Origin of the sequence: Fluviirhizobium alvei, from assembly GCF_030551875.1 — a bacterium.
In the GTDB taxonomy this organism is placed as follows: Bacteria; Pseudomonadota; Alphaproteobacteria; order Rhizobiales; family Rhizobiaceae; genus Rhizobium_E; species Rhizobium_E alvei.
The window spans coordinates 1-57,671 of the sequence record NZ_JAUOZU010000012.1; the positions used below are offsets into that span (position 1 = coordinate 1).

Here is a 57,671-nt window from a genome sequence, read left to right on the forward strand (position 1 = left end):
TGGGCGTCCTGCGCAATCCGATCGAAGCGGAATAGGGCGGCGCGGATATTCGAAGATGTCCGGAGGATAACGCAATCGGTCGCGATCATCGGCGCTCGGTGGAATCCCGGTGGCGACGGCAGGAGACTCGAGAGAGCTGTTGTTGAACGTCACGGAAAACCGACGCCGATGGCGCATGGAAGTTTCTGCCGGACTCTTGCCTTCGGAAGGGGCGTGTTGCACACTTTCTGCCGAGTCAAAATGGCCCCTCTCACGCCATCCTTCATGCTTTGTTAACCTTTTGCAGTCCGAAGAGGTGCGCGAGCAGATCGTTCTGATCATTAACGGTCCAATCGCCGGTGAGGCCGAAGCCCTTCTTCAGCCACAGCATTGCTTCGAAACCCGCGATTGTTCGACATGCCGTCCTGAAGGATTTAAAGCCGCTGATCTTCGGCATGTTTTTCTTCACCCGGAAATGGTCGCTCTCGATGCCTTGCTGCAGATGCTTGGTAACAAGATGCAAAGGCCCATCATCGGCGACCGTCTTGATCGTTGACGGAAACGTGTTGGGTCCATCGGCGCCAATCTTCCCCGGCGATAGCAGCGGCTCGTCCCTGAGCATCTTTCGAAAGGAACACTTCGCGGCATCGAGGTCGCGTTTTGCGGTCAGCAGGAAGTCGATCGGGTTTCCGTGCTTGTCGACGGCACAGTACAGGTATCGCCACTTGCCGCGGATCTTGACATAAGTCTCGTCAACTCGGACTGAACCCCAATGCGGTGGGCGGAACGGGCGCAGCCTCTTCTCGATGACTGGTGCATAGGCGAGGACCCAGCGATTGATGGTGCTGTAGTCGACCTCGAAGCCGCGCACGCGGAACATTTCTTCCAGATCGCGGTAGCTCAACAGATAGCGCAGATACCAGGTCACCGCCTGCACAATCAGCCAAGCTTCAAAATGCCGTCCTTTGAAGTCATCCTTCGACTGGCGCTTCAACTTCTCGGCAATGGAATTCAGAATCAATTGTGCGCTCCACAAAATTTGGAGCAGGAATTTCTCGTCCGCAGACAGCCGTCAAAAAATCTTCTTGCCAAACCGGGGTCGTCCACACACGACCCGCTGCTTTGTCTTGGTCAGCGCACCGCCGAGAACCATGTCGAACGTCCGGCTGGTCTCATACCAAAGCCGACGCTTCTAGATGCGCCCCATGAGCATGAGGACCAGAATAATGATCAAAACCAGACCGAGGCCACCGCTCGGGCCGTAACCCCAGGATGCGCTGTGGGACCAGCTGGGCAGAGCGCCGATCACCGCCAGAACGAGAATGATGAGGAGGATGGTACCGAGAGACATGGGGGAATCCTTTGTCAGATTGCTTCGGATCGAGCTTTTTGGAAGCTGCTCAAGCCGGGACGATGACATCCCGGCCAGAGGCCTGTGGTTACTTCTTGACTTTGTCCTTGAGGGTGCCAACGGCGGACTGGACCTTGCCAACGGCCGCCTCGGTCTTGCCTTCAATGACCAGCTTGGGGCTCCCGATCAGGTTGCCAGCGACAGCCTTCGATTTGCCTTCAACCTGCTTGATGGCGCCCTTGATGTGATCCTTGTTCATGATGGTTCCTTTCTCTGTTCGCCCAAATCGGGTCAGTTCTCTATGGATTGGCCGATGGATAGGCCCATAGGTGCTTCCGTCGAATGGAGAACCGGATCTGACCGTGCAGGTTTGGAACGACGGCCGCCAGAGTCGGAAAATACGCAAAGGATGTAATGGGCCGGTTCAGCTTCCGGCAGCTACGGCAAGCCGCGCCAGCGCAGGCAGCGATTTCGAGCCTGTTCTTTTCATGATCGAAGCGCGATGATTTTCGACCGTTCGCTGGCTGATCCCGAGATCGGCAGCGATGTTCTTGTTGGGATGACCCGCCAGAACGAGGGTCATGATCTGACGCTGGCGCTCGGTCAGTCCGGCCATGCGCCGAACGGCATCCTCGTGCTTGTAAACGACCATGTTCTGATCCGCCGCCTGGGCTTGGGCGTCTGCAACAGCGGAGAGCAATTCGGCCCGCCCGACTGGTTTTTCGATGAAATTGGCCGCTCCTGCCCTCATTGCGCGCACGGCCAGACTGACATCGCTGTAGGCCGTGATCATGATCGATGGAATGGGGTCGCCGCGCTTCTTGAGGGCAAGGATCAGATCGAGTCCGGATAATCCCGGCAGATAGGCGTCGACCAGAATACAGCCCGTGTCGCCCATTGCATAATCGGCCAGAAAGGCCTCGCAGCTGTCAAAGGTCAGCACTGTATAGCCTGCTTCTGCCAGCACGGTACGGATCGCCTCGCGCACAGCCTCGTCATCATCGATCACATAAACCTTCGGGGACCTTTCGGTATTATCATGTGCTGAGGTAGCGCGCTCCCTGGCCGCGTCATGTGCGCCGGTTTTGGCCAAAGAGGTGCGGATGGCTCCCAGAAGATCCACCGTATGGACCGGCTTGTTGAACAGCAGGCAATCAACCGCCGAGATCTCCTTGATCGTTGCCGTCGAGATATCACCGGTCAGGATCATGACAGGGATTTCGTTGTGAAGGATGGCGCGGATCTCGAGCGAGGCTGCGAGACCCGTCAGACCAAGCGGCAGATTGTAGTCCGCGATAATCATGGCGGGGTGCACCGCGTCCGCTTTCACCATGCGGATGGCGGCATGCCCGTCGTCGGCGATGACAACATCCTGGCCGTCATATGTCAGAATTTCGACAAGCAGTTCGCGAACCTGAGGATCATCCTCGATCAGCAGGATGGGGCGCTTCCCCGTGTTGGCCGGCACCGGCCTGGGGCGCAACCCGGCCTTGACCTCCGGCGGTGCTGCGCCGCAATCGTGATTCACATTCACCAGAATACCGAACGCCGAGCCCTTGGCTGCAAGGGAGCGCAGTTCGATCTTGTGCCCGAGCATTTCGGACAGTCTCTTGACAATCGAAAGCCCCAGGCCGAGGCCGCGGCTGCGTTCACGCGCACCATTGTCCAACTGATGAAACTCGTCGAAGATGGCAAGAAATTCGCTTTCGGGAATACCGATGCCGGTGTCCCAGACCTCTATCGACACCGCCTGGCCTCTGCGGCGGCACCCGAAAAGAACCTTTCCGGCTTTCGTATATTTCAGTGCATTGGACAGGAGATTGCGCAACATTTGCCCCAGAAGGGCACGATCACTGGTGACCACAAGCTTGGAGGGAACCATGACCAGACGCAAACCGAGCGCCCGCGCCTGAAGGTCGAATTCGGAACGCAGCGTCTCCAGCAGAGGGCCGATTTCGAAGGTCGTGTAGCTTGCCTTGATCGTACCGGCCTCGATCTGGTTGATGTCGAGAAGCGTATTGAGCATGCCGGACATGGCGTTGAGCGTATCGCCATAGCGGGAGACCAGGCTTGCTCCCTTTTCATCCTTGACTGTTTGCGCGAGCAACCCTTGCAGCAATGTCAGGGTCTGGAGCGGCTGGCGAAGATCATGGCTGGCGGCGGCGAGAAACCGGGACTTGGCCGCATTGGCGGATTGAGCCTGCTTCTTTGCCGCCTCAAGAGCCTCGGAAATATGCTTGCGTTCGGTGATGTCGGAAAATGTGATCACCACCCCTTCAAGATCCTTCTCCATGGCAAGGTAGGGGGATATCCGGCGGATGAACCAGGTTCCCTGCCGGGTCCTTATTTCGGTCTCCCGGGGTTGTCCGTCCTCGAGAACGCCATGGGCGTCGTCTATGAGGCTTTCATCCGGGGCAGTCGATTTCAGATCGCTGAGAGGCCTGCCGATGTCAGAGATGATGATGTTGAAGATCGTTCTTGTTGCCGGCGTAAAGAAACGGATCTTGAGGTTGATATCGAGAAAGATCGTCGCGACATCAGTGCTATAGAGAACATTCTGCAGATCGTCGGAGGTGGTGCGCTGGCGTTCCAGCGTTTCCTGCAGCTGCGTGTTGAGCGCAGTCAGTTCCTCGTTGAGAGACTGAAGTTCCTCCTTGGAGGAAACCAGCTCCTCGTTGGTCGACTGATATTCCTCGTTGAAGGACAGGGCTTCCTCATTGATGATGCGCTGTTCTTCGCTCGCCTGTTCCAGATTGTTGATGGTCGATTGCAACTCGGCACGCGTTGCCACGAGCTCGCGCTCCAACGCATTGATCCTGACAAGGCTGGAAGGAGGCGCCGTGTCGGAAGTCGCGCTGGACACTGGCTTCCGGTCGACAAAACAGACAAGACCCATCGGTTCACTGTTCTGCGTGACGGGCAGAACGAGAACATCAAAGACGACCGACACATCGTCCCGCCGCGGTTGGGCGCAGGCAAGGAGTTCCTTTTGCCCGGATTTTACGACCGTCTCGATCAATGTCGCGATGTCGGCGCGCAGATGGATTTCCAGCATGGCCAGAAGATCGTGGCTCGGATATCCGGTCGGAACGCGCAGGTAGCGGTCGATCGGTCCGATGGAATAGAGGATCTGACCGGATTCATCGATCAGCACGGCAGCCGGTGCGAAATGGTCGGTTATCAGCCGTTGGCAAAGGCTTGCCAGGGGCGTCAACTGCCTTGCGGCTCTGGCTGATTTCACATTCTGCGGCTGTCTCAGTTCAAATCCCGCGACCGCATTTCGCCGGGTCTTGGTTCGGCGCCAGAGGTGCAGTTCTTTCATGGCGATATCAAACTGCCGGTTTGCGCCGTTGGCGGTTTCAACGTTGCCCAGCAAGAGCAACCCGTCATCCGCGAGCGCAAAATGGAAGATCGACAGCAGTTTCGACTGCGCGTCGGCCGTAAGATAGATCAGGACATTTCGGCAGGAGATGAGATCAAGGTGCGAGAAAGGCGGATCATTCAATAGGTCCTGGACCGAGAAGATCACGCAATCGCGCAACTCGGCTGTGACACGGTAGCCGGCTCCCTCCCTGACGAAGTATCGATGCAGGCGCTCGGCGGAAACATCCGCCTCAATGCTGGCAGGATAGAACCCGGCTCTTGCCTGCGCAACGGACTCTGAATCAACATCCGAGGCAAAAATCTGTAGCCGGCGCACACCATTTCGCGCTGAAAAACATTCGAGGAACAGGATGGCGATCGAATAGGCTTCTTCTCCGGTTGAACATCCGGCGACCCAGACACGGATCGTGTGATCGGTCGCGCACCGGTCGATGATTTCGGGAATGACCGATCTGGACATCGCATCGAATACGGGGGGATCGCGGAAGAATCCCGTCACATGGATCAGGATATCGTTGGCCAGGCGCGTGGTCTCGATCGCATCCTTTTTCAGAATGTTGAGATACGCTTCCATATCGCCGGCATCCAGGTCGTGGCTGGCCATTCGCTGTGCGACACGACGTTCGATGGTGCCCCGTTTGTAATCCGAAAAGTCATGCACGGTCTGCCGGCGCAGATGGTTGATAATCGCGCCAAGGGTTTTCAGATCTCCGGAACTGCGGCCGGACGACTGGTCAAATATCCTCCTCAGAAGATGATCAGCGGTATCGATCTGGTCAAAATTGCCGCTCGCAATAACGCTTTGCGGCATGCCGGGGAATGCCGCGTCCTGCGGGTCCTGCACCAAGACCTTGCCTCCTGCCTTCTGCAGGGCGGCGCATCCTTCGGTGCCATCGGTTCCAGTGCCGGAAAGGATGATAGCTGTCACGGACGGTCCGCAATCGGCTGCCAGAGATGCCAGCAACACATCGATGGGCATACGCACCGCCTTGGCATCATCCGGGCGGGTAATCGCTATGCGGCCTGAACGGACGGTGAGAAAACGACCGGGCGGGATGACATGCAGGAAACCCGCTTCCAATGGAGCACCGTCCTTGGCCTCAACCACGGTCAGGCGGGTTTGATGGCTCACGAGATCGACAAGCAGGTTCTCCTGATGGGGATCGAGATGCTGCACCAGAACGAAGGCAAAATCCGAGAGCGGCGGTCCGCCTGCCAAAAGCTTCTTGCACGCTTCAAGCCCACCCGCTGACGCACCGATCGCGATAATACCGGCGGGAGGCACCTTCTTCGAGGCACGGGGGCGGCTCAACGACCTCTTGTCCATCTTGACAGGCTCAACCATGCATATGCCTCCGGTTGGCCCGGCGTGCCTGGTAGAGGCTCGCCATAGATGGGCGTGGCCTGCAGATGCTTGTCCGCAGCCTGCGGGTATCCAGACTGTGCCTGTTTGGCAGGACTGTCAATCGCGACAGAGCCAGAGCCCGCGGATCGCATTCGACCGCTTGGCCGGGCCGTGCCCCCGCGGCTGTGAGTATAAGCCGAGTCTGTTCGTCGCCGTCCCGGAACGCTCTAATCCTCTTCGGCACCGATACAACACGATGGTTTCACGCGTGCCGGAAAGACCAGGTTGTTCCATGAAAATGATCATCATTCTAACGCTGACGGCACTATCCCTGACATCCTGCGTGGTCGCCGCAACGGACGGTCCCCGTCGTTCCACACTGATCGTCAGGCCAGCCGTCACTGCGGTCGTCGTCGTCCCTCGCCGGCACTATAACCGCCGCCATTGCTATATCGGACGCAACAAGGTTCAGCGTTGCTACTATCGCTGATGAAACCAGTTCAGGCCGGCCGAAAGGCCGACCTTCGACTGCCCGGCAGAGAGCGCAAGCCTTGTCTCTCAAGAGCATGGGACGCCACCCTGCGAAGGCCTGAGCAGCCTTCGTTCCCAGGTCTCAAATCAAAAAGCTGACACATATGTAACGCTTCTCGCTTTGCTAACCTCATAAAGGAGTTTGGATTTTGGCTAGTTTCGAAATCGGCCCAAGACAGCGTTCCGGCGAGCATGAGGCTCGCGATCCAAAAATCTTCAGCAAAGTCCTTGCCTGCGTGGATTGTTCCTACGCGTCGCTAGCCGCCCTGTCCCACGCTGTCGCCATTGCACAGGCGATCGGTTGCGAACTGGAAGTCATCCGGGTGATTGAGGCGACTGGCCTTCGAGCCTCGCCGACCGATCCCGTCGACTGGGCCATGCAACACCGGCTGGCAGAAGCAGAGGTTCGGGCGAACGCCGCCGCATTCGGCGAACTGGTTCACCAGGTCATTATCGATGACGGCGTGCCCGGCAATCGGATCTGCGACTATGTGCGCGAAAACGGCGTTGACCTCACTGTGCTCAGCACCGGCAGCACCCGCAATGGCACGCCAACGACTCCAGGCTCGACTGCGCTCAGGGTTGCCGAAATGGCACAGGGGTCGGTGCTGTTGGTTCCCGCAAGCCATCCGTCCGCCCATCCGGTTTCCTACAGGCGCATCATGACGCTCCTGGATGGATCTGCGCGCGCAGAAAGCGCCCTGCCGGTTGCGGTCGCGGTCGCCACGGCCCATCATTCCAACATTGTGCTGGTCCATGCCGCATCCGACAAAGTCGATCCAGCGGGAACCCGTACAGTCAAGCCTGAAACTCAAGCTTCGTCCGACCGGATGAGCCAGCGCGGCGAGCGGGTTGGGGCGCATTATCTCAAACGGATCCAATCCTGGCTTCCGGAGGGAAATGGCCACCACGCCTCGCACCTGCTTGCCAGCGATGATCCCAGACATGCGGTGGCCAAGGTCGCGAGCAAAGACAGCGCGGATCTGATTGTGCTGTCATCGACCGGCTTTGGAAGCCATCCGGGCGTCACATTGGGCAGTGTCGCTGAATATCTCATTTCCCATACCGAGATCCCGGTGCTGCTGGTGCGCGACAGGGCATCCGACATGGTCTCGAATGCCGGACGTGCCCTGGATTCATCGGATTTGCGCCAACCGCTTGGTGCCGGCCTTTGACCGGCGGCGAAACGGCCTTTAAGAAGCCGGAGGATGACAACCGGATCCGGCCAGGCATGCAATCGAGACGGCGCGCAGGGCCATCGCCGGTTCCGGTTTGGACGCATGCGGCAGACATGATTGTCTGGCTCAGCACATTGCGCGATCTTCACATTACCCTGCCCCATCCGGCGGCCAAGGCCAATGAATGGATGCTTGACAACGAATTCCATCTGCGTCGCGCGATCCGGCAGGTCCAGGACGACATGCCCAGGAGCTTTTACCGCCGGTTGCCGCCGTTGACAGGGGAAAAGCAGGGCAATGCCCCCCGTGTTCTCGGGTTGGCCTATGAAATGCTCGAAGCCGCACACATGCAGGTCGAGCTGTCCGCGACGATCGATTTCATCCGCAAAAGCCCGAATGGCTCAAGCCTCACCATTGCGGAATTGTGGGCATTTCCGGCGATGCTGCGGTTGGCATGCCTTGAAATCGTAGCCCTTTCCTTTGCCGAACTTGCACCGGAGAAGCCCGCCCCGTTCGGCCCGAGCCCGATCATGCCGGCCATGAGCGACATGGAGCCCACGGAGCGGGTCTCGCGCGGCATTTCTGCCCTGATCTCCATTTCCACGACCTCTTGGAAAGTCTTTTTCGAGTCCGTCAGTACGGTTGAGTTGATCCTGAGGGACGATCCCGCTGGCGTCTATGGCGCGATGGATTTCTCGACGCGTGACAGCTACCGCCGTGTGATCGAGGAGCTGGCGGACGGAGCTGGCGCGAAAGAAGACATGGTCGCCATGACCGTACTTGACCGTGCCCGCGCTCACGCCTCCGACCCACGGAGGGGCCATGTCGGATGCTGGCTTGTGGCAGAAGGGCGCGCTGAAATCGAAGAGGCGATCGGCTATCGTCCGTCACGGCAAGCCCGTGTCCAGCGCCTTGTTCTTGGCTCGCCCGGACAATTCTATGGTTCATGCATGGGATTGTTCTTCGCTCTATCGCTCCTCGCACCCGGCCTGATCCTCGCGAATTTGCATGCGTCATGGCCAATGTGGCTTCTCGGGTTCATCGTATCGCTGATACCGGCCTCAATCCTTTCCGTCATGATCACGCAGTTCATCGTGACGCATATTGTTCCGACCCGAACGCTGCCGAAAATGGATGTGGATGCCGGTCTTCCGGATGATTGTCCTGTCGTGCTGGTGATGCCCGTCATCCTTCGCCGCGCCAAGGAAGTCGGTCCTCTGGTTGAAAAACTGGAGATGCACTGGCTTTCCAATCCGGAACCCATGATCCGGATCATTGTTCTGAGCGACTTTGCCGACGCCGATCGCGAGACGATGCCGGACGATATTGCGATCGAGCAGGCCCTTGTCGATGGGATCCGCCAACTGAATATGCGCTACCCGCTGACCGTCCCCTTCGGGTTGATCCATCGGGCGCGCCGGTTCAACCCGGCGGAGAGCCGCTGGATGGGCTGGGAGCGCAAACGCGGCAAGCTGGAGGCCTTCATTGGGGAACTATCGGGCCATCCGGCGTCTGACTTCAAATTGCGCGAAGGGTCCGCCAAGACCCTTTCGACCGCCCGCTATGCCGTTACAATGGACGCAGATACGGTCGGACCTCCGGGGGCCGTCAATCGTCTCGTCGGCACCTTCCTGCATCCGCTGAATGCGGCGCGTTTCCGTAACGGCCAGGGCAAGCCGCTACACGGCTTTACCTTTCTTCAGCCTCGGGTGGAGATCTCTCCTGCAGCCGGCGATCGCTCATGGTTCACCCGTCTGTTCACCGGTGATACCTCGATCGACATCTACAGCCGTGCCGTTTCGGACGTCTATCAGGATCTCTTCGGTGAAGGCGTCTTCATCGGCAAGGGCATCATCGACATCGCCGCCTTTCAAAAATCGCTCGCCGGTGTGGTGCCGGAAAACTCTCTGGTCAGCCATGATCTGTTCGAGGGACTTCATGGTGGCGTAGCGCTCGTGAGCGATGTCGTCTTCTATGAGGATTTCCCACCCAACTACCTCGCCTTCTCACTCAGGGCCCTGCGCTGGATGCGCGGCGACTGGCAGTTGCTGCCCTGGCTCATGCCCAGGGTTCCGTCCCGTTCCGCTGGTATGGTCCCCAACCCGCTCTCAGGCCTGGACCGTCTCAAGATCTTCGACAATCTCAGGCGAAGCCTCATTGCGCCTGGCTTGGTCGCATTTGCCGTGACCGGCTGGATCGCCCTGCCGGGCTCGACCATCCTTTGGACGTTCATGACGATTGCGGCCCCGGGAGCCTATCTGTTCACCGAACTCGTGACGGGCCTGGCGCTGGGCCGTCGCCGAGGCTCGACCAGAAGCGCACTGCGCAGTTTTCTTGACCATGCCGGGCGCTGGTTGCTGGCGGTGATCTTCATGGCGCATGATGCCGCGATCTCTGTTCGGTCGATCGTCACGACGGTCTGGCGACTTGGCATCACGCGTCGCAATCTGTTGCAATGGACCAGTGCTGCCCATGTGGCGACCGACATCGGCAAAGCCGATCGGGCACTGTGGCGCGAAATGATTTCGGCACCAATTCTGGCCGTGACGGTCGGCCTGGTGTTGGCGATTATCGATCCATACGGTCTGTTGGGCGCGTTGCCGCTTCTTGCCTTGTGGCTGTTTTCACCGGCCATTGCCGCCTTCATCGGGCGCCCGCGGCCGCACTTCACCGAACAGCTTGATGCCGACGACCGGCTTTACCTTCGCAAGGTTGCCCGGAAAACCTGGTTCTTCTTCGAGACCTTTGCCGGTGCGGAAGACCATTGGTTGCCGCCCGACAATTATCAGGGCCAGCCCCATGCCGAGATTGCACATCGCACATCGCCGACCAATGTCGGCATGTTGATGGTTTCGACACTGGCTGCGCATGACTTCGGCCACATCGGCTTGCGGGATCTGGCAGCCCGCATGACCGCGCTCAGTGACACGCTCGACCAGCTCGAGACCTGCAAGGGCCACATGCTGAACTGGATCGACACCCGAACGCTAAAGTCCCTCGAACCGCGATATGTTTCTGCGGTCGACAGCGGCAACCTTGCAGTCAGTTTGCTGGCACTGAAGCAAGGTTGCCTCGATGCCGTTGACATGCCGGCGATCGGCGTTCGTGCCTGGGCCGGGCTTGCGGATGTGGTCGGGCTCCTGAGCGAAGCCGCCGGCAATTTGCCTCCGCAATGGGTCTTGCCCGTTGAAGCGGCGCTGACGCGCATGTTGAGCGCCACCGCAACGCTCGAGGCCAATCCGCGCGAATGGGCGGAGCAACTTCATGCGCTTCGCGCAGGTCCGTGGCGGCAAGTCCAATCGCTGCTTAGCGAGGTCATTGCGGCGACGCCCGGTTTCAACGCGACCCCGCTCAACATCTGGATCGAGCGCACCGGCCACCATCTGGCTTCGATGGAGCGCGACCTTCTCGCGCTCTTCCCCTGGCAGAACCTCCTGCAGTCTGCGCCGGTTGATATCGGCGAAATGGATGGCCTGGTTCAAAGTCTGCCCAATGGCTCAACCGCTCTCTCGGCAATCAAGGGAGCCTTGGCGTTGGCGCGCGAACGGCTTGCAGACCTTCGACCCGTCGATCATCAGGCGATCGAATGGCAGGACGCGATGGGTAAGGCCCTGAACGCGTCGTGGAACGAAGTGGGCCTTTTGATCGGGCAATTGAACAATCTGGCCCTGCGAGCCGATGCACGCGCCTACGGGATGGAGTTCGGCTTTCTCTATGATCCGGGGACACGAACCTTCTTCATCGGCTACAATCTGGGCTCAGACCGCCTTGACCACCATCATTACGACCTGCTTGCCAGCGAGGCACGTCTGACAAGCTATTTCAGCATTGCAAAGCGCGATGTGCCGGTCGAACACTGGTTTCATCTTGGCCGCCCGATAACCGAAATCGCCGGGTCCCTGTCGATCCTGTCCTGGAACGGGTCGATGTTCGAATATCTCATGCCCGCTCTGCTCCTTCCAAGCGAACCCGGCCGGCTTTTGGGGCAAAGCGAACGGATCGCTGTGGTGGCCCAGCGTCAGTATGGCGCGAAACTCAACCAGCCATGGGGCGTTTCGGAATCCGGTTTTGCTGCCCGGGATGTGAGCAATCACTACCAGTATCAGGCCTTCGGCATTCCGGAACTCGGTCTGAAACGCGACCTGTCCGCCAACTATGTCGTGTCGCCCTATGCAAGCGCGCTGTCGCTTGCGGTCGCACCGAAAGAGGCAACGGACAATCTGCGCCGCATCGATAGGCTGGGCTTTTCCAACGTCTACGGCTTTCTCGAGGCGATCGACTATACGCCGGATCGCTGCCCCAAAGACCAAAGTTTCGTGGCCGTCAACGCCCATATGGCCCATCATCAGGGCATGATCATCACGGCGATTGCCAATGCCTTGATGAACAATGTCATGGTCAGGCGTTTTCTCAGCGAGCCGCGCATGCGCGCGATCGAACTCTTGCTGCAGGAACGGGTTCCGTGGGAGTTCACGCCCGAGATCCTGCCTGAAACGAAAAACGAGACGCTTTCGCTCGAGCACTATCCGGTCGCCCCCCTGCACGGCTGGCGTCCCGATGAAACATTCGGCGAGCAGCTTCATATGCTCGGCAATGGCAACCTCGCGAGCTGGATAACGTCGAGGGGAAGCGGGTCGCTCCGGCTCGGAGACACGTCACTCACGCGTTGGGCCGGCGATGCACTTGACCGGACGGGTGACGGGCGCCTCTATGTCCACGATGCCGATAACGATGACGTCTGGACCTTTGGCGCCAATGCCAACGGACATGTCCGGGAACTGGTTTTCCATGGACACAAGGCAGAGATCCACGAGCATAGCGATGGCGTGACAATCAGCATGGAAATCACGGTCGCGGCGGGGGAAAATGTCGAGATCCGCCGGCTGACCATTTCCAACGACAGCAACCGGGTTCGCCATCTGCAACTCACGAGCTATGCCGAGATTGTTTTGGCTCCACCGCTTTCACACGAGCGCCACCCAGCCTTCTCCAAACTGTTCGTTCATTCCGAGCGGGACGAAGCCACTGGCAGTCTCCTGTTTGTTCGAAAGCCACGGCGACCGGAAGACCATCCGCCGGTGCTCCTGCATCGTCTGATGTCCTGGAGTGAAAATGTGATCCAGGATGGTTTTGAGACTGACCGGCAGGCGTTTCTGGGCCGGCAAGGCAATTCGGTGCGCCCCATCGGTTCCTGTGCTCCACTCGGCGGCAAGTCCGGTTGGACGCTGGACGCCATCATGGCCCTGCGTGCCCGCGTGACGCTTGAACCGGGCGCCAAGGCGGACCTCGTCTTCATAACGCTTGCCGCCGAAACGCCGAGCCTCGCACTCGAGGCGGCAGGTCGCTTTGCCAGCCCGGCGGCGCTCGATTGGGTGTTTGCCGATTCCATGCATGCAACCGCACTCTCTGCCCATCGGATCGGACTGACCAGCAATGTGCTCGCCGATGCCCAGGCGCTCTGCCATACCGTGGCCCATGCTCACGCAGCACCATCACCGAACGCCATTCTGAACAGGCAGGACTTCTTTGCTCAATCGGCATTGTGGCGGCTCGGATTGTCCGGCGATTGGCCCATGATCCTGATCCGATCAAACCAGGCCGTCGAGGCGACGCTGCTCGCCGAGCTGGTGCGCGTGCACCACTGGTGGAAAGTGCGGGGTCTTCGCACGGACATCGTTGTGCTCAGTGACAGCGCGGCAAGCTACCAGGAACCGGTTCGCGACAAGCTGCTTCTGGCTATGAGTGAAGCCGGATTGCCAGACGGACTGGGGCTTCCGGGCGGGTTCCATTTTCTCAATCGTGATCAAGTCAGCGACAGCGACATGATCATGCTGGAATCACTCGCCCGCGTCATCGTCAATGGCGCCGCCGCCGGATTGCGGGATGCGGTTGACCTTGCCTTGCCGGTGTGGGACCGGGCACCCCGTTTTGTGCCGGTCAGCGTTCCACCCCTCCTGCCCGCAACGCCACCCGCAGATGTTCCGGAACGCCTGTTTTCGAACGGGATTGGCGGGTTTGCCGCCGATAACCACGATTATCTGATTGCAACGACGGCCGGGGAAACGACCCCGAGCGTCTGGTCAAACGTGCTTGGTAACGACATGTTCGGAACGATCGTCACCGAGGCCGGCCTGGGCTTCACCTGGTCTGTCAACAGCGGCGAACATCGCCTGACGCCCTGGTCGAATGATCCGCTCCTCGATCCACAGGGTGAGGCTCTCTATTTGCGGGATGAAGAGTCCGCCAATGTCTGGACCACCACGCCCTTGCCGGCGGGCGGCGGCAAGCCCTGCATTGTGCGTCATGGCGCCGGTATTTCGACCTGGACCAGTTCAAGCGAGGGACTTGAACAGACCCTCTCGGTTTTCGTACCGCCGGATGCGCCGGTTAAGATCGTCTTGCTCAGCTTGCGGAACCTGACCGAGATGGACCGCCGCATTACCGCAACCTACTATGCCGAATGGTTGCTGGGTGCGATGGCGAGCATTTCGCGACCCCATGTGGTTTGCGATTATGCCCGTGACCACAATGCCCTGCTTGCGCGCAATGGTTGGAACGCCGAATTCGCCAGCAAGGTTGCGTTTCTCACCAGCAGCCGCCCACCCCATAGCCTGACTGCCGATCGCACGAGCTTCCTCGGTCCTGTGGCTGACCCAACCCATCCTGCGGGACTGGCAGCCTGGAGCCTTGACGGCAATGTCACCCGTTCTGCCGACCCTTGCGCAGTCTATCAGGTCCATGTCGATATCCGCCCGGGCGCCACGCAGGATCTCGTCTTCGTGCTGGGCGAAGGAGACAATGTCGACGAAGCGCTTGCGCTTGCCCGCCATTGGGCTCATGTCGGCAGGGCTCGCGATGCGCTGGCTGCCAACGAAGCGCTCTGGCGCGCCCGACTTGCCGTCGTCACCGTCGAGACGCCCGACCCGGCCTTTGATATCCTGGTCAATCGGTGGCTGCTGCAGCAGGTCCTGGCCTCTCGCGTCCAGGCGCGAGCCGGGTTCCACCAGGCAGGTGGAGCCTATGGATTTCGCGATCAGCTTCAGGACATGCTGGCCTTGCTGATGATCGAGCCGCAGAGGGTCAGGGCGCATCTCCTGTCTTGCGCATCCCGGCAGTTCGAAGAGGGCGATGTCCTGCATTGGTGGCATCCCCCGGCCGGCCGGGGTATCCGTACACGATGCTCGGATGATCTGCTCTGGCTCGTCTATGCCACCGGGCGATATGTTGAAGCGACGGGTGATTTTGCCATTCTCGAGGAAACCGTCTCTTTCCTGAGTGCGCCTCCGCTTCATGCCGATGAAGACGACCGCTATGCCCTCTTTGGGCCTGGACAGGAAAGCGGCACTCTGCTCGAACATTGTCGGCGTGCGATGGAACATGCATCGGGCGTCGGCATCCACGGTCTGCCGCTGATGGGTTCTGGCGACTGGAATGATGGAATGGATCGGGTCGGCGACGAGGGACGCGGTGAAAGCGTGTGGCTCGGCTGGTTCATGGCAATTTGTGCCGATCAGTTTTCCAATCTTGCCCGCCGGATGGGGCTGACCGACCTTGCGGACGAATGGACCGAGAAAGCTGAAACGCTTCGCCTGACGATTGATCGCGAGGCCTGGGACGGCGCCTGGTATCTCCGCGCCTTCGATGACAATCATCAGCCTCTCGGTTCTCATGAAAACACTGAGTGCCAGATCGACAGTATCGCGCAATCCTTCGGCGCGCTCGCCAAAGGTTCCGAGCCGGCCCGATTGGCACAGGCACTGGCTTCGGCGCGCGCTCATCTGGTTGACAGGCAACACCGGATTGTCAGGCTTCTCGCCCCACCCTTCGATAGGTCCGGTCAGAATCCCGGTTACATCCAGTCCTATCCGCCGGGCGTGCGCGAAAATGGTGGGCAATATTCCCACGCCGCCGCCTGGCTTGGCCTGGCCCATACTGCCATGGGGCTGGGGGACGACGCTCATGCGATCTTCGACCTGGTCAACCCGATCCGCAGCGCCCGGGAACACGCAGGTGCCACGCGCTATCGCGGCGAACCCTATGTGATCGCCGGGGATGTTCTCAGCACCGGGGACAAGATCGGACAGGCCGGGTGGACCTGGTATACCGGGGCTGCCGGCTGGATGTGGCAATTGGCCATTCACGGCATTTTCGGCATTCGCCCACGACAGGGTGGCATCACACTGGCGCCCTGCCTGCCGAGCTATTGGCAACAGGCCAAGGCCACGATTGCCGGTTCGTCGGGAACATTGGAGATCCTTCTCGAAAGACGCAGCGAACCTGCTGGCGGCCAGGACGCAATTCTTGTCGATGGGACGATGATCGAAGGCAACAGCATCGATTTTCCCGGTGCAGGCAAAGTCTGCAACGTCGTTGTCCGGATAATGTCCGAGCCAACCGAACCGGGATGAGTTAAGTGGGGTGGGCAGCCGGAGCTGATTTAGCGTGCCTCTGCAAAACGGGGCCAGTCACAAACTGAACTGATGGGGTGGATGCCCCCCTCCGGCCGGCATCGGCGTATGATGCCCGCTCAGCGCCATGGTGGCGCTCAGGAAGGAGAGGCAGATGACAGCGGTCCATATTCTTGCGATCGACCTCGCGAAGCGGAGCTTCCAGGTCTGTGGAACGGATCGCGGCGGTACGGTGCTATTCAACCGGGTACTGTCTCGGGCTTGATTGCAGCAGTTACTTAGTGAGCAGTCGCCGCCGTGGCATCGTGGCGATGGAAGCCTGTGTCACCAGCCACTTCTGGAGCCGGTTCGCGCAAGGTCACGGGCACGACGTACGGCTGATCCCACCAATCTATGTGAAGCTGTTCGTCAAAGGTAATCTCCCCGTTTTTAACGGGGTCGATCAGTAGAATTCAAGCTGCCATTTTCAGTTTCTGCCTCGGCGTTATGCCGCCGATGGCCATATTGGGTCGGTCGTTGTTGTATGTCCAGAGCCAGCGAGTGGCGTGATCCTGCACCTCTTGGATTGTCTCGAAGATAAAGCACCCCAACCATTCGTGGCGGACTGTCCTGTTATAGCGCTCGATGTAGGCGCTTTGCTGGGGCTTGCCAGTGGATATGGTTGATTGTGATGTTGCGCTTCTCGGCCCACGTCCACAGCGTGCCGCTGATATATTCCGGCCCATTGTCCACCCGAATGGTCTCCGGCTTGCCCCGCCATTCGATGATCCGGTTCAGCGACCGAACGACCCGCTCGGCTGGCAGCGAGAAATCGACCTCGATCCCAAGCCTTTCGCGGTCGAAATCGTCGATGACGTTGAGGGTCCGGAACGAGCGGCCATCGGCCAGTTGGTCGGCCATGAAGTCCATCGACCAGGTCCGGTTGGGTTGCACGGGCACAGCAAGCGGTTCGGGACGCTCCCGCACCAGACGTATCCTGGGCTTGATCCTGAGATTCAACTCCAGTTCGCGATAGATGCGGTAAACCCGTTTGTGGTTCCAGGTGAAGCCCTTGTTATTGCGCAGATAAAGGAAGCACAGCCCAAAACCCCATGCCTTGTGCGCCGTGGTCAGGCGCAGCAACCAGTCCAATATGTCTTCATTCTCGCTGCCGAGCTTGCGCCCATAGAGATAGCACGTCTCGCTGACCGAGAACGTCCGGCAGGCCAGCCCTACGCTGAAGTCATGATCTTGAACCGCTTGCATGGCCATCACCTTCCTCTGGGATGGCCTCAGCGCTTTTTTCCGAGCGCCTCCTTCAGGAGATCGTTCTGCACGCTCAGTTCCGCATACATCTTCTTCAGCTGCCGGTTCTCGTCCTCCATACTGTTCATCTGCGCCACCATGGACGCATCCATGCCGCCCAGCCGCGCCGCCATTTGTAAAGGCTTGCGTCGCTCATGCCGTGCTCCCTGCACAACTGCGCCACCGGAACGCCGTCTTCGGCCTGCTTCAGGATCGCCATGATCTGCGCGTCGCTAAATCGTGATGTCTTCATAGAAATCTTCTCCAAAATCATTGTGAGAAAACTCTACTTTTAAACCCCGTTAGTTTGCGGAGGGATTACCCACCTATGCAAACGGCGCCCGCTTCGTCGGGTTGCACGGTCCGAACGCGAATGGGACGGCGTCTCTGAGATTGGCAATGATGCCGCCGCCGCCCTCCGTGTCGGTGTCAGCGATGCAAAGATCGGCCAGATCTTCACCAAACGCAGCGGAAACTGATCCGGATCGGTGCGTCAGACTTCGCGTCGCGGGAAACAGCGTTCTGGCTCGGCCTGGACCACCGCTGGCGGCAGCCGATTTGAAGGCCGAGCGATCAGACCAGAGGCTTAGCCATAACGTGCCGGCACGGAACAGATTGCCATACGGTAACAACGTCCAAGGCGGCGGGCAAAGCGAGCGAATCCAAGGATGGGAATCTGCATCGCGTGTGCGCTTATAGCCATCTTGAACGCAAGAAATCTTCCCATCTGTCTGCGACGTACGATGACTGATAAGAATTGTATTATCAATGATTTAGATATGCGAACTTGAGACGGCTTAACCCAGAGACACGATCTCGAACTTGTCTCTCAAAGCAGGGGTAAAAGAACCAAGGAAACGATATCGGGCGTCTCGCAGACCACTGACTAATTGGACCGGAGCTTCTCAACATAGAGGCCTCGCAAACCTCATTCCACCGCTTGCCAACCGACCTAAGTCGCGCAATAGCCGTGCGGATTTCAGCAGGCAGGAATAAGGGGAGTTTGTAAAGAGTGAATGGTGCCGCTTACGTGACTCGAACACGTGACCCCATCATTACGAATGATGTGCTCTACCGACTGAGCTAAAGCGGCACTGACGCAAACCGCTTTGGCGGCGCGTGGCAGGGGCTGTAACGCCAAAGACGAAAGATTGCAAGACCGTCGATCAGGATTTTCAGGCCGGGAGATGCACTTTTCTCCCGGCCCGGATGGGCTCAGGCGCCGCAGATCTTGGCACGCGCCTGGTTGTATTCACGCTCGAGGCGATCGACCAGTTCGGAGACCGGCGCGACCTTCTTGACGGCGCCGATACCCTGGCCGGCGCCCCAGATTTCCTTCCAGGCCTTGGGACCGGACGAAGCCTTCTCGAAATCCATCTTGGAGGGATCTGCCTCCGGCAGATGAGCCGGATCAAGGCCCGACGCGGCGATCGACCCCTTGAGATAGTTGCCATGGATTCCGGTGAAATAGTTTGAATAGACGATGTCGTCAGCGTTGCTGGAAACGATCATCTCCTTGTAGGCCTCGACGGCACGCGCCTCAGGCGTTGCGATGAAGGGCGAGCCGATATAGGCGAGATCGGCGCCCATGGCCTGGGCGGCGAGGATGGCTCCCCCGTTGGCAATCGCACCCGACAGAAGCAATGGTCCCTCGAACCATTCGCGGATTTCCTGGATCAGGGCGAAGGGCGACAGACGACCGGCATGGCCGCCGGCGCCGGTTGCCACCGCGATCAGCCCGTCGGCACCCTTGCGGATGGCGGAATTGGCATGACGGTTGTTGATCACGTCATGCAGCACGATGCCGCCATAGGAATGGATGGCCTGGTTGACTTCCGGGACAGCACCAAGCGAGGAGATGACGATCGGCACCTTGTATTTGACGCACATGGTGAGATCGTGTTCGAGCCGCTTGTTGGACGTATGCACGATCTGGTTGACCGCGAACGGTGCCGACGGCTTGTCCGGGTTGGCGGCATCATAGGCGGCAAGCGTTTCGGTGATTTCGGCCAGCCAGTCATCCAGCTGGCTCTCGGGGCGGGCATTCAACGCAGGAAACGAGCCGACGACGCCCGCCTTGCACTGGGCGATCACCAGTTCCGGATGAGAGATGATGAACAGCGGCGAAGCGACGACCGGCAGGCGAAGACGGTCCTTGAGAATGGCGGGCAAAGTCATGTTCGATCCATTTCGACGGTTTCGTATATATAAGGCGCCATCGACGAAACCTTGATAGCCGTCGCATGGCATGACGCACGATGGAATGATGCGCCGGTTGCGGCATCAAGACATTTTCCGGCAAATTGTTCAACCTTGAATTTTTTACGTCATGAAAAAGCCTGACTGGACCGACAGGCAGATTATCGGGGAGAGTTGCTGGCCAGCTTTCCGGCATGCTTGCCATGCGACCAACGAATGGTTACCGGATAGACAGGACGCCGAAATGGGCGGGCAGTGAAGGGCGAACCGGCTTGAGTGGATTGGAACAGGCGATCAGGAATGCGCTGGAGCGTGCAGAGCGTTCCAACCCAGAGATCCGTTCGCGTATCTACCAGTCGGCACGCAATGCGCTCGACGCCGGCCTTCGCAAACAGGAGATCGAGGATCTCGAGCAGGTCGCACGGCAGCGACAGCGCCTCGAAGCCACCATTCGCCTGATCGAGGATGAAGAACTCGAACGGCTGCGCTCGATCGCGCGGCTGGAAAAGGTGATCGTTGACCGCGAGCCCGATGATCTGGATCCAGGAATGCAATTGGGGTCGCCGGATGAGCCGCTGTCCCAACCGGAATCTGTTCGCGAAGAGGCTCCGGAGCCGCAAGTCGACAGGTCTGCTGAACCGTCCGCCAGGCCGGTGGGCCACGTGAGCGGCGACGACGGCTCGTTGTCGAACCTCAGCATGCGTCGGGATGATACTCCCAAATCGATGTTACACGAAGATGAGAGCCCTGCCTGGAGCGCGCCGGGCACGCCCGAAGCGGCGAGGACGCCGCAAAAGGTGCGCTCGGCCGGACGCCGCGCCAGCTCCTTTTTCGTAGCCATGTTCGTCTATGTGGTGCTGTTCGGCGCCATCGGCGGCGCGTTCTGGTGGGTCTGGGCGACCGGCATGCTGGATGCGGCCCTCAAGGGCTCCGGCGAATTCGACCTGGTGCCGAAGGAGTTGCAGAGCGAAAGCTTCGATCCGGCGGAAAAGAAATCCGCACTCGATCCGATGCGCGGTTTCTCGGGCGAGTGGATCGAGGTCTTCAATCCGAAAGATGCGGATTCGGTCGTCGCGCGGGCGAATGCCGAAATCGGCACGACGAAAGATGGCGATGGCGATGCGGTGACGATCGCATCCGGGGCGCCGGACCAGGACGGGGACGTGCTGATCGACGTGCCGGCCTCGATCCTGCAGGATATGGTCGGTCGATCTTCTACGCTTGCCCTGACCGTCAGCGCGCTCGGCGACAAGCCGGCCCAGATCTATGTGCAATGTGAATTTGCCGAACTCGGCGGCTGCGGACGCCACCGTTTCACAGTCACGACGGACCGCACCGACAACCTGCTGCGGGTGACATTCGACCGGACGCTGGCGCCTGAAAAGGGTGGCAAGATCGTCATCAACACCGATCTCAACGGCGAAGGCGGCGCGATCAAGCTCTATGGCATCCGGTTTCTGCCCGGCACCTAACGGCTTTCAGAAATAGACGGTGAATGTCGAACCCTTGCCGACTTCTGAACGGATGGCGAGCCGGGCCTTGTGGCGGGTCAGAATATGCTTGACGATCGCCAGACCCAACCCGGTCCCCTTTTTCGACCGGCTGCTTTCGATATTGGCGCGGTAGAACCGTTCCGTGAGGCGCGGCACATGCTGCGGCTCGATCCCCGGTCCGAAATCGGTGACGGAAACTTCCGGATCGCCCGAGGCCGAGGTGCCAAGCGACACGATCACACGCTCGCCCTCCTGCCCATATTTGCAGGCATTCTCGATCAGATTTTCGAACACCTGCGTCAGTTCATCACGATCCCCGCGAACGGAGGATGTCGTTTCGCCAAGCTGTCGCTCGATCGTGACGCCCAGTTCGCGGGCCAAAGGCTGTAGCGCATCACAGACCGAACCCAAAAGCGGAGCAAGCGCCACCTCCTCGTCGGGGGCGACACGCGCCTTGAGCTCCAGCCTGGACAGTGACATCAGGTCATCGACCAGGCGGCTCATTCGTGTCACCTGCTCGAGCATGATCGGCAGAAACTTGTCCTGCGCCTTGAGATCGTTGCGGGCGGGACCCTGCAGGGTTTCGATGAAGCCGCGCAGGGAGGCGAGCGGCGTCCGCAGTTCATGGCTCGCATTGGCGACGAAATCGGTGCGCATGCGATCGATGCGCCGTGCCTCGGAGACATCGCGGAATATCAGGACGTAGAAATCGGCGCCGACCGTCTCGTCGGAGGCGTGGATCATCCGCACCTGATAGACACTGTCGGCTTTCAGACCGCCGGAATATTCCGTCTGGCCTGACAATCCCGTCGCCAGGACCCCGCGGACCATATCCAGCACAGCCGGCAGGCGAATGAGGGACGAAAGGTGCTGACCGATCTGGAAGCGGCCGAACGCATCGACGGCGGACTTGTTCTGGTAGAGAACATTGCCTTCCGGGTCGAGCAGGTAGGCCGGACTGTCGAAACCGGCGAAAGCGGCTTTCACCTCTGCCAGAGGGTCGTTTTCCGGAACAACGATGGGTGCCACAGAGACAGGCGCCGGTTGCCGCCGCTGCGGCGCCAGGAGAAGCAACAGGATCGGCAGGCTGATGACAGCGATGAAAATCGCGTCGAGATCGAAGGCCAGTGCGATCAGAACCACGGCCAGCCATGCCAGGAGCGTCGGCACGTTTCTTTGGAACCATTCGGCAAGCCTGGCATACATCAGCAATATCCGTCTCGGTGTGCGTGTCACACCTTCAACCTATGACATGAATATTACAGGTCTTTCATGCTGCGCTTGAATTCACAAGAAGGATATGTCCATTTCAACAGACCTGACCCGGCATGAAGGAGGATCGCATGGCCCAACAGCAGCAATCGCGCGCAGTGACGCTCAAGATCGACGGCAAGGAGCGGCTGTTCGACATCGACGACCCCAAGCTGCCGGACTGGATCGATGACCATGCGCTGGAATCCGGCGGCTACCCTTACGACAAGAAGCTCGACGAAGACGAGTATGAGGAAACGCTCGAGCATCTGCAGGAGGAACTGGTGAAGGTGCAGATCTGGCAACAGGAAACCGGGGCCCGCGTGATCAGCCTCTTTGAAGGGCGCGATGCGGCCGGCAAGGGCGGCACGATCTTCTCCATCCACGCCTACATGAATCCGCGCAGTGCCCGCGTCGTTGCGCTCTCCAAGCCGACGGAGACCGAAGCCGGCCAATGGTATTATCAGCGCTACATCGCCAATTTCCCGACCAAGGGTGAATTCGTGCTGTTTGACCGCTCCTGGTACAACCGGGCCGGCGTTGAACCCGTCATGGGCTTCTGCACCCCGGAACAATATGAGAAATTTCTCAAAAACACCCCGCGCTTCGAACGCATGATCGTGGATGAAGGTTTTCACTTCTTCAAATTCTATCTCAATATCGGTCGGGAAATGCAGCTCAAGCGCTTCCACGACCGCCGCCACAGCAAGCTGACGATGTGGAAACTCTCACCGATGGATATTGCCGCGCTCGACAAGTGGGGTGACTATACGGAAAAGCGCGACCGCATGCTGAAGGAAACCCACAGCGAGCATGCGCCCTGGACCGTCGTTCGCGCCAATGACAAGCGGCGCGCCCGCATCAACGTCATTCGGCACATCCTGACATCACTGGATTATACCGGCAAGGACGAGAAGGTCATCGGCAAGATCGATGACAAGATCCTGGGTTTTGGCCCCGATTTTGTAAAATAGGATTGCAAAAGCAAAGGGCCGGAAAACCGGCCCTTTTGCAGTCGATCGATTTGCGCCGGTCAGCGAAGACGGCGACGTTCTGCAGAAGGCTGGTAGGCCAGCTTCTGATGGTAGGTGCAGTAGGGCGATGAATCCGGGGAGTCATTGCCGCAGAATGCGAAATCGTCCTTGAGCGGATCGCCCAACGGCCACTTGCAGGTCCGCTCGGTAAGGCGGATCAACGGCACGCGCTTGAAGATTGGCACCACGACATTGTTGTCGACGACCATCTCGAGATGCTCGTGAACTTCGACCTCGACCTCTTCCTTCAGCATGGTCGCACCAGCCGAACGGGTTACGGTCCGCGTGACAGTGCGCGGGGTGAAGGTAGCGGGCCGGCTCGGCTGGGAAACGCTTGCGCGCTTCTGCGGACGGGCAGAGGTGGTGCCACCTGCTTTTGCGCGACCCGGCAGGCTCAACCGGTGAACCTTGCCAATGACCGCGTTGCGGCTGACGCCGCCCAATTGTGCCGCGATCTGGCTGGCGCTCAAGCCCTCGGACCACAACTTCTTCAGTCGTTCCACCCGGTCTTCAGTCCAGTTCTGGGTATTATCCATCGTTGGTTCCTTCTGACGGAATCCATCACCACACTCCGGAAAGGGCCGAAGTTTTCGACGCTGATACTGTTGGTGACTAGTTCCGCCGCATGCAGTCTAGCAATTCATTCTTAACCTAGAGAGCCGGAGACTCCCTGACAAGGGACGAGGGAATCTGCGAGAATCGAATTCCGAGTTATCCCCAAGATTGATCTGTCAACCACCAATTCGACCCATCAGGAACGGGTGGCTTCTATGCCCTGCTATGCGACAAAGTGCAGGCAAAATGCGGGTTTTTGTTGACGAAAGCGGCCTAAATGACAATAGTGCCGCTGCCGCCTGCAAAGGCGGCTTTTTGATTTCATGCATTCGCATAACTGTCACGATCCGCGACCCGAGACCGGTGACAGAGACGACAAGGAGAAGTCCCATGGCGGAAGCCAGCCCCCTTTACGAAACCTACGCTCGCGCTCCCCTGCGCTTCGAGCGAGGGGACGGGGTGTGGCTGATCACCGAAGATGGCGAGCGCTATCTCGATTTCGCGGCCGGCGTGGCGGTAAACTCGCTTGGCCATGGGCATCCGCATCTGGTGGAAGCGCTCAAGGCGCAGGCCGACAAGCTCTGGCACATGTCCAACCTCTATCAGGCGCCAGGCCAGGAGAAGCTGGCGAAACGCCTGATCGACAATACATTCGCCGATCGGGTGTTCTTTACCAACTCCGGTGCAGAAGCGCTGGAATGTGCCATCAAGACGGCTCGGCGCTATCACTATGCCAAGGGGCATCCGGACAAGTACCATATCATCACGTTCGAAGGCGCCTTCCATGGCCGTACGATCGCCACGATCGCCGCCGGTGGCCAGCAGAAATATATCGACGGTTTCGGACCCAAGGCGCCCGGCTTCGACCAGATCCCCTTCGAGGACATGGATGCGCTGAAGGCTGCCATCACCGACCAGACCGCCGGCATTCTTCTCGAACCGGTTCAGGGCGAAGGCGGCCTTCGCTCCTTCTCGACCGAATTCCTGCGGGCCGTACGTACCCTTTGCGACGAAAAGGGTCTGCTTCTGCTCCTCGATGAGGTTCAGTGCGGCATTGGCCGCACGGGCAAACTCTTTGCTCATGAACGGGCCGGCATTACCCCGGATATCATGGCGATCGCCAAGGGCATCGGCGGCGGCTTTCCGCTGGGTGCCTGCCTGGCTACCGAGGAGGCTGCTTCCGGCATGGTGGCCGGCACGCATGGATCGACCTATGGCGGCAATCCTCTCGCCATGGCCTGTGGCAATGCGGTGCTGGACGTCGTTCTTTCGGAAGGGTTCCTGCAGCATGTCAACGATATCGCGCTCGTGCTGCGGCAGGGTCTGGCATCGCTCAAGGACCGCTATCCGGATGTCATCGAGGATATCCGTGGCGAAGGGCTGATGATAGGCATCAAGATGAAGGTACCGGCAGCGGACTTCATCCAGGCCTTGCGCGCCGAGCGCATGCTGAGCGTGATGGCGGGCGACAATGTCGTGCGCCTTCTTCCGCCCCTGACGACAACGGCGGAAGAAGCACGGCTCGGCCTCCAGAAACTGGAACAGGCCGCCGAGCAGCTGAAAGCTGCCAGAGGGTAAGGAATATCGATCCGGTGACACCGGAACGAGGGACAAGAGACAGGGGTATGGCGTCATGACGTCCGGCAAACATTTTCTCGATCTTTCTGCGGTCAGCGCGGAGGCACTCAGGACCATCCTCGAGGATGCCAAAACCCGAAAGGCTGCCCAGAAGGCCGGCACTGCCGACAAGCCGCTGGCCGGCAAGATGCTGGCGATGATCTTCGAAAAGCCTTCGACGCGGACCCGCGTGTCGTTCGACGTCGGCATGCGCCAGCTCGGCGGCGAAACGCTGTTCCTGTCCGGTACCGAAATGCAGCTTGGCCGCGCCGAAACGATCGGCGACACGGCAAAAGTCCTGTCGCGCTATGTCGATGCGATCATGATCCGAACCACCGATCACAACCGCCTGCTGGAACTTGCCGAACATGCCACCGTTCCGGTGATCAACGGGCTCACGGATGCGACCCATCCCTGCCAGATCATGGCCGACATCCTGACCTATGAGGAACATCGCGGTTCGATCGCCGGCAAGACGCTGGCCTGGACGGGCGATGGCAACAACGTCCTTCATTCGCTGGTGGAGGGCTCGGCGCGCTTCGGCTACCGGATGAACATGGCGGTTCCGCTCGGCTCTGAGCCGGATGACAAATATCTCAACTGGGCCCGCAACAATGGCGGCTCGGTGATGCTCTGCCACGATGCCGACCGCGCGGTCGATGGAGCCGACTGCGTGATCACCGATACCTGGGTGTCGATGAACCAGGAGCACAAGGCGCGCGGGCACAATGTCTTCATGCCGTTCCAGGTCAACAAGGATCTGATGAAGAAGGCCAAGGATGATGCCCTCTTCATGCATTGCCTGCCGGCCCATCGCGGCGAAGAGGTGACCGACGAGGTGATCGACGGGCCGCAGTCGGTTGTCTTCGATGAGGCTGAAAACCGTCTGCATGCCCAGAAATCGGTTCTCGCCTGGTGCCTCGGCGCCATCGGCGCTTGAAATCCGCGTAAAACCGATTACCTGAGGCTCAACGGGCAAGCCGGTCATCTGGCCGGCTTTGTCATTTTCAGGATCTCCCCATGACCTATCAAGATCAAATTGCCCAGACCGGGCTTGCTGGCGATGACCGCGTCGTGCCCTTCCAGGTGGAAGGGTTGGACGTTCGTGGCCGCGCCGTGACCCTCGGACCGCTTGTTGATGCCATTCTGGCCCGGCACAACTACCCTGCCCCGGTTGCCCGGCTTCTGTCGGAAGCAATTGCGCTCACCGTTCTTCTCGGCACGTCGCTGAAATTCGAAGGCAAGCTGATTGTCCAGACCCAGTCGGACGGTCCGGTGAACTTTCTCGTCGCCGATTTCACGGCGCCCGATGGCGTGCGCGGCTATGCGCGCTTCGACCAGGAGGCTCTCGATCAGGCGGTAGCCGAAGGCCGCATCCAGCCGCACGAACTGCTCGGCAAGGGCGTTCTCGCCTTTACGATCGACCAGGGGCCGGACATGCGTCGCTACCAGGGCATCGTGGCTCTGGATGGAGAGACGCTCGAAGAGGCTGCAGCGGTCTATTTCCGCCAGTCGGAACAGATCCCGACCCGGGTGAAGCTGGCGTCGGCGGAATTGTTCGATCGTGATGCCGAAGGCAAGCCGCGTCACCGCTGGCGTGCCGGCGGCATGGTGGTGCAGTTCCTGCCGGAGGCACCGGAACGGATGCGCCAGCCCGACTTGCATGGCGGCGATGGCGATACCGGAAGCCAGGCGCACGAGGAAGACGATACCTGGGCGGAAGCCCAGATGCTGGCAGCGACCGTGGGCGCCGAAGAGCTGACCGATCCCGACCTTGGTGTCGAGCGGTTGCTCTATCGCCTATTCCACGAACGCGGTGTCCGCGTCTATGACGCGCAGCCGGTGCATGACCGGTGCAGCTGCTCGGAAGAAAAGATCCGTTCGGTGCTCGCCGGCTTCACGGCCGAGGAGATTACCTCCACGATCGAGAATGGCGAGATCCGCGTCGCGTGCGAATTCTGCTCTTCGGCTTACCTGTTCAAGCCCGAGGAATTCGGAGTTAGCCAGTAAAGCCCGTTGCCCGGTGGACTTCGCGTCCGCCGAGCAATGTCAGCTGCACTTCGGTATCCCCGATGTCATAGACATCGCAGGTGAAGATGTCGCGGTCGAGCACGATGATGTCGGCATATTTGCCCGGCGCAAGCGAACCGGTGCTTTCCGCCCGCCAGGCGCTTGCCGCAGCATTGACAGTGTAACCCATCACGCTTTCCTTACGCGTCAGACGCTCTTGCGGCAGGAACGGTTCCACCGCGCCGTTCTTTGCCGGCGGCTGGCGGGTGATTGCCGTTTCCATGATCTTGAACGGATTGAGGGTCGAGACACCCCAGTCGCTCGAAAGCGTATATTGCGCGCCCGCATCGATGAGCGAGCGGAAGGCGTACATCCAGCGCGAACGTTCAGGGCCACCCATCGGAACGGCCACGTCGGTCACTGAAGGTTCGTTTCTTGCCCAGAGCGCCTGAACATTGGCGACGGCTCCCAGCGTGCGGAAACGGGGGATATCGGCCGGATCAATGAACTGGATATGGGCCAGCTGGTGCAGGCTCGGCCAGGCGCCATTCTTGTCGCGCGCCGCTTCCAGCCCGTCGAGGGCGGCTCGGACGGCGCCATCCCCGATGACATGGACATGGATCTGGAACCGTGCCGCATCGAAGGCGGTGAAGAGTTCCTTGACCTGCTCATGGCCGAACATTAGCGGCGCGTTACCACCGATCGCATCGCTATAGGGCTCGATCATCACGCCGGTGCGGTTTTCCATCACGCCATCGAGGAAGAACTTGGCCGAGTGGATCCGGAACATCTCGAGATCGTTGCTGCGACGAAGTTCCTCAACACGAGCCAGCGCGTCCGCGGTCGCCTCTTCCGGGAAGACTTTGGCAGTGGCACAGACACGGACGGTCAGTTCGCCATCTTCGGCGAGCTTCCTGTAGACCCGCGCATGACGCTCCATCACGAGGGCGTCAAGAACGCCGGTGATGCCATGGCGATTGCAGAGCGCCTGGCCGTAGCGAACGCCGGCGGCATATTCTTCATCGGTTACCTCCGGCATGCGGTTGGTCGCCCAGTTTACAGCTTCCTCGAACAGCATTCCGGTCGGCACGCCGTCGGCATCAACCACGAAATGGCCATTGAACGGATCCTCGGTGCCCTTGACCAGACCGATCGCCTCGCAGCCCTTGGAATTGAGGCAGGCATTGTGCCCGTCGGAGGCGAGAATGAAGCAGGGTCGGTCGGGAATGGCGGCATCCAGAACATGGCGGTCGAGATTATGTTCGGTGAAGATACCAGTGTACCAGCCGACGCCGCGCACCCAAGGGCCGTCATGGGTTGCGGCAAAACTGGAGAGCGTTTCCTTGAGCTCGTCGATCGAACCGGCGGCATCGAGATTGGCATTGGTGCCGTAATCGCAGCCGGAATCCTGCAGGTGAATATGCGTGTCCTGAAAGCCAGGCAAAACCAGCCGTCCGCCGGCATCGACCACACGCGTCTGCGGTCCGGCAAGCGCTTTCATCTCCTCGGTGCTGCCAAGCGCGACAATACGGCCACCCGCAACCGCGAGCGCCGCAACTGCAGGCGTCAACGGGTCCATGGTGACGATATTGCCATTGATCAGGATAAGGTCCGCAACTGACATAGATAATCTCCTTATGTGAAATGGGCGACGGGTCAGAGCGTTTCGGGACTGCTCATGCGTGCCGCCCAGCGCCGGCGGATGACTTCCGAGCCGACGACAAGAACGGATGAGACGAGCAGGATGACCGACCCAAGCGCGAGCATGGATGGCAACTTGGCCGGAAAACGCAGCTGACCATAGAGGAAGACCGGCAGGGTGGGGCTGGTGCCGGACAGAAAGAAGGCGATGACGAACTCATCGAACGACGTGATGAAACAGAGCAGCCAGCTCGAGATGACTGCCGGAAAGATCAGCGGCAAAGTCACTCGCCTGAAGGTGCCGAACGCCGTCTCGCCGAGATCGCGCGAGGCCTCCTCCAGACTGCGATCGAGCCCTTCGAGGCTCGACATCAGCACCATCACCGAGAATGGCAGGCAGAGAAAGACATGCGCGGCGGCAACGGCGCCGAGCGACAGGTCCATGCCGAACACGCGAACCAGAACGATCAGGAATGCGATCGCGAAGACGATGCTTGGAACCACGAGCGGCAGCATGACTGTGCCGAGAAGCAGACCAGAGGCAGGCAGCAGCTTCCGCGTCAGGGCAATGGCCAACGGCAAACCGAGCGCGGTGGCGAGGAGTGCTGAGGAAAAGCCGACCGCAAGACTGTTCACAAGCGCATCGGTCATCGAATGGTTTTCGACCATGGCGCTATAATGGCGAAGGGTCAGACCCTTGAGCGGGAAGATCGCGAACGTGTTGTCATTGAAGGAAAAGAGCGGCAACAGCAGCGTTGGCCCATAAAGAAACCCGAGGAACAGAACCGCATAAAGTGTGAGGAAGCGAAATCTCCGTTTCATGTCCTCAATCCCCGCTGCATCATCTTGCGGTAGCCGATCGCCCATAGGAAGAGCAGGACGACAGCGGCGACGACCAGCATCATCACGATGGCGATCGTTGCACCCATTGGCGTATCGTTCTGCTTGAAGAACAGGGTCTGGATGGCATTGCCGATCATGATGCCACCCGGTCCGCCGACCAGTGTCGGCGTCACATAATCACCCACGGTCGGGATGAAGACGAGGAGCGCGGCGGAAACAACGCCCGGCATCGACAATGGCAGGGTGACGCGGCGAAAGCGTCTCCAGCGGCTATCGCCGAGATCGGTGGCGGCTTCGAGCAGGGAACGGTCGATCTTTTCGAGCGAGACGTAGATCGGCAGAATGGCGAACGCCACCCAGGCATGGGTGAGTGTCAGCATGACCGCAACCGGATTGTAGAGCAGGAATTCGAGCGGCTGATCGATCAAGCCGATGCTTTTCAGGCCCGAATTGATGGCGCCGTTGAAACCGAGCACGATCTTCCAGGCAAAGACACGCAAGAGGTAGCTGGTCCAGAACGGAATGGTGATGAGGATGAGCCACATGACCTTGTAACGCTTGACCCGGAAGGCCAGGAAATAGGCCATTGGATAGGCAGCAAGAATGACGCCCAGCGTGGCGATCAGCGACATGAATATGGATTTGATCAGCAGGATCAGAGGGACCGGGTTCTTCAGATAGAAGGGAATCCCCATCCACACTGTAGCCGTATCAGAAGGTTCGATCAGTGATCTGTAGTTCGCAAGCGTGAAGGACGTATCGAGCGCAAATCCGTCCTGCCGCATGAAACTCAAACCCACCATCGCCATCAGCGGCGCCAGAAGTACCAGCGTTACCAGAATGGCCACGCTGGCGCCGAGCGGATTGCGGGCCAGTTCGGAGTTGCGGGGCGACCATGAGAGCTTCATGGCACCGCTCACAACTTCAGGGCCTTGATCTCCTCCCACACCTTGGTCTGTTCTGCCACGATCGCCGCCGGCTGCGGCCGGAACAGGGTGGCACTCTTCATATGCTCGACCGGATCGACAATGCCCATGGCCTTGATGCTTGCCGGATCGGCCGCCGCGAAGGACTTCATGTTGGCATGGCCATAACCAGACCCTTCGATCAGCGTTTTGCCGGTCTCCGGTGACAGCCAGGCATCAATGAAATCATAGGACAGAGCGATATCAGCCTTGCCCGATTTCAGGATGCTGATGCCGCAGAACCAGGTGAAATAGCCTTCCTTGGGCTTGGCGAAAGCAACGGGAATGCCCTGCGCCGAGAGGTTCTTGACGGCGTCGTTCCAGGCATAGGCGGCAACGATTTCGCCCGAAGCCAGTGCCTGCTGCAGCTCCGTCGGATCGGCCCACAGGAAGCGGCTGTTGCGAACCGCCTTGGCACCGAGTTCCTTGGCGGCCTGAAGCGCATCGCCCGACATCAGATAGGCGTCCTCGTATTTTGCCCCTCCAACCATCTTGCCGATCACCATTGCCAGCGGATCATCGAGCATCGAGACCTTGCCCTCGAAGGCATCGTCATAAAAGATGCCCCAGCTCTCGCCATCCTTGAAGGCATCGCCGATCAGATCCGGACGGTAGACGATCGAGGAATTGCCCCAGTCGGCCGGCGCCATGACAACCTCGCCGTTCGACATGACACCTTCGGCAGTCTGCAGCGCGGGAAAGACATCCTTCCAGTTCGACAATTTCGCGGTATCGATCGGCAGCGTCAGACCGGCATCAACGAAGAGGCCGACAGAATAATTGCAAGGATGCATGACATCGGCTGCGAAGCCGGCGCGTACCTTGGCCAGCGCTTCCGGTTCGCCGGCAAAAATGGAGAAGTTCGGGGTCGTTCCGTGCTTGTCCACGAAAGATTTGAAGTAATCCGGAGCATCATAACCACTCCATTCCATGCAGGTCAGCGGCTCTGCGGCAGCGCCGACATTCGGCATGAGCGCAAAACCGACACCGAAGGCGGCGGCGCACTTCAGTGCATCCCGACGGCTGATCTTTCCTTGCGACAACTGATCGATGAACTTGATCCGGCTCATGACACCCTCTCGAACAGATTGATGGAATTGTGGAAATGCACTGCGTACTGAATATACGTTCAGTAAGCGTGACAATTCTCAACCTGTCAACGGATAATTAATCTTTGTCGAAACTGACCGGGGTTGTCAGTTGAGCGTACGCTGCAGACCGGGTGTATCGAGAGAGAAAGCCGGAATGACAACGTCAAACAGTTCGCCGTCTTCGCCAAGCATCTGGTAGTGCCCGAACATCACACCGGAAGGTGTATCCAGCGGACAGCCGGAGTTGTATTCGTAGGAATCGCCTGGTCCGAGAACGGGCTGCTCGCCGACGACGCCGGGGCCGGTGACTTCATCGACCTGGCCATTTTCGTCGGTGATATTCCAATAGCGGTTGATCAGCTTGACAGTATGGGAGGAATGGTTGGCAATGACGATGCGATAGCCCCAGACATAGCGGCTGTCTGCCGGATCCGATTGCTCGGCCAGATAATAGGGCTCGACCGTCACTTCGATCTGTCGTGTCGTGGCGCGGTACATCCGGTCCTTCCAGGTACGCAATCGTCTGAGCCGAGGTTTTGCCTCCGCCTTTTCTCTATAAATCGTATTTCGGTTAAGAAAATCAATAGATTTGGACCGCTTCGCCCAGCGAAGCGGTCCGAAAAGCCGCATTTCAGGACACGGGCAGTTCGCTTACACCGCCATGGGCCGCCGACCAGGCAAGCGGATCATCGAGAAAGGCCTCGACCGACGTCAGTTTTTCCGACGAGAACAGGCTCTGTTGCCTCGCAACCGCCAGCACTTCGCGCCAGGTGGCAATGTAATGGAGATTGACCTTGCCATTGGCAAAACGCGCTTCGGCCGCCTCAAAGATCCCATAATAAAACAAGGCCATACCGTGATCGACGATGCCGCCGGCCTGCCGGATCGCATCAATGAAGGTGAACATGGAGCCGCCAGCGGTCGTCAGATCTTCAATGACGAGAACCCGCGCGCCCTCTTTCATCTCACCCTCGATCTGAGCATTGCGGCCATGCCCCTTCGGCTTCTTGCGGACATAGATCATCGGAAGCGACAGGCGTTCGGCGAGGAAAGCAGCGAAGGGAATGCCCGCCGTTTCCCCACCAGCGACGCAATCAAACTGCTCGAACCCGGCTTCCGCCAGAACCGTCGCGGCAGCGAAATCCATAACAGCCGAGCGGATCCGGGGATAGGAGATCAGTTTGCGGCAATCGATATAGACGGGGCTCATCATGCCGGATGCCAGCTTGTAGGGCTCTTCCGGCCGGAAGTGTACTGCACGGATCTCCCAAAGCATCTTCGCCATCAGATTGGCCATGGTGGACTTTTCGTTGAAGGCGTTGGAAAACATGGGCTGGCTCCTGCTCGGGTGGACTGACCGCGCTTAGCAGGAACGGCGGGCTGTGGGAAGCGGAGCCAACTCAGGAGGCTGTGAAAGCCGCAGATATCCAATCCACAAAGGCGCGCGCGGGCGGCGAAAGCGCTTCGAAGGACCTGGCGATAAGAAAATAGGCTCCGCAATTGACCTCCGCTGCGAACGGCGCAACGAGCGCACCCGAGGCGAGCTCGCCGTCGATCAGCCGGGGATCGAAGAGTGCCGCACCATGGCCGCGCAAAGACGCCGAGAGCGCCATACCGCCATCGGCAAACACCGTGCCCTTTTCCGTCGGCGGCTCGACGCCGATGCTGCGGAACCAATCGCTCCAGCCGCTGCGGTTTTCTTCATGGAGAAGCGGTGCTTTCACAAGATCACCGGGCAGCGCCAATCGACGATGCGCCAGAAAGGCCGGGCTCATCACCGGCCGGCACTGTGTGTCGAGTAGCGGCATTGCCTCGACCCTCGGCCAGGAAGTCGGTCCGCGGCTGTGGCGAATAGCGAGATCCAACGCGCCACCGCGAAACTCGACAAGGCGCGGATCGGCGTCGATCTCGACTTCAATCTCGGGCCGACTATGGCGAAACTCCTGAATATGGGGAGCGAGCCAGAGGGCTGCGAATGTGGGCTCGGCACTGACTTTCACCGAGCCGGACAACTGCGCACCGGCATCCGAAAGAGCGGCATCGATCCGATCAAAACTCTGCGTCACTTCGGAGAGCAGCGCGCGGCCTTTCTCGGTCAGCACGACACCGCGATGAATACGGGTGAAGAGCGGCTGGCCGATAAGCCCCTCGAGTTCGCGGATCTGGCGGCTGATCGCCGCCTGCGACACATGAAGCTCTTCCGCCGCTCGTGAAAAGCCGCCAAGCCGGCCGGCGGATTCAAAGGCGCGCAAGGCGGTCAAAGGCAGGCGGGCGCGCTTCATGGCTTCCATAACCTCAAGTTATCCGAGGCGTCGACTATAGTCGTTTGAGCCGCTGCCGCAACCGGCAGATAACACTGGCGAAAGGAGAAACGCCATGTTCACTGCCATTCTGGACATCCTGATGGAAACCACCCGCCTTCTGACTTTTACCGCTCCTCGCCCGTTGCCGGAACCGATGCCGCCTCGTGAGCCGTCATCGCAGGGCGGAGCCGTGGACAAGTGATCTGCGCAAGGCAATCGATAGAACCCTGGGGCCCGAAAGCCTATTCGCCTGGCCTTGCCCGGTTGCGAACCACCGTCACCGTACAGGGGGCATTGGCCGCGACTTCGCCCGAAACCGACCCGAGAAGCGTCCGCATCGTGGAGGCAGCGCGGGCGCCCATGACGATGTGATCGACATAGTTCTCGCGTGCATATTCGAGAATGGCATCTGCCGGCTTGATGGCCTCGATGACATGGTAGGTGATTGCGCCTTCGGCAAGTCCGAGCGGCGCCGCCCAGGCTTTCAGTTCCACAAGCCGTTGGACGTGGATGTTGTTGCCTTCCTCGTCCAGCGTTGCATCCAGGCTGATCCGGTTGATCTTCAACACGTTGATGCAGGCGATGCGGGCGTTCGGCGTCTTTTCGATGATACGGCTGGTGGTCAGCCTGAGCAGATCGGCAAGATCGGCGGCGCTATCCTTGAGGTCGATGGCGACAGCCACGATGGGCGCCGACGATAGCTGGTTCTTCGATTCCTTCGGCTTTGCCATCTCGATCGGCTCGGGATTGAACCGTCGACGCAGAACGGTCGAGAGCGGGTCCTGTCGCATCTTTTCGGCGCGGGCGGTCAGCTTCACCTGCGACAGGTACTGAAGATCGACGGCCAGCTGGGCCGCGGTCGGATAGCGCCAGAGCGGATTGACCTCCAGGCAACGCAGGATGATTTCCTGCAAGGCTGGCGGAATATGCCGGTCTATACCGCGGGGCGGCACCGGATCGCGCCAGAGCCTGCGCTTGAGACCCTTCAGTCTCTGCGGGTCGCCGAAGGGACGAATGCCGGTGACGAAGAAATAGAGAAGGACACCCAGGGCGAAGAGATCGCTGCGGTAGTCGCTGCGGTTGCCGAGAACCTGCTCGGGCGCCATGTAGGGCGCCGTGCCATAGGGCAGACGGAACTCCTCATCCATCAGGTCCGGCAGATCGTTGTGCCGCGCAAGACCATAGTCGATCAGCACCACGTCGCCATTGTCGCGGAACATGATGTTGGACGGTTTCAGATCGAGATGGACGACATGCTGTCGATGGAGATCCGCAAGCGCCATGGCGATTTTTGCGCCGAGCGCCGCCACTTCCGCCGGCGGGCGTGGCAATGTCTCGATCATCGGATAAAGCGATTTTCCCGGCAGGACTTCCATGACGATATAGGGCTGGACGGCGAAATCGCCATTGGCGACGAAGCGCGGCACATGCGGCCCTTCGAGCCTTGGCAGGATCATCTGCTCCATTTCGAAAGAGACGATCGCGGCCGGATCATCCCCCTCCCCGATCAGCGGCACCTTCATCAGGATTGGGAAGTCGATATCAGGTCGCGTCACCGACCACAGCCGGGCCATGCCGCCGGAATGGATAAGCTCGCCGACTTTGAACCCATCTATTTCCGCGCCAGGCGCAATTTTGCGGTTGGCCATGCGTCACCTTCCCTTCAGGAGGCGCGAGGAAAGGGCATCCGGAAGGCCCGCCTGGCGAATTTTCTCCGCCGCCTTCTCCACATCGTAGGCAGCGCGCATGAATGTGAGGTTGCGGCTTGTCGTGTCATAAAGCGCCCAGGAAGCCGAAGGATTGTCGTCGCGCGGCTGGCCGACTGAACCGACAACAGCCAGCCACCGCCGTTGCGGCAGAAGCGGAATGGCGATGCCGGAAACCGGGGAAAAGGCGGTGATCTTGCCGGTGCCGGCGAGGCTGTAGAGGGCCGGCACATGAACATGGCCGCAGAAACTCACCGTCTGGGACGTGCCGTTGAAATGGCGTTCTGCGGTCTCGATATCCCGCACATAGCGCCAGCGATCAGGGGCAGAGCCATCGGCGTGCACATAGAGCCGATCCTCCTCGGCCACCTGCAGGGGGAGTTGCGCGAGAAAATCGCGCAGTCCGGAATCGATCTGGTTCTTCGTCCAGTCGATTGCGATCTTGGCAACAGAATTCATGCCCGTGTCAGCGATGGCTGCGGCCTGATCGTGGTTGCCCCGCAGGACGACCGCACCTGCGGCCGCCAGATCCCTCACCTTGGCAGCACACCATTCGGGATCAGCCCCATAACCGACGATATCGCCAAGAATGACGAGCTTTTCGGCACCCGCGCGCGCCGCTGCCGCCAGGCAGGCCTCGAACGCCTCGCGATTGGCATGGATATCCGTCATCAAGGCAATCAGCATGGCTGATGCCTTCCACCACGATGGATCATGGACACTCCTCCCGTCGTCCTCCAATGCAACCATAGCATCAGCGCCACGGTCGGGCCATTAGCCGGAAGGCGTATCGATGCCAAACGGCAATTGTCTTTCGTCAAGGACCAGACATGCGAAAACGGCGCCCGGATCGGACGCCGTCTTTGATACGATCTATTGAGGGCTTCAGGCGACGGGTGCGCCGTAGGCATTGTCCTGCGGCTCCCCGGCTGTTGCATACCAGTAGATCAAGAGGATCGGGCCGACGATCGGCACGAGCGCGATAAAGATCCACCAGCCGGATTTGCCCTTGTCGTGCAAACGGCGAACGGAGACGGCGAGACCCGGAATGAGAAGTGCCAGAGCAAAGAGGATCTGCAGCGCGGGCATGCCGAAGACCATATTGTCGATCAGGCCAAGTACGGCAGACACGATGAAGTTGAAAAGAACAAACCACCAGAATTCGGAACGTGCGGCGCGGCCGTTGAAGTCGGCATATTTCTTGGTGATGACGGTTGTGACGGCTTCGGTGAAGTTCATTGGAATCCCCCAATTGAAGATGATCATACTGGCAAGGCACATGCTCGCCGGCTATTCCTGAACTGAACGAAAGAAGGGCATGTTTTATTCGCCAGGAGAGAGTGGTCTTTTTTCTGACGATTGCCAAGTCTCATCCGGTGCTTTCGGACACCCGGTCACTCGCACCGCAACGAAATGCAAAAAGCCGGGTCTCCCCGGCTTTCCGATGATCAGCGACTGAAGTCCGATAAACTATTGGGCAGCCGCAACGTGCTGGTGCAGTTCGCCCATGCGGTTCCAGGCATCGAGGCCGGAAATCTTGTAGGCCTCGGCCAGGGTCGGATAGTTGAAGGTGTTTTCGACGAAATAATCGACCGTGCCCTTCAGGTTGAGAACCGCCTGGCCGATATGGATCAGTTCGGTCGCGCCTTCGCCGACGATATGGACACCCAGAAGACGTCGCGTCTTCAGCGAAAAGATCATTTTCAGCATGCCGTTGTCGAGGCCCATGATGTGGCCGCGCGAGGTCTCGCGGAACCGGGCGATGCCGCATTCATAGGGAATGCCGCGCGCCTTGACCTCTTCCTCGGTCAGGCCGCAGGTCGAGATCTCCGGCACGGCGTAGATACCGTAGGGAAAATACTGCGGCGGATCGGATGCCGGTGCACCGACAGCATGACGGGCGGCGATGCGGCCCTGCTCCATCGATGTCGATGCCAGGCTCGGAAAGCCGACGACATCGCCGGCGGCATAGATTCCCGGCACATCGGTCTGGAAGGTCTCGGGATTGACCTTGATGCGGCCGCGGCTGTCGGCTTCAAGCCCACAGGAGGACAGGTTGAGACTGTCGGTCGCTCCCATGCGGCCGGCGGCGTAAAGCACCATGTCGGCGGAAATGGCGCGCCCGTTATCGAGCGTCACGCGACAGCGGCCAGCCGGATCCTTTTCGACCTTTTCGGCTTTCTGGCCGAAAAGCAGTTTCATGTTGCGGTCGCGCAGCTGGTAGGAGAAGTCCTCGACGATTTCCTTGTCGATGAAATCCAGCATGGTGCTGCGCGGCTCAACGACGGTGACGGCGGTGTCGAGTGCCGAAAAGATGGTCGCATATTCGATGCCGATGACGCCAGCGCCGATGACGATCAGCGACCGGGGAATCTCCGTGATGTCGAGAAGATCGTCGCTGTCGAGGATCTGCTTGCCATCGAAGGGAATGGAGTCCGGCCGGAAAGGTCTCGTGCCGACGGCCAGCAATACCGATTGCGCGCCCACACGCATCGTCTCGCCGTCTTCCTTCTCGATTTCGATCGTATCGCGATCGATGAAGGTGGCCTTGCCCCTGATGTGGTGAACCCTGTTGCGGGCGAACTGATGTTCGAGAACCTCGACCTCATGGTCGAGCGTGATGAGAAGCCGCCGCCGCAGGTCTTCAGCGCTGATCTCCTGCTTGACGCGATAGGAACGGCCATAAAAGCCGCGTTCGCGCCAGCCCGTGAGATTGAGTGCCGTTTCGCGCAGCGTCTTCGAAGGAATGGTGCCGGTATGAACCGACACGCCACCGACCCGCGTTCCTTTTTCCACGACCAGAACCCGCTTGCCGAGTTTCGCCGCCTGGATTGCCCCCCTGCGGCCTGCCGGACCGCTGCCGATTACCACGAGATCGTAATGGTTCATGATGCCGCCCCGCCAAAGTCATGAAGAATCATGCTGCACTGCAAGATTATCGTCGCGAAGTGTAGCAGATCAATCTTATCGATTTGGTTACTGTGAATCGGTTGGCGTTCCAGCGTTGAAACCCACCGTTTCGAGCCCTTTTGCGACTTTTTACTGGAGGAGCTTGAATTCCAGCATGAGATTGCGCTCGAGCAGGGAGTGATTGTCGTCGGAGGTCACGATCAGATGCAGCGCACCATCGTCCGTCCGAAAGGCATCCAGCCCCTCCATATTGTCGATCTGATGCGAAAAATCGGCTTCGAGCAGGACTTCGCCGTCAATCAGCGCGTCCGGCTTGACATCGGCGATCGAGAATCGCCGGATGCGCATGCCGATGCCGGATTTCAGACCGAACTTGCGTTCGAGCAGCAGAAAGGTGCCGTCATCGAGCACGACACCATCCGTGACATCATAGTCGCCACTGCGCCTGACGCGGAAATTGCCCTTGAGCGGTCCGGAGTGGATGCCGGCGACGAAGTTGCCCTTCTCATCATAGGTGCGCTCGGCAACGAAAAACAGGGAACCGGCCAGAGCGCTATCCGCCGGCGCGGCCAGCAGCGCCTCGATTCCACCGTTGCCCCGCAGCTTCACTCCACCCGTGACCGGCCTCTCGGAAGCGACAGGGGCAGAATCTTCAAAGCCGGGATAGGGATAGGCGAGGATGCGATGATCGCGCTCGAAGCTGACATAGATCCGGTCTCTGGCAAGCACCATGCCCTCGGCATCCATGCTTTCATGGTCCTGTCTGGCGCTATTGGTATCGGGGACCATCGTGTGGATCGCAAACGTGCCAATGCCGCTCAGACGCCCCTGCGGATCCCTTTCGATCCGGCCCGTCGCCCAGTGGCCGGTATCCATGATCGCAATGAAATGTTCTCTGTCAGGCAGAAGCCGAATGGAGGAGATCGCCCCCAGTTCGCCGCCCGTGGTGGCCATCACCAGACCGCCGAGAAACTCAAGCTTGCCGAAGCGCGGCCCGGCGCCCTGCTTGAAGGTGTCGAGCACCATCGACTTGACCGGAATTTCCACACCGTCCTTGCCGGCCTGATAACCGAAGGCGACCGGATAGGTCGCTCCAAACACCAGGAACGGCAGAAAAGCGGCCAAAGCCCAGGCTTTCCGTCTCAACAAGGCGTTTCCTTCCGTTGACTGTCGGAACGGCAGATATTCAGGCGCGACGACGCGCCTTGCCCCGCGGGGCCTCCGCTTCATCGGCAAACAGGGCCGCCAGCTGTTCTGTCATAGCGCCGGCCAGTTCGTCGGCATCGATGATGGTAACCGCCTTGCGATAATAGCGCGTGACATCATGACCGATGCCGATGGCGAGCAGTTCGACAGGCGACTTGGTCTCGATTTCCTCGATGACCGCCCTCAGGTGACGTTCGAGATAGTTGCCCGGATTGACCGACAGCGTGGAGTCATCCACCGGCGCACCGTCGGAGATCATCATCATGATCTTGCGCTGTTCCGGCCGGCCAAGCAGACGATTGTGCGCCCAGATCAGCGCCTCGCCATCGATGTTTTCCTTGAGCAAGCCTTCGCGCATCATCAGGCCGAGATTGCGCTTGGCCCGACGCCAGGGCGCATCCGCCGATTTATAGACGATGTGGCGGAGATCGTTGAGGCGACCGGGCGCAACCGGTTTGCCGCTGGCGAGCCATTTCTCGCGGCTCTGACCGCCCTTCCAGGCCTTGGTGGTGAAGCCGAGAATTTCGACCTTCACGCCGCAACGCTCAAGCGTGCGTGCCAGAATATCGGCACAGGTAGCCGCAACTGTGATCGGGCGACCGCGCATGGAGCCGGAATTATCGATGACCAGGCTCACGACCGTGTCGCGGAAATTCGTATCCCGCTCCATCTTGAAGGACAGAGGCTGCATCGGATCGATGACCATGCGCGTCAGGCGAGCGGTATCGAGATAGCCTTCCTCGAGATCGAAATCCCAGGACCGGTTCTGCTGCGCCATCAGGCGGCGCTGCAACTTGTTGGCTAGCCGGCCGACCGCGCCCTGAAGATGGGCAAGCTGCTTGTCGAGGAAGGCACGCAGCCGATCGAGTTCGGCTTCGTCGCACAGTTCGTCGGCAGAGATCTCTTCATCGAATTCGACGGTAAAGACCTTGTAGTCGACCTTCTCGTTGAGGTCGGACAGCGGATTGTTCGGACGCTTGACCTCACCGGGGGTCTCGGAATCGTCGTCCGTTTCCTCCATCAGATCGTCGTCGGACATTTCGGCGCCGTCAGTCTCGCCCTCTTCCATTTGCTCGTCGGCAGACTGGTTTTCTTCGGAAGGCGCTTCCTCGGTGCCAGCCTCGTCCTCGGCGGCATCCTCATTCTCTTCCTGGCTGCGCGGCTGTTCCTCGTCCGTCGTCTCTTCCTGCTCGTCCGGCTCCTGGCTCTGCTCGCTGATATCCTCGGCGAGATGCATCGATGACAGCATGGTACGGACGATGCGGGCGAAGGCTTCCTGATCCTCGATCGCGTCCTTCAGCGAGCCCATATCCTTGGCGGCCGTATCGCTGAAGAATTCGCGCCAGAGATCAAGCACCTGGCCTGCCGCTTCCGGCGGTCGTTGACCCGTCAAAGCCTCGCGCACGAACAGCGACATCGCCTCTTCGATCGGCGCTTCCGACCGTTCGGAGATCGCGCGGAAATTCGACTTGGCATATTTATCGGCCTGCATGGAGCCGAGATTCTTGGCCATGCCGGCCATGCGGTTGGCACCGATGGCTTCGACGCGCGCCTGTTCGACGGCGTCATAAATGGCGCGGGCATCTTCGCCCTGCGGCGCAAACTGCGTATGGATGCGCTCATCATGGCAGGCACGGCGCAGCGCCATGGAATCGCCCAGACCGCGAAGAACGGCCAGTTCGTGCTGACCGGGCTTCTTGGACAACTCTGGCAGCCGCATGCGATCGCCAGCCATGCCGGGCTTGTCGTTGGCGAAGGCAACCTCCACCTCCGAACTGCCGGCGACAGAGCGGATACAGCCGGTCAATGCACGACGAAACGGCTCCAGATCAACCGGAGCGCCTGGCCTCGCCTTCGAATTGTCGCCTGCACCGGCCATTCTGTCTTACCCCTCAGGCTCCGAGAACCAGATTGGCAGCGCTTTCCTTGAGCTCGACGCCAAAGACACGCTGATACTGTTCGGCAACCAGCGCACGCTCGAGATCGTCGCACTTGTTGAGGAAGGTCACGCGGAACGCAAAAGCGACATCGCCGAAGATCGCTGCATTTTCGGCCCAGGTGATGACGGTACGCGGGCTCATGACGGTCGACAGATCGCCATTGATGAAGGCCGCACGGGTGAGTTCGGCAACGCGCACCATCTTGGCAACCGTGTCGCGACCCTTTTCATTGCCGGACAGTTCCTTGACCTTGGCCGCGACGATGTTCACCTCATGCTCGAATGGCAGATAGTTGAGCGTGGTCACGATCGACCAGCGGTCCATCTGGGCCTGGTTGATCTGCTGGGTGCCGTGATAGAGACCGGTCGTATCGCCGAGGCCGACGGTGTTTGCGGTCGCGAAGATGCGGAAAGCCGGGTGCGGACGGATAACACGGCTCTGGTCGAGCAGCGTCAGGCGACCGGAGGCTTCCAGAACGCGCTGGATCACGAACATGACGTCAGGGCGACCGGCATCATATTCGTCGAACACAAGCGCGACATTGTGCTGGTAGGCCCAGGGCAGGATGCCGTCCTTGAATTCGGTGACCTGCTTGCCATCCTTTAGAACGATCGCGTCCTTGCCGACGAGATCGATACGGCTGACATGGCTGTCGAGGTTGACGCGGATACAGGGCCAGTTCAGGCGCGCGGCAACCTGTTCGATATGGGTGGACTTGCCGGTGCCGTGATAGCCCGACACCATGACGCGTCGATTGTGCGCAAAGCCAGCCAGAATGGCGAGCGTCGTATCGCGATCGAACAGATAGTCCGGGTCGATATCGGGGACGTGGGCGTCGGTTTCCTTGTAGGCTGGCACGCTGATATCGCTATCGATGCCGAACACCTCCCTGACAGAAACGGTCGTGTCGGGGAGCTTGGCTATTTCGAGATCCATCTTTGTCATCATTTCTCCAGCGCAGCCTGGGGAAGGCCACCGAAAATCACTGGTTTTTCCTATCGCGGCTTTCTAGCAAAAGCCAGCCTGTTTGAGCAACTGATACGCTTGAATCACGGCCCGGAAGCGTTCTTCAGAGCCACGATCGCCCCCATTTGCGTCAGGGTGGTGTTTCTTGACCAGTTCCTTGTAGCGCGACTTGATGTCGCTCGACGTTGCACTGGCCGGAAGTTCGAGCGTTTCGAATGCCTTGGTTTCGAGCGGCTTGAGCCGTCGTTGCCGGGGTTCCTGCTGGCGGCTTTCATTCATCCGCCAACCGGCAAAGCCGAACGGATCACGCATCTTGGCAGCGCCGGCGCGGGCCTGGTTCTGCGCCGGGCCCCATTTGGCATTCTTGTTGACGCCGATGGACCAGGTGGGGCGATGGCCGGTGATCGCTTCCTTCTGGTAGCGCGCGACATCATTGTCCGACAGGCCGGAGAAATAATTGTAGCCCTTGTTGTATTCCTTCACATGCTCGAAGCAGAAAATGAAATACTGGCCTTCGGCATTGCGGCCGACAGGCGCACGATGAACGCCAGGCTGCTCGCAGCCGTCCCACTGACAGCGCGGCTTCTGCGGCGGCTCTTCCGCCCGGGTGGCCTTGCGCCGGGTGCGGATAGAATCGAAATATTTGGAATCCAGTTTCATGGGACCATTATGGGATTTGAGACTTCGCGCTTCAAGAATTGACAATCAGGAAAGTTACAGGCTTTGTGGGCCCCTTTTTTTGAAAGAGAGACCATGACGCTTCAGGACAGGATCACCGCCGCACTTCAGGCCGAATTTGCACCAATGCAACTTGAAGTCATCAACGAGAGCCAGCACCATGCCGGCCACAACCGCGAGGCGGCCGAAACCGGCCAGACACATTTCCGCATTCGTATCACCAGCCCGAAACTCATGGGCCTTTCCCGCGTCAACCAGCATCGGGCGATCAATGATGCCCTGAAATTCGGCTTCGACGAGGGGCTGCACGCGCTGGCAATCGAAATCGGGAAAGACTGAAACTGTCCGTCAGGCGACGTCCCAGTAGCAGGTAAACTTCGGATCGAACACCGTCACCGGGCCCGCCCCGGTTTCGATCCGGGCCGGATAGGACACTGCCGATTCGTGCTTGACCAGCGTGATCCTCTCCTCATTCGCCGGCAGACCGTACCAGGCCGGCCCGTTGAGCGAGGCGAACGCTTCCAGTCGGTCGAGTGCGCCCTCTTCCTCGAAGACATGCGCCAGGCAGGACATGGTGTTGATCGACGTGAAGCAGCCGGCACAGCCGCAGGCACATTCCTTGAGTGGATCCACATGCGGCGCCGAATCGGTGCCAAGGAAGAATTTCGCATTCCCCGATGTGGCCGCCTTGCGCAGTGCCTGACGGTGATGTTCGCGCTTGGCGACCGGCAGGCAGTAATAGTGCGGGCGAATGCCGCCGACCAGAATATCGTTGCGGTTGATGATCAGGTGATGGGTGGTGATCGAGCCGGCGAGATTGGCCGATGAGCCCATGATGTAATCGACCCCTTCCCTGGTCGTTACATGTTCCATCGTTACCTTCAGTTCTGGCAGTTGCTTCCGCAACGGGTCGAGCACAGTCTCGATGAAGACGGCTTCGCGGTCGAAAATGTCAACGTCCGGGGTCGTCACTTCTCCATGAACGCAGAGCGGCAGGCCGATCTTCGCCATCCGCTCGAGAACCGGCATGGCCTTGGTCATGTCGCGCACGCCCGAATGCGAATTGGTCGTCGCACCCGCCGGGTAAAGCTTGACGGCGGTGATGAGCCCCGACCGGTGCGCCTGCTCGACATCGTCCGGATCAGTTCCTTCGGTGAGGTAGAGCGTCATCAGCGGCTGAAAGCGCATGCCATCCGGAAGGGCAGCGACAATGCGGTCGCGATAGGCGCTTGCGTCGGCGGCGGTAACCACCGGCGGCACGAGATTGGGCATGATGATGGCGCGCGCGAAGTGGGCGGCCGTGTAGGGCAGAACGCCCTTGAGCATGTCGCCGTCGCGCAGATGCAGATGCCAGTCGTCGGGGCGCCGGATCGTGATCGATGTCATTCTGAACCTCCACCGCAAGGAATGTGCGCATGCCAATAGCGCCAGAGATCCGGAGACGCAACCGCGCGCCGGAGTTTTGATCGCAAACCAAGCGGATGCGGCGCTATTGGCAAAAAAAAGCGGGCGACACGAAGGTCGCCCGCAGCCGCATCTCCTGGATCGTATCAGGCCGCTATTGCTTCTTGGGGAGGTTTCATTGCGCCGGTCATCAGCGCCACGGCATCCGACATCGAATATTCCTTCGGATTGATGACGCAGAGACGTTTTCCCAGACGATGGATGTGAATGCGATCCGCCACTTCGAACACATGCGGCATGTTGTGCGAGATGAGGACGATCGGCAGGCCGCGCGAGCGGACATCGAGGATCAGTTCCAGCACCTTGCGGCTTTCCTTGACGCCAAGCGCTGCCGTCGGTTCGTCCATGATCACGAGTTTGGAGCCGAAGGCCGCGGCCCGCGCAACGGCGACCCCCTGACGCTGGCCGCCTGAAAGCGTCTCGACCGCCTGGTTGATGTTCTGGATCGTCATCAGGCCCAGTTCGGTAAGCTTGTCGCGGGCAATCTTTTCCATTTTCGGACGGTCGAGCATCCGGAACATCTTGCCGAGCATGTCCGTCCGGCGGATTTCACGGCCGAGGAACATGTTGTCGGCAATCGAGAGCGCCGGTGACAGAGCAAGATTTTGGTAGACCGTTTCGATGCCGGCATTGCGCGCTTCCATCGGCGAGCGAAACTGTACCGGCTGGCCACCGAGGCGAATTTCGCCTTCATCGGGCGTCACAGCTCCGGAAATCGCCTTGATCAGCGATGACTTTCCGGCACCGTTATCGCCGATCACCGCGAGGATTTCACCGGGATAGAGATCGAAATCAGCCTGGTCGAGAGCGGTGACCCGGCCATAACGCTTGACCAGGCCACGGGCGGTAAGAATGGGTTCCTGTGTCATCAGCCTGCTACCTTTCTGATCCACTGGTCGACGGCCACGGCCGAGATGATGAGAGTGCCGGTGAGGAAGACCTTCCATTGCGGGTCAGCGCCGAGCATGTTCAATCCCATCGAGACTACACCGACGATCATCGCCCCGATGAGCGTGCCGAGGATCGAGCCGCGGCCACCAAAGAGCGAGATACCGCCAATGACTGCTGCAGTGACCGATTGCAGATTATAGTCGGTCACGGCTGCTGAAGGCGAAATCGATCCGTTGCGCCCGATCGAGACCCAGGCGGCGATGGCAGCGATCACACCGGCCAGCGCATAGGTGCTGAGCAGGACCCGATCCACACGAATGCCTGCGAGTTCGGCAGCGTCCGGATCATCGCCCACCGCATAGAGATGGCGCCCCCAGGCAGTATGATTGAGCGCATACCAGAGGCCCAAGACGAGGATAACCATGAGGATCACACCGAAGGTGAAGACGGCAGATCCGATCTTGAAGCTGGTACCAAAGAAATGCAGCATCGAGGCGGCGGCGGTCACATCGGCCTCACGGATGGTTTCGTTGGCCGAATAGATGAAATTCGACGCCATGACGATGTACCATGTGCCGAGCGTGACGATGAAAGGCGGCAGCTTCATCTTGGCGACCAGAAAGCCGTTGAGGATACCGCATAGGCCACCGACCACGAGACCCGCGGCAACCGCAACGGGCGCAGGCATGCCATAGGTCACGGCCACATTGCCCATGACCACGGCAGAAACCACCATGACGACGCCGATCGACAGATCGATACCGGCCGTCAGGATCACCAGCGTCTGGGCGGCACCCAGGATGCCGACGATGGCGATCTGCTGCAGGATCAAAGTCAGCGTATAGCTCGAGAAAAATTTGCCACCGATCGAGATCCCGAAGATGAGGATCGCGGCAACGAGGACGATGAACGGCACCGCCGCTGGCGTCGAATGCAGGAAATGCTGAATGCGCCGGAGCGCCGAACGATCCTCGAAATGCGCGACAGCAGTGTCGCTCTTGTCGAGCACCTTTTCAAATTCTTGGATGCTGGCCATGATTGTGTCTCCACCCCCTAACGCGCCGTCCTGACGGTTGTTTTCGTCTGCGGACAGGTCCGTCGCGTGGTTCCCAAACTCGGAATGCGCCCCGCCGTCCGCGGGTTTCGAAGCCTGTGGCCTCTATGCGCAAACCTACTGGAAGGGCGATAAGATCGCCCTTCCGTTAGTCCATGATGACATTATCATGGTGTTCTTCAAGTCTAAATGCAGATGGGCATCAGCCCCAGCACTTGTCCGTGCCTTCCTTGACGCTGATCGAGGGCACGCCCTCGGCCGGCTTGTCGGTCACGAGCGCCACGCCGGTGTCGAAGAAGTTCTTGCCTTCGGTCGGCTTCGGCTTGGTGCCATCCTTGGCATAAGCTGCAATCGCTTCGATGCCGAGCGATGCCATCAGCAGCGGATACTGCTGCGAGGTCGCTCCGATCACGCCTTCGGCCACCGACTTCACGCCCGGGCAGCCACCGTCGACCGAAACGATGAGAACATCCTTTTCCTTGCCCACGGCCTTGAGGGCCTGGTAGGCGCCGACAGCAGCCGGCTCGTTGATCGTGTGGATTACGTTGATGTCCGGATCCTTCTGGAGAAGGTTTTCCATCGCCGTGCGACCGCCTTCTTCGTTGCCGTTCGTCACATCATGGCCGACGATACGCGGATCATCTTCGTCGCCGATCTTGTTGGGATCCTTCGGGTCGATGCCGAAGCCGATCATGAAGCCCTGGTCGCGCAGAACGTCAACCGTCGGCTGCGACGGCGTGAGGTCAAGGAAGCCGACCTTTGCGGTCTTGGCACCCTCACCCATGGTGGCTGCAGCCCACTGGCCGATCAGTTTGCCGGCCAGAAGGTTGTCCGTCGCAAAGGTGGCATCGGCTGCATCGAGCGGTTCCAGCGGCGTGTCGAGCGCGATCACGAGAATGCCGGCGTCACGCGCCTTCTTCACGGTCGGGACAATCGCCTTCGTGTCGGAAGCCGTCAGGAGAATACCCTTGGCACCGTCGGCAATGCAGGATTCGATTGCAGCGACCTGGCTGTCGGAATCGCCGTCCACCTTGCCGGCGTAGGACTTCAGCGTGACGCCGAGCTCGGCGGCCTTGGCGGTCGCGCCTTCCTTCATCTTGACGAAGAAGGGATTGGTATCGGTCTTGGTGATCAGGCAGGCGGACACGCCGTCAGCCTTGGCGCTGCCGCAGAAGGCGAGGCCCAGAGCAAGAGCGCCCATGGATGCAGCAATCATCGATTTTTTCATCGTTTCCTCCCAAGGAAATATCAAACTCCGGATGAACCGGCTCCTCATAAGGCAGCTTCAACTGCCGCCGTCGGTTGGACCCTCCAGCCCTTCCCGACCGCTGCCCATAAGAAAGCATTAGAACGTCGTCATGTCAATAAATAATTCCAATTGATTTATTAATTAAATGTGGCATCCTCTGCTTCGATTGATGTAGCACTGCCCGGGAGGAGAACGGGGCATGGCGAACGAAATGACGGCAACCGCACTTTCCGGAGTGGCGGGCTTGATGGGCGGCGCGAACCAGACACGCGTCCGTGCTTATAACGAACGATTGGTGCTGAGCCTCGTGCGCAGGCATGGGACTCTGTCGAAGGCAGAGATTGCGCGGCATACGGGTCTTTCAGCCCAGACCGTGTCCGTCATCATGCGGGCACTCGAGCAGGACGGACTTCTGATCCGCGGCGAACCACGGCGCGGCAAGGTCGGCCAGCCATCCATTCCCATGAGCCTCAATCCGGACGGCGTTTTCTCGCTTGGCCTGAAGATCGGTCGTCGCAGCGCCGATCTCATCCTGGCGGATTTTACCGGCCGCGTGAAACAACTGGTGCACGAGGCCTATCCCTACCCGACGCCCAAGGGGGTGATCGCTTTTGCCAAGCGCGGTTGCGACCAGATCCTCGCCTCCATGACCAATGCCGAAAAGGCCCGCATCGCCGGTCTTGGAGTGGCGCTGCCCTTCGAACTCTGGAACTGGGTAGAGGCTGTCGGCGCGCCGAAAGCGGATATGGATGCCTGGCGCGATGCCGATATCGAAGCGATGCTCGATGCGGCGCTGCCCTTTCCCGTCCTGTTGCAGAATGATGCGACCGCGGCCTGTGCGGCCGAGCTCGCCTTCGGACACGGACCCAAATATTCGGATTTCGCCTATTTCTTCCTTGGCTCCTTCATCGGCGGCGGCGTGGTTCTCAATCACGCGCTTTATCCGGGCCGAACAGGCAATGCCGGCGCCTTCGGCTCGATGCCCTTTACCGATGCGCATGGACTTTCAGGGCAGCTCATCGATCATGCCTCGGTGGTTCAGCTCGAAAAAATGCTAATCCAGGCCAAGAAGGACCCGTCCTCCATCTGGATGACGCCGGAGAACTGGGACGATTTCGGCGCTACCAAGACGGAATGGATCGCAAAAACCGGCGAAACGCTCGCCTATGCCGCCGTGACGGTCTGTTCGGTCATCGATTTTGAAGCGGTGATCATCGATGGCGGCTTTTCGGCCGACATTCGGCGCGAAATCGTCGATGCGGCACGCCGGTCTCTCGAACGTTTTGATCTTCAAGGCATCGAGCGACCCATGATCGAGGAAGGTCTTGTCGGCTCCTCGGCGCGCGCCATTGGCGCTGCAAGCCTGCCGCTTTTTTCGCGCTACCACATCGATCAGAGCGTATTGCTCAAGGAGATGACCTGATGCTGATTGGCCTCGACCCCCTATTGAGCCCAGAGCTTTTGTCCGTTCTTCGTGCCATGGGCCATGGAGACGAGATCGCGATCGTCGACGGAAATTACCCCGGAGCGGAACATGCAAGGCGGCTGGTGCGGGCCGACGGACACGATCTGCCGCGCATCCTTGATGCGGTGCTGTCCGTGCTGCCGATTGACGATTTCGTCGATCGCGCGATTTTCCGCGCCACGGTGAAGACCGACCTCGAAAAAAGAGACCCCGTCCACCAGGACATGATCGATATCTGCGGCCGGCGGGTGCCCGATCAGGTGGTCGAGCCACTGGCGCCAGCCGACTTCTACAATCGCGTCCAGAAGGCCTATGCCGTGATCCAGTCCTCCGAGCCAAGGCTCTACGGCAACATTATTCTGCGCAAGGGCGTGATCCGGCCGGGCGCGACCGGTTGAAGATTACAGAAATGTAATTCTGCTGTCCCTTGAACAGCCACATTTGCACGCTCACATGTTGATCACTGACGGCCGGTCCCCAAGTGGCCGTCATCATCCTGGATCTGGCCCGTCCCCCGCCAACCAGGTTCGGACAAGGCGCCCAATCCCTCTCCGGGTCCTTGTCCACTCTTTGCGTCCCCTTGCCGCCCTGCTTTCACAAGCGGGGCGGTTTTTTATGGTGCGCAGAACGGTTTTCATCGTCAAAATTGCTGCGATTTTTCTTGTCGAACCGCACAGCCCCCGGCACTATGTGGCATGGACCAAACGAACAAGGATTCGGCTCTCTATCTCTCCGGCCTCCTGGCCCGGAGCTTCAGCCGCGCCTTTTCGACCGAAGCGGCCCGCATCGGCTTTTCCCCGGGGCAATATCCGGTTCTGATGGAACTCTGGAAGCAGGATGGCACGAGCCAGCGCGCGCTGCTCGACAGGCTCGATATAGAACAGGCAACGCTCGCCAATACACTTGCCCGCATGGAGCGGGACGGGCTGATCGTACGCCAGCGCCACCCCAAAGACCGGCGTTCGACGCTGATCTACCTCACCGAACGCGGCCGTGCGATGGAAGCGGAAGCGCTTCTGGCGCTCGAAACCGCCGAGGCGCAGATGTTTCGGGGCTTCCGGCGGTTCGAAAAGGAGTTGCTGAAGGAATATATGCGCTGGGCCATCGCCAATGGCGTCGAGGGGTGAGCGGGCGTAGCATAGGAATTAGGCTACGATGACCGTTCTACGAGCTCCTGGAGATATTCAGCAGTTAAACGGTCCGGGCAAAAAGGCTTAATCTCCCCAGATTCAACGCGCCTGGATATCGATTTGCAGGCCTGAACAGGATCCGAAAAATCCTCATTCCCGATTTCCGCATAGTCGTACTGCCACCACGCACAATTCTCGATCAGTTCAATGACGTCGTTCTCAAAGCGATACCGTTTGATGCGGGCCGGATTTCCGGCGACTATCGCAAAGGCTGGAACATCTTTTGTGACGACCGCACCAGAACCCACAATTGCTCCGTTACCAATTCTAACCCCTCGCTTGATATAGCTACGACTACCAATCCAAACATCATGGCCTATTTCAATCGGTCCCAAATTCGATTTGTAGGCGTGCGGTTTCAAGGCTGGGTTTTTTCGCTTTGCGTGCGCTCCTGTAATAAACTCAAGATCCCAAGGTATGTTGGAAGTCGTCAACCAATTCGTCGGGTGTTCATGGTCCCCAAACACGACTCTTCCGCCAATCGAGCAATATCTCCCAACCCTACTCACGTGAACCGTGATCGGGCTCCAAGAATAACTATAAGCTCCAAATTGTATCCCAGGCAGCCCAGAGAAAACACCAGCGACCGGGGCACTTGGACATTCGATGAATGAAGCGCTCGTAAGCCGAAGACTACTCGGATCAACCCAGATGTTCTTTTCGACCTTGATACGATCAGAATGCGCCTTGCCTAACTGAAACAGTGCGAAACTCATTAGCAGCTCCGATACTTAAAAATTTCTCGCTTCGACCTCTACAAAAACCGTTGAAGGCACCCATTATCGATGTTTGCAGGCTACGAGCGAAATCGGCAGGAGATCTTTTCATTTGCGCTAAATACCCACTTGATTTCAATAGAAGTAAGAGACATTCCGGTAATTTAAAGCGCGTCCCTACAACTGAGGCTCTTACATGGCGGCACCTCATTCCTACGTTCATATAGGCCTCGAGAATACGGGAACCACATATCTCCAGAAATGCCTTGCCGCGAGCAGAGAGAAGCTTTCGCGGCATAATGTGCTATACCCACTTACATACGATGTCGAAAGCCATCTGGAGCTCGCAGCCTATGCCAAGGATGAAACATCAGATGACACTGTTCGCATCATGGCGGGGCTTACGAGGGCGGAAGACACCGAACCGTTCCGCTCAAATTACGAGCGCAACTTAATTGAGCAGCTCTCAAAAAAACAATTCCAAAAAGTCGTTTTTTCAAGTGAACACCTATCCAGTCGATTAGTTGACAAAGACGAAATTGCAAGATTGAAGGCGCTACTGTCCCGTTTTTCTGATAAGATATCAGTTATTGTTTATCTTAGAAGACAAGACGAAGTCGCCCTTTCAATGTACTCAACTGCGGTTCGCGGAGGGTGGGTAAATCCAATTTCAAATCCAGACGAAAGGACTGCACTTCAAAGATTTGACTACAGAAATATTTTGGATACATGGTCTGGCATATTCGGCAAAGATAATCTTATCATAAGAATATACAACGATGAAGTCCGAAATGATATTGTAAAAGATTTCTGCAAGGTTACGTCGATTGACGACAATCTAGTTGAAAAAATGGCTCAATCTGAGAACGCCCGCCTCGATGCAAGGAAAATAGAATTCCTTCGTCTGCTGAACAAATACCTTCCTGTTGTGGAAAACGGGCAGTTATCTCAACGGCGAGGCAATTTGGCGCAAATGGTGGAAAAATCCCTTCGACAGGCCCTAAACTTACTCTTCCAAGCGAGATGTCCGAACTTATGGAATTGTTTTATCAGAGCAATTTGTATGTGGCGGATAGCTATTTAGGGAGAAGACTAGAAGGCGACCCGCTATTTGGCCCATACGAACGAGCCGAAGGAGCCGGCAACTACACGATGTCATTCGACGACCTACTTGAGATGTCGGCAGCTCTCTGGGCCCAAAAGCAGATCCAAAACAACCATCTTTGGGAGCATGTCAAATCTCTGGAGTCGCAACTCGAGGAGCTGAAGAAGGCACAATAATATCCCCAACCCCTGAATCAATCAGCTTGGATCTGTCAGCGACCCAGGGCTCGATGGCCAGTCGCGCGATCGGATCCAAACAGACGATGTGATCCATGAATGCACTTGCCCACCTCGTTGTCGCGATGGAATCCGGCGAACGTCTGTCAACAAGCATCACGTTCTCCATGCCAAGCGATCTGCATAGATAGAAATCTTGCGCGATGAACTTATGGTGGTGTGGCGAATAGATAAGCAACGCAGATGGACAGGAGCCACGAGCCGCAAATGTGGAGGCGACCCAGGGCTCCATCACGCCCTCATCCAGAACAAAGGCGCCTCGGGGAAAGTTTTCCACCCGACTGAAGAACCAGGCCAGCTTCGTCACAGCTTCACGCCGAAACGAACGCTTAAGTCCCCTCAGCTCCAAAAGACGTTCACGTTCCCCATTCACGACATTGACATAACGCACACTGTCCTGACCGGTCGTCTGATTGGCGTGAATCCTGTGATAGTAGATGTACTCGCCAATGTGCACGGCGTTATCATCATTGATGATATTCACAGCGACAACCCAGTCTTGAACACCATCCGAATTCGCAGGAAATCCTCCAATCGAAAGCAGCGTCTCACGGCGTATCACTTTGAAATGGCTTGCAACCATATGTTCAAGCAAGCATTCTGTCAGACTATTATATTCATAGATCTGACTGGATACATCGACTTTTCTCGACATGCCGGATTGGTTGAATTCAATACGGTTCGAAAAATAGTAATCTCCCACCTTGACTTTGTAGTAGGCGTCGAACCCGGCACGCGCTTCCCGGTGAAGATAGTCATCACAATCAAGAAACGCGACGAACTCGGAACTGCAGAGCGACAGAGCATAGTTCTGCGTACCGGTTATTCCGAGATTCTCACTATTTTTGAAAATCTTGATGCTGGAGATGCCTTGGTATTTCTCCAGAATGTCGCTCACGCGCGGATCAGGCGAACAGTCATCGACGATGACAATCTCATCAAATGGATTCAGCTGGTTGACGGCACTGTCAATGCATTGCGAAAGATATTCCGCATGATTATACACGGGTATCACAAGAGAGCAACTCGGCATTTATCTATCCTCTACAATATTTCTAAGGTAGTTTCCGAATAATGATTTATTGAATGCTCCATCATTTATATAGTAATGCTTTAAATAGAAATCGTTAAAGTGCTTGATCGCAGCACTAGTTTCGCCATCACCAAACCCATCACTAAGCAAGATGCGACTTTTTTCAATCGCTTTCAGCCACTGGAGCCCGTTACTCCTGTTGTCAGAACGCGTCATTGATGAGGCATGCACCCGGTATATGGCTCCAACCACTCCGGTGAATGCATAGCGACGAGGTTCCGCGAAAAACAACATCCAGAAAAGCCAATCTTCCTTTGCCCGCATGTCGGAGCCAAAGCGAATGTTTCCGAGCGAACTTCTCCGGATAAGAGGGCAGTGAACCGGAATACTCATTCCCCGTTCCCATTCCAAAGCTATGTTTTCAAGTGTGAGGACATAGTCACAGAGCTTGTGATCCCCATTTCGGAACTCACAAAGGTTTTCATCACCAATCAGATATTCATCGATTGCAATATCGAGCTCTTCCCGATCCATGAGAGCAGCCTGGCGGTCGAGCTTGCCGGCAACCAACATATCATCAGCATCGAGAAACTGAATGAATTCGCCGCGCGCCTTGTTGAGCCCTACATTGCGCGTATTGGCCAACCCCATGTTCTCCTGATTGATTTTAACCAGATGTTGATGGCTCCCCGCAGGAGATAGTTTTTCAAGCATCTCCACAGTGCGAGGCTTTGTCGATCCATCATTTATGATGATCACCTCATGGTCATGCTGCGTTGATTTTGCAATATTATCAATCACTCCAAACAGATATTGAGACTGGTTATAGCAGGGGACTATAATGGAGAACTTCATCTTTCACCCTCAAGATAGGCCGCATAAACCTCGATCATCTTCTCAAAATCGCGAATTCCGGAAAGTTGCGGCTCGCCAAAGAAGTGGTTGACGGCCGTAAAAACCCGGCTCCCTTGGCCTAAAGCCGAGATATCCCAGCCATCCAGTTCATAGCGCCCATCGAGCTCGAAAAGCTCGGACGGCGTACGAATTGAAGACAGGAAATGAGCCTTGTTCTTGATCTCGGAGAAATTTTTCCTGCACCTTAAAAAAGCGCAGGGCTTTCGATTCTCGAACAGACCATTCTTTATATAGTGAACGAATGGATTTACCTTCGCCTCGGCGACATCACGATATTCCGACGCATAAAATCTACTGTCAAAAAAGCGCGTTGGACTTACATTGTATCCTTCGCCAGCAAGTCTCAAAAACAAAGCGATCGGGTCCGGCGCTCGCGCATCAGTTTTATTCTGCGAAAGCAAGAAGCTGAAATCAAACAAGCCATTTCTTGATCTGCCTCCTGCCGCAAGAACGTCGGCCATTTCTCGTTCATCAGAAAAACAACTGTTAAAGATAAGCGAATAGTCCTCTCCCGGAATCGTATTCCGATAGTTCGTTAAATAGCTTTCGAAAATACTGTCGTGTCCACTCTTTTCGACGCCGTACTCCCGCGACCACCATTTCGGATCGAAATAGCCATTGGGGGAGTAGCCATTCTGCTCTCCTTCAGACAGATAATGCTTAAGAGCACCCCGCCGATAGACCGAATATCCGCTGTAATGGCGTTGGTAAAAGCGCTCAGAAAAATAGGCCTCCAAATTCCGGCCTTCTTCTGCGTCTGTCATGGCAACTGATTCCGCTACAGGTTTCGACAGCGATATCGGTAGGCCATCGGCATTTCATGTTCAAGGCTGCTCTGCCTTATGTGGATAAATCGCCTACGAGGCACGTGCAAGACAGCGCATGTTTGGAAGCAGTTGAGCAAAAACGTGTTATTGCATTGTCGATGGCGAACAGGACATTCTAAAACCTACCGGCGCGAAGTCCGCGCCTATCTCGGTCTCGACAAGGTTTGAGACAGGAGGTCCCGGCACAGTTCGGCACCGGGACCATCAATCCACTCAGTGATCCGACTTGATGAAGGTTCCGTTCTGCAGTTCGCGCATGGCCTGCATGATTTCCTCGCGCGAGTTCATCACGATCGGGCCATGCCAGGCCACCGGCTCCTCGATCGGCTTGCCGGAAACGAGCAGGAAGCGGATGCCTTCGTCGCCCGCCTGAACCGTCACCTCATCGCCGCCATCGAACACCACCAGCGTCCGGTTGCCGGAGAGATCGCGGATATTGAGTTCCTCGCCGTTGACTTCCTTTTCCACCCGCACGCCGAACGGCTTGGAAGCATCGCGGAAGGTGCCTGAACCGGCGAAGATATAGGCGAAGGCCTTGCGGTAGGTGTCGACCGGGAAGGTCTTGCGCTTGCCCGGCGGCACGGAAATGTCGAGATAGACCGGTTCGGCCGCAATGCCATCGACCGGGCCGGTCTTGCCCCAGAAATTGCCGGTGATGATGCGCACCGCCGTACCGTCATCATCGATGACCAGCGGAATATCGGCGGATTTCACATCCTGATAGCGCGGCGAGGTCATCTTCAACGACGAGGGCAGATTGGCCCAGAGCTGGAAGCCATGCATTTTGCCGGCAAAATCGCCCTTCGGCATTTCCTGGTGCATGATGCCGCTACCGGCCGTCATCCACTGCACATCGCCGGCACCCAGCGTGCCGTGATTGCCGAGACTGTCGCCATGCTCGACCGTGCCGGCCAGGACATAGGTGATCGTCTCGATACCGCGATGCGGATGCCAAGGGAAGCCGCGCAGGTAACGCGACGGATCGTCGTTGCGGAAATCATCCATCATCAGGAAGGGATCGGTCAGCGACGGATCGCCAAAGCCGAACACACGATGCAGATGCACGCCTGCCCCTTCCATGGTGGGCATGGCGCGGGATTCTTGTTTGACGGGACGAATGGACATGGGCCTTCCTCGGTTTCCGGTTGTTGAAGGCCACTATATAGCGTTCGGGCATTGTCGCACAGCATCGGACAATCAGAACAGATCGTTCACCGGATGTTGCCAGCCACGAGACGTACGGCGACAGAATTTTCTGCTGCGACGCAAAAAATTACGTGACAGTTTGATGAATTTACCCATTATTAACCATGCTTCGGGATGATCGAAGCTCGCAGCATCTGTTGTGTTTGAAGATTGGTACGACGCCATGTGTCGCTGGGCAGCCTATCGCGGAGAACCGCTCTATCTCGAGGATATCGTCTCCTCGCCCGCCCACTCGCTGATCACCCAATCGCATTCCGCCACCGAAGCCAAGACCGCCACCAATGGCGACGGGTTCGGCATTGCCTGGTATGGCGAACGCGAAACGCCGGGTCTCTACCGCGATGTTCTGCCGGCCTGGTCGGACTGCAACCTCAGAAGCCTGGCGCGACAGATCCGCTCGCCGCTGTTCCTCGCCCATGTTCGTGCCGCGACCTCCGGCTCCACCCGCCGCG

At 58.6% G+C, this 57,671-nt stretch carries 46 protein-coding genes, 1 tRNA gene and 1 pseudogene (1 of these 48 running past the window's edge); 15 read left to right on the forward strand and 33 right to left on the reverse strand.

Going from position 1 to position 57,671, the window contains the following annotated elements; all coding sequences use genetic code 11:
- Positions 1-262: 262 nt before the first annotated feature.
- The 4 genes from Q4481_RS15930 to Q4481_RS15945 all read right to left on the reverse strand — a co-directional run bounded on the left by Q4481_RS15930 (position 263) and on the right by Q4481_RS15945 (position 6,059).
- Positions 263-1,000, reverse strand: a complete 738-nt coding sequence (locus Q4481_RS15930) for an IS6 family transposase (protein ID WP_304377395.1) — start codon at positions 998-1,000, stop codon at positions 263-265.
- 171 nt (positions 1,001-1,171) lie between these two features.
- Complete coding sequence (locus Q4481_RS15935) at positions 1,172-1,330, reverse strand: DUF3309 domain-containing protein (RefSeq protein WP_304377396.1); 159 nt, start codon at positions 1,328-1,330, stop codon at positions 1,172-1,174.
- Between the two features lie 88 nt (positions 1,331-1,418).
- Positions 1,419-1,589: a CsbD family protein gene (locus Q4481_RS15940; protein ID WP_304377397.1), complete on the reverse strand. Its 171-nt coding sequence runs from the start codon at positions 1,587-1,589 to the stop codon at positions 1,419-1,421.
- Between the two features lie 165 nt (positions 1,590-1,754).
- A complete protein-coding gene (locus Q4481_RS15945; RefSeq protein ID WP_304377398.1) occupies positions 1,755-6,059 on the reverse strand; it encodes a CheR family methyltransferase in 4,305 nt (1,434 codons plus the stop codon).
- Positions 6,060-6,351: 292 nt separating this feature from the next.
- Between Q4481_RS15945 and Q4481_RS15950 the strand changes: the two genes are divergently transcribed.
- The 3 genes from Q4481_RS15950 (at position 6,352) to Q4481_RS15960 (ending at position 16,176) form a co-directional block, all read left to right on the forward strand.
- Positions 6,352-6,549 carry a hypothetical protein gene (locus tag Q4481_RS15950; protein ID WP_304377399.1) on the forward strand — a complete coding sequence of 66 codons (198 nt, stop codon included), beginning with the start codon at positions 6,352-6,354 and terminating at the stop codon, positions 6,547-6,549.
- 190 nt (positions 6,550-6,739) lie between these two features.
- On the forward strand, positions 6,740-7,765 hold the full coding sequence (locus tag Q4481_RS15955; RefSeq protein ID WP_304377400.1) for a universal stress protein: 1,026 nt from the start codon (positions 6,740-6,742) through the stop codon (positions 7,763-7,765).
- A 116-nt stretch (positions 7,766-7,881) separates the two neighbouring features.
- Complete coding sequence (locus Q4481_RS15960) at positions 7,882-16,176, forward strand: GH36-type glycosyl hydrolase domain-containing protein (protein ID WP_304377401.1); 8,295 nt, start codon at positions 7,882-7,884, stop codon at positions 16,174-16,176.
- 452 nt (positions 16,177-16,628) lie between these two features.
- On the opposite strand, the pseudogene Q4481_RS15965 reads toward Q4481_RS15960, so the two are convergent.
- The 3 genes and pseudogenes from Q4481_RS15965 to Q4481_RS15975 all read right to left on the reverse strand — a co-directional run bounded on the left by Q4481_RS15965 (position 16,629) and on the right by Q4481_RS15975 (position 19,638).
- Positions 16,629-17,713: pseudogene (locus Q4481_RS15965) on the reverse strand (IS3 family transposase).
- A 764-nt stretch (positions 17,714-18,477) separates the two neighbouring features.
- A tRNA-Thr gene (locus Q4481_RS15970) sits at positions 18,478-18,553 on the reverse strand.
- Between the two features lie 122 nt (positions 18,554-18,675).
- A complete protein-coding gene (locus Q4481_RS15975) occupies positions 18,676-19,638 on the reverse strand; it encodes an NAD(P)H-dependent flavin oxidoreductase (RefSeq protein ID WP_304377402.1) in 963 nt (320 codons plus the stop codon).
- 293 nt (positions 19,639-19,931) lie between these two features.
- Here Q4481_RS15975 and Q4481_RS15980 point away from each other — a divergent pair, with 293 nt between their 5' ends.
- On the forward strand, positions 19,932-21,131 hold the full coding sequence (locus tag Q4481_RS15980; protein WP_304377403.1) for a hypothetical protein: 1,200 nt from the start codon (positions 19,932-19,934) through the stop codon (positions 21,129-21,131).
- Between the two features lie 6 nt (positions 21,132-21,137).
- On the opposite strand, the gene phoR is transcribed toward Q4481_RS15980, so the two are convergent.
- The gene (phoR, locus tag Q4481_RS15985) at positions 21,138-22,358 is read right to left on the reverse strand and encodes a phosphate regulon sensor histidine kinase PhoR (RefSeq protein WP_304377404.1); all 1,221 of its coding nucleotides are present in this window, start codon (positions 22,356-22,358) and stop codon (positions 21,138-21,140) included.
- A 137-nt stretch (positions 22,359-22,495) separates the two neighbouring features.
- Here phoR and ppk2 point away from each other — a divergent pair, with 137 nt between their 5' ends.
- A complete protein-coding gene (ppk2, locus tag Q4481_RS15990; protein ID WP_304377405.1) occupies positions 22,496-23,377 on the forward strand; it encodes a polyphosphate kinase 2 in 882 nt (293 codons plus the stop codon).
- 59 nt (positions 23,378-23,436) lie between these two features.
- Here ppk2 and Q4481_RS15995 read toward each other — a convergent pair whose 3' ends face one another.
- Positions 23,437-23,973 (reverse strand): GcrA family cell cycle regulator, encoded by a 537-nt coding sequence (locus Q4481_RS15995; protein WP_304377406.1) that lies wholly within the window; start codon positions 23,971-23,973, stop codon positions 23,437-23,439.
- Between the two features lie 409 nt (positions 23,974-24,382).
- Here Q4481_RS15995 and Q4481_RS16000 point away from each other — a divergent pair, with 409 nt between their 5' ends.
- From Q4481_RS16000 to Q4481_RS16010, 3 genes are all read left to right on the forward strand, one after another.
- Positions 24,383-25,570: an aspartate aminotransferase family protein gene (locus Q4481_RS16000; RefSeq protein ID WP_304377407.1), complete on the forward strand. Its 1,188-nt coding sequence runs from the start codon at positions 24,383-24,385 to the stop codon at positions 25,568-25,570.
- 55 nt (positions 25,571-25,625) lie between these two features.
- The gene (gene argF, locus Q4481_RS16005) at positions 25,626-26,549 is read left to right on the forward strand and encodes an ornithine carbamoyltransferase (protein WP_304377408.1); all 924 of its coding nucleotides are present in this window, start codon (positions 25,626-25,628) and stop codon (positions 26,547-26,549) included.
- Between the two features lie 80 nt (positions 26,550-26,629).
- On the forward strand, positions 26,630-27,619 hold the full coding sequence (locus Q4481_RS16010) for an Hsp33 family molecular chaperone (protein WP_304377409.1): 990 nt from the start codon (positions 26,630-26,632) through the stop codon (positions 27,617-27,619).
- Here the strand turns inward: Q4481_RS16010 and Q4481_RS16015 are convergent.
- The 7 genes from Q4481_RS16015 to Q4481_RS16045 all read right to left on the reverse strand — a co-directional run bounded on the left by Q4481_RS16015 (position 27,609) and on the right by Q4481_RS16045 (position 34,450).
- Positions 27,609-29,243 carry an amidohydrolase gene (locus Q4481_RS16015; protein WP_304377410.1) on the reverse strand — a complete coding sequence of 545 codons (1,635 nt, stop codon included), beginning with the start codon at positions 29,241-29,243 and terminating at the stop codon, positions 27,609-27,611. The two genes, Q4481_RS16010 and Q4481_RS16015, sit on opposite strands and share 11 nt — an antisense overlap.
- Before the next feature lie 32 nt (positions 29,244-29,275).
- A complete protein-coding gene (locus tag Q4481_RS16020) occupies positions 29,276-30,082 on the reverse strand; it encodes an ABC transporter permease (protein WP_304377411.1) in 807 nt (268 codons plus the stop codon).
- Positions 30,079-31,011 carry an ABC transporter permease gene (locus Q4481_RS16025; protein WP_304377412.1) on the reverse strand — a complete coding sequence of 311 codons (933 nt, stop codon included), beginning with the start codon at positions 31,009-31,011 and terminating at the stop codon, positions 30,079-30,081. The genes Q4481_RS16020 and Q4481_RS16025 overlap by 4 nt, the downstream gene beginning before the upstream one ends.
- An 8-nt stretch (positions 31,012-31,019) precedes the next feature.
- Positions 31,020-32,138 carry an ABC transporter substrate-binding protein gene (locus Q4481_RS16030; protein ID WP_304377413.1) on the reverse strand — a complete coding sequence of 373 codons (1,119 nt, stop codon included), beginning with the start codon at positions 32,136-32,138 and terminating at the stop codon, positions 31,020-31,022.
- 126 nt (positions 32,139-32,264) lie between these two features.
- Positions 32,265-32,657 (reverse strand): Co2+/Mg2+ efflux facilitator ApaG/CorD, encoded by a 393-nt coding sequence (gene apaG, locus Q4481_RS16035; protein WP_304377414.1) that lies wholly within the window; start codon positions 32,655-32,657, stop codon positions 32,265-32,267.
- Between the two features lie 133 nt (positions 32,658-32,790).
- A complete protein-coding gene (locus Q4481_RS16040; protein ID WP_304377415.1) occupies positions 32,791-33,489 on the reverse strand; it encodes an orotate phosphoribosyltransferase in 699 nt (232 codons plus the stop codon).
- A gap of 70 nt (positions 33,490-33,559) precedes the next feature.
- Positions 33,560-34,450 carry a LysR substrate-binding domain-containing protein gene (locus Q4481_RS16045; RefSeq protein WP_354542203.1) on the reverse strand — a complete coding sequence of 297 codons (891 nt, stop codon included), beginning with the start codon at positions 34,448-34,450 and terminating at the stop codon, positions 33,560-33,562.
- A gap of 85 nt (positions 34,451-34,535) precedes the next feature.
- On the opposite strand from Q4481_RS16045, the gene Q4481_RS16050 reads away from it, so the two are divergent.
- Positions 34,536-34,664 (forward strand): hypothetical protein, encoded by a 129-nt coding sequence (locus Q4481_RS16050; protein WP_304377416.1) that lies wholly within the window; start codon positions 34,536-34,538, stop codon positions 34,662-34,664.
- A 40-nt stretch (positions 34,665-34,704) separates the two neighbouring features.
- Here the strand turns inward: Q4481_RS16050 and Q4481_RS16055 are convergent, their stop codons facing one another.
- The 8 genes from Q4481_RS16055 to Q4481_RS16090 all read right to left on the reverse strand — a co-directional run bounded on the left by Q4481_RS16055 (position 34,705) and on the right by Q4481_RS16090 (position 43,850).
- Positions 34,705-36,111, reverse strand: coding sequence for a serine/threonine protein kinase (locus Q4481_RS16055; RefSeq protein WP_304377417.1), 1,407 nt, complete (start codon positions 36,109-36,111; stop codon positions 34,705-34,707).
- A 3-nt stretch (positions 36,112-36,114) separates the two neighbouring features.
- Complete coding sequence (locus Q4481_RS16060) at positions 36,115-36,855, reverse strand: metallophosphoesterase family protein (protein WP_304377418.1); 741 nt, start codon at positions 36,853-36,855, stop codon at positions 36,115-36,117.
- Positions 36,856-37,053: 198 nt separating this feature from the next.
- Positions 37,054-37,407 (reverse strand): DUF805 domain-containing protein, encoded by a 354-nt coding sequence (locus Q4481_RS16065; RefSeq protein ID WP_304377419.1) that lies wholly within the window; start codon positions 37,405-37,407, stop codon positions 37,054-37,056.
- A gap of 231 nt (positions 37,408-37,638) precedes the next feature.
- Positions 37,639-39,057, reverse strand: coding sequence for a Si-specific NAD(P)(+) transhydrogenase (sthA, locus tag Q4481_RS16070; RefSeq protein WP_304377420.1), 1,419 nt, complete (start codon positions 39,055-39,057; stop codon positions 37,639-37,641).
- 150 nt (positions 39,058-39,207) lie between these two features.
- Positions 39,208-40,227 carry an esterase-like activity of phytase family protein gene (locus Q4481_RS16075; protein WP_304377421.1) on the reverse strand — a complete coding sequence of 340 codons (1,020 nt, stop codon included), beginning with the start codon at positions 40,225-40,227 and terminating at the stop codon, positions 39,208-39,210.
- Between the two features lie 37 nt (positions 40,228-40,264).
- Entirely contained in the window at positions 40,265-42,163 is a 1,899-nt protein-coding gene (gene cobT, locus Q4481_RS16080; protein ID WP_304377422.1) for a cobaltochelatase subunit CobT, read from the reverse strand.
- A 13-nt stretch (positions 42,164-42,176) separates the two neighbouring features.
- A complete protein-coding gene (cobS, locus tag Q4481_RS16085) occupies positions 42,177-43,169 on the reverse strand; it encodes a cobaltochelatase subunit CobS (RefSeq protein WP_304377423.1) in 993 nt (330 codons plus the stop codon).
- Positions 43,170-43,232: 63 nt separating this feature from the next.
- On the reverse strand, positions 43,233-43,850 hold the full coding sequence (locus tag Q4481_RS16090) for a J domain-containing protein (protein ID WP_304377424.1): 618 nt from the start codon (positions 43,848-43,850) through the stop codon (positions 43,233-43,235).
- A gap of 93 nt (positions 43,851-43,943) precedes the next feature.
- On the opposite strand from Q4481_RS16090, the gene Q4481_RS16095 reads away from it, so the two are divergent.
- Positions 43,944-44,207 (forward strand): BolA family protein, encoded by a 264-nt coding sequence (locus Q4481_RS16095; protein ID WP_304377425.1) that lies wholly within the window; start codon positions 43,944-43,946, stop codon positions 44,205-44,207.
- Between the two features lie 9 nt (positions 44,208-44,216).
- On the opposite strand, the gene pyrC is transcribed toward Q4481_RS16095, so the two are convergent.
- The 4 genes from pyrC to Q4481_RS16115 form a co-directional block, all read right to left on the reverse strand.
- Positions 44,217-45,254: a dihydroorotase gene (gene pyrC / locus Q4481_RS16100; RefSeq protein WP_304377426.1), complete on the reverse strand. Its 1,038-nt coding sequence runs from the start codon at positions 45,252-45,254 to the stop codon at positions 44,217-44,219.
- A 164-nt stretch (positions 45,255-45,418) separates the two neighbouring features.
- Positions 45,419-46,201, reverse strand: coding sequence for an ATP-binding cassette domain-containing protein (locus Q4481_RS16105; protein ID WP_304377427.1), 783 nt, complete (start codon positions 46,199-46,201; stop codon positions 45,419-45,421).
- Entirely contained in the window at positions 46,201-47,259 is a 1,059-nt protein-coding gene (locus tag Q4481_RS16110; protein ID WP_304377428.1) for an ABC transporter permease, read from the reverse strand. Before Q4481_RS16110 ends, Q4481_RS16105 begins: the two co-directional genes overlap by 1 nt.
- Before the next feature lie 220 nt (positions 47,260-47,479).
- Positions 47,480-48,505 carry a sugar ABC transporter substrate-binding protein gene (locus Q4481_RS16115; protein WP_304377429.1) on the reverse strand — a complete coding sequence of 342 codons (1,026 nt, stop codon included), beginning with the start codon at positions 48,503-48,505 and terminating at the stop codon, positions 47,480-47,482.
- A gap of 220 nt (positions 48,506-48,725) precedes the next feature.
- On the opposite strand from Q4481_RS16115, the gene Q4481_RS16120 reads away from it, so the two are divergent.
- The 3 genes from Q4481_RS16120 (at position 48,726) to Q4481_RS16130 (ending at position 51,118) form a co-directional block, all read left to right on the forward strand.
- Complete coding sequence (locus Q4481_RS16120; RefSeq protein WP_304377430.1) at positions 48,726-49,949, forward strand: ROK family transcriptional regulator; 1,224 nt, start codon at positions 48,726-48,728, stop codon at positions 49,947-49,949.
- Complete coding sequence (locus Q4481_RS16125; RefSeq protein WP_304377431.1) at positions 49,949-50,389, forward strand: RbsD/FucU family protein; 441 nt, start codon at positions 49,949-49,951, stop codon at positions 50,387-50,389. The genes Q4481_RS16120 and Q4481_RS16125 overlap by 1 nt, the downstream gene beginning before the upstream one ends.
- Positions 50,390-50,686: 297 nt before the next feature.
- Positions 50,687-51,118, forward strand: a complete 432-nt coding sequence (locus Q4481_RS16130) for a MarR family winged helix-turn-helix transcriptional regulator (protein ID WP_304377432.1) — start codon at positions 50,687-50,689, stop codon at positions 51,116-51,118.
- A 23-nt stretch (positions 51,119-51,141) separates the two neighbouring features.
- Here the strand turns inward: Q4481_RS16130 and Q4481_RS16135 are convergent, their stop codons facing one another.
- Positions 51,142-51,897, reverse strand: a complete 756-nt coding sequence (locus Q4481_RS16135) for a CatB-related O-acetyltransferase (RefSeq protein ID WP_304377433.1) — start codon at positions 51,895-51,897, stop codon at positions 51,142-51,144.
- Between the two features lie 196 nt (positions 51,898-52,093).
- On the opposite strand from Q4481_RS16135, the gene Q4481_RS16140 reads away from it, so the two are divergent.
- A complete protein-coding gene (locus Q4481_RS16140; RefSeq protein ID WP_304377434.1) occupies positions 52,094-52,981 on the forward strand; it encodes a hypothetical protein in 888 nt (295 codons plus the stop codon).
- Between the two features lie 150 nt (positions 52,982-53,131).
- On the opposite strand, the gene Q4481_RS16145 is transcribed toward Q4481_RS16140, so the two are convergent.
- The 4 genes from Q4481_RS16145 to Q4481_RS16160 all read right to left on the reverse strand — a co-directional run bounded on the left by Q4481_RS16145 (position 53,132) and on the right by Q4481_RS16160 (position 57,138).
- Positions 53,132-54,271, reverse strand: a complete 1,140-nt coding sequence (locus Q4481_RS16145) for a glycosyltransferase (RefSeq protein ID WP_304377435.1) — start codon at positions 54,269-54,271, stop codon at positions 53,132-53,134.
- Positions 54,272-55,126, reverse strand: coding sequence for a glycosyltransferase family 2 protein (locus tag Q4481_RS16150; RefSeq protein WP_304377436.1), 855 nt, complete (start codon positions 55,124-55,126; stop codon positions 54,272-54,274).
- Positions 55,123-55,950, reverse strand: a complete 828-nt coding sequence (locus Q4481_RS16155; RefSeq protein ID WP_304377437.1) for a hypothetical protein — start codon at positions 55,948-55,950, stop codon at positions 55,123-55,125. Before Q4481_RS16155 ends, Q4481_RS16150 begins: the two co-directional genes overlap by 4 nt.
- A 276-nt stretch (positions 55,951-56,226) precedes the next feature.
- Positions 56,227-57,138 (reverse strand): pirin family protein, encoded by a 912-nt coding sequence (locus Q4481_RS16160; protein ID WP_304377438.1) that lies wholly within the window; start codon positions 57,136-57,138, stop codon positions 56,227-56,229.
- 244 nt (positions 57,139-57,382) lie between these two features.
- Between Q4481_RS16160 and Q4481_RS16165 the strand changes: the two genes are divergently transcribed.
- Positions 57,383-57,671, forward strand: the 5' portion of a protein-coding gene (locus Q4481_RS16165; RefSeq protein ID WP_304377594.1) for a class II glutamine amidotransferase. The gene runs 524 nt beyond the window's last position; the window shows 289 of its 813 coding nt (coding positions 1-289); the start codon lies at positions 57,383-57,385; its stop codon lies beyond the right edge, outside the window.

Excerpts from the sequence above, each read along its gene's own strand:
- Q4481_RS15935 (WP_304377396.1), bottom strand. The coding sequence starts at position 1,330 with ATGTCTCTCGGTACCATCCTCCTCATCATTCTCGTTCTGGCGGTGATC.
- Q4481_RS15940 (WP_304377397.1), bottom strand. The coding sequence starts at position 1,589 with ATGAACAAGGATCACATCAAGGGCGCCATCAAGCAGGTTGAAGGCAAA.
- Q4481_RS15945 (WP_304377398.1), bottom strand. The coding sequence starts at position 6,059 with ATGGTTGAGCCTGTCAAGATGGACAAGAGGTCGTTGAGCCGCCCCCGT.
- Q4481_RS15950 (WP_304377399.1), top strand. The coding sequence starts at position 6,352 with ATGAAAATGATCATCATTCTAACGCTGACGGCACTATCCCTGACATCC.
- Q4481_RS15960 (WP_304377401.1), top strand. The coding sequence starts at position 7,882 with ATGATTGTCTGGCTCAGCACATTGCGCGATCTTCACATTACCCTGCCC.
- Q4481_RS15975 (WP_304377402.1), bottom strand. The coding sequence starts at position 19,638 with ATGACTTTGCCCGCCATTCTCAAGGACCGTCTTCGCCTGCCGGTCGTC.
- phoR (WP_304377404.1), bottom strand. The coding sequence starts at position 22,358 with ATGTATGCCAGGCTTGCCGAATGGTTCCAAAGAAACGTGCCGACGCTC.
- ppk2 (WP_304377405.1), top strand. The coding sequence starts at position 22,496 with ATGGCCCAACAGCAGCAATCGCGCGCAGTGACGCTCAAGATCGACGGC.
- Q4481_RS15995 (WP_304377406.1), bottom strand. The coding sequence starts at position 23,973 with ATGGATAATACCCAGAACTGGACTGAAGACCGGGTGGAACGACTGAAG.
- Q4481_RS16000 (WP_304377407.1), top strand. The coding sequence starts at position 24,383 with ATGGCGGAAGCCAGCCCCCTTTACGAAACCTACGCTCGCGCTCCCCTG.
- argF (WP_304377408.1), top strand. The coding sequence starts at position 25,626 with ATGACGTCCGGCAAACATTTTCTCGATCTTTCTGCGGTCAGCGCGGAG.
- Q4481_RS16010 (WP_304377409.1), top strand. The coding sequence starts at position 26,630 with ATGACCTATCAAGATCAAATTGCCCAGACCGGGCTTGCTGGCGATGAC.
- Q4481_RS16015 (WP_304377410.1), bottom strand. The coding sequence starts at position 29,243 with ATGTCAGTTGCGGACCTTATCCTGATCAATGGCAATATCGTCACCATG.
- Q4481_RS16020 (WP_304377411.1), bottom strand. The coding sequence starts at position 30,082 with ATGAAACGGAGATTTCGCTTCCTCACACTTTATGCGGTTCTGTTCCTC.
- Q4481_RS16025 (WP_304377412.1), bottom strand. The coding sequence starts at position 31,011 with ATGAAGCTCTCATGGTCGCCCCGCAACTCCGAACTGGCCCGCAATCCG.
- Q4481_RS16030 (WP_304377413.1), bottom strand. The coding sequence starts at position 32,138 with ATGAGCCGGATCAAGTTCATCGATCAGTTGTCGCAAGGAAAGATCAGC.
- apaG (WP_304377414.1), bottom strand. The coding sequence starts at position 32,657 with ATGTACCGCGCCACGACACGACAGATCGAAGTGACGGTCGAGCCCTAT.
- Q4481_RS16040 (WP_304377415.1), bottom strand. The coding sequence starts at position 33,489 with ATGTTTTCCAACGCCTTCAACGAAAAGTCCACCATGGCCAATCTGATG.
- Q4481_RS16045 (WP_354542203.1), bottom strand. The coding sequence starts at position 34,450 with ATGGAAGCCATGAAGCGCGCCCGCCTGCCTTTGACCGCCTTGCGCGCC.
- Q4481_RS16050 (WP_304377416.1), top strand. The coding sequence starts at position 34,536 with ATGTTCACTGCCATTCTGGACATCCTGATGGAAACCACCCGCCTTCTG.
- Q4481_RS16055 (WP_304377417.1), bottom strand. The coding sequence starts at position 36,111 with ATGGCCAACCGCAAAATTGCGCCTGGCGCGGAAATAGATGGGTTCAAA.
- Q4481_RS16060 (WP_304377418.1), bottom strand. The coding sequence starts at position 36,855 with ATGCTGATTGCCTTGATGACGGATATCCATGCCAATCGCGAGGCGTTC.
- Q4481_RS16065 (WP_304377419.1), bottom strand. The coding sequence starts at position 37,407 with ATGAACTTCACCGAAGCCGTCACAACCGTCATCACCAAGAAATATGCC.
- sthA (WP_304377420.1), bottom strand. The coding sequence starts at position 39,057 with ATGAACCATTACGATCTCGTGGTAATCGGCAGCGGTCCGGCAGGCCGC.
- cobT (WP_304377422.1), bottom strand. The coding sequence starts at position 42,163 with ATGGCCGGTGCAGGCGACAATTCGAAGGCGAGGCCAGGCGCTCCGGTT.
- cobS (WP_304377423.1), bottom strand. The coding sequence starts at position 43,169 with ATGACAAAGATGGATCTCGAAATAGCCAAGCTCCCCGACACGACCGTT.
- Q4481_RS16090 (WP_304377424.1), bottom strand. The coding sequence starts at position 43,850 with ATGAAACTGGATTCCAAATATTTCGATTCTATCCGCACCCGGCGCAAG.
- Q4481_RS16095 (WP_304377425.1), top strand. The coding sequence starts at position 43,944 with ATGACGCTTCAGGACAGGATCACCGCCGCACTTCAGGCCGAATTTGCA.
- pyrC (WP_304377426.1), bottom strand. The coding sequence starts at position 45,254 with ATGACATCGATCACGATCCGGCGCCCCGACGACTGGCATCTGCATCTG.
- Q4481_RS16105 (WP_304377427.1), bottom strand. The coding sequence starts at position 46,201 with ATGACACAGGAACCCATTCTTACCGCCCGTGGCCTGGTCAAGCGTTAT.
- Q4481_RS16110 (WP_304377428.1), bottom strand. The coding sequence starts at position 47,259 with ATGGCCAGCATCCAAGAATTTGAAAAGGTGCTCGACAAGAGCGACACT.
- Q4481_RS16115 (WP_304377429.1), bottom strand. The coding sequence starts at position 48,505 with ATGAAAAAATCGATGATTGCTGCATCCATGGGCGCTCTTGCTCTGGGC.
- Q4481_RS16120 (WP_304377430.1), top strand. The coding sequence starts at position 48,726 with ATGGCGAACGAAATGACGGCAACCGCACTTTCCGGAGTGGCGGGCTTG.
- Q4481_RS16125 (WP_304377431.1), top strand. The coding sequence starts at position 49,949 with ATGCTGATTGGCCTCGACCCCCTATTGAGCCCAGAGCTTTTGTCCGTT.
- Q4481_RS16130 (WP_304377432.1), top strand. The coding sequence starts at position 50,687 with ATGGACCAAACGAACAAGGATTCGGCTCTCTATCTCTCCGGCCTCCTG.
- Q4481_RS16135 (WP_304377433.1), bottom strand. The coding sequence starts at position 51,897 with ATGAGTTTCGCACTGTTTCAGTTAGGCAAGGCGCATTCTGATCGTATC.
- Q4481_RS16140 (WP_304377434.1), top strand. The coding sequence starts at position 52,094 with ATGGCGGCACCTCATTCCTACGTTCATATAGGCCTCGAGAATACGGGA.
- Q4481_RS16145 (WP_304377435.1), bottom strand. The coding sequence starts at position 54,271 with ATGCCGAGTTGCTCTCTTGTGATACCCGTGTATAATCATGCGGAATAT.
- Q4481_RS16150 (WP_304377436.1), bottom strand. The coding sequence starts at position 55,126 with ATGAAGTTCTCCATTATAGTCCCCTGCTATAACCAGTCTCAATATCTG.
- Q4481_RS16155 (WP_304377437.1), bottom strand. The coding sequence starts at position 55,950 with ATGACAGACGCAGAAGAAGGCCGGAATTTGGAGGCCTATTTTTCTGAG.
- Q4481_RS16160 (WP_304377438.1), bottom strand. The coding sequence starts at position 57,138 with ATGTCCATTCGTCCCGTCAAACAAGAATCCCGCGCCATGCCCACCATG.